Raw genomic sequence first — 55517 nt, 5'->3', positions numbered from 1 at the left:
ACGACCTTGCCGTCGTAGATCTTGCCGACTTCGGCTTCTTCCACGATGCCGAGGATCCACTTCTTCGCCGCCTCGATCTGGTTGATGTCCGAGGAGCTGATCTTGATCACGCCCTCGTCGTCGATATCCACCTTGGCGCCGGTCTCGGCGACGATCTCGCGGATCACCTTGCCGCCGGTGCCGATCACTTCGCGGATCTTCGACTTGTCAATCTGGATCGTCTCGATGCGCGGAGCATGCGCCGAAAGCTCGCTGCGGGCCGAACCCAGCGCCTTGGTCATCTCACCCAGGATATGCGCACGGCCTTCGCTGGCCTGCTTGAGCGCGACCTCGAAGATTTCCTTCGTGATCCCGGCTACCTTGATGTCCATCTGCATCGTGGTGATGCCGGCGCTGGTGCCCGCAACCTTGAAGTCCATGTCGCCGAGGTGGTCCTCGTCGCCCAGAATATCCGAAAGGACCGCAAAGTCCTTGCCTTCAAGGATAAGGCCCATCGCGATGCCCGAAACCGGACGCTCGATCGGAACGCCCGCATCCATCATCGAAAGGCAGCCACCGCAGACGGTGGCCATCGACGATGAGCCGTTCGATTCGGTCACGTCCGAGAGAACGCGGATCGTGTAGGGGAAGTCTTCCTTGCTCGGCAGCACCGGGTGCAGCGCGCGCCAGGCGAGCTTGCCGTGGCCGACTTCGCGGCGGCCCGGCGCACCGAAACGCCCAACTTCGCCAACCGAGTAGGGCGGGAAGTTGTAGTGCAGCATGAAGCGCTGATACGAGAGGCCGTCGAGCCCGTCGATCATCTGCTCGGCGTCTTTGGTGCCCAGCGTGGTGGTGCAGATCGTCTGCGTCTCACCGCGCGTGAACAGCGCCGAACCGTGGGTGCGCGGCAGGAAGCCGACCATCGATTCGATCGGGCGAACCTGCGTGACCGAACGGCCGTCGATACGCGTGCCGTCCTTGAGGATGGCGCCGCGCACGATGTCTGCCTCGACCTTCTTCATGGTCTTGATCGCAACCATCTGGGTCTGCGGCGTCTCGTCCGCGAACGCAGCCTTCGCCTTGGCGCGGGCCTCGTTCAGCGCGTTCGAACGCGCCGACTTGTCGGTCAGCTTGTAGGCGGCGGCAACATCAGCGCCGATGATGTCCTTGAGCTTCTTCTTGATGTCGGCGGTGTTGTCCGACAGGTCGATTTCCCACGGATCCTTCGCGGCCTTCTCGGCCAGCGCGATGATCGCGCCGACAACCTTGCGGCATTCATCGTGCGCGAACATGACCGCGCCGAGCATCTCGTCCTCGGTCAGTTCCTTGGCTTCCGATTCGACCATCATCACGGCCTGGTCGGTCGCGGCGACGACGAGATCGAGGCGGCCTTCGGCAACCTGCGCCATCGACGGGTTGAGCTGGTACTCGCCATCCTTGAAGCCGACGCGCGCGGCGCCGATCGGGCCCATGAACGGTACGCCCGAAATGGTCAGCGCAGCCGAAGCGGCGATCATCGCGACGATATCGGGCTCGGTCTCGCCGTCATAGCTCATGACCTGGGCGATGACGTTGATTTCGTTGTAGAAGCCTTCGGGGAACAGCGGGCGGACCGGACGGTCGATCAGGCGGGAAACCAGCGTTTCCTTTTCCGTCGCGCCGCGTTCGCGCTTGAAGAAGCCCCCCGGGATGCGTCCGGCGGCCGAGAACTTTTCCTGGTAGTGCACGGTCAGCGGGAAGAAGTCCTGGCCTTCCTTCACCGACTTGGCGGCAGTCACCGCGCAAAGCACGACAGTTTCGCCATACGTGGCGAGGACCGCGCCGTCAGCCTGACGGGCAATGCGGCCGGTTTCCAGAGTGAGGGTCTTCCCGCCCCACTCCAGCGATACGGTTTTGACGTCGAACATGTGTTTTCCTTCAGCCCGCCGCCCTATTGCGCGCGGGGTTTGCTGCCGGGTGTGCCGTCCCGGTCCGGTGCGGGGCGCTGGTCTGGCCCCATGGGATGCGTCCGCCGGCCGGATTGCCGGACAGTCGCCACATGCAAAAAGCGGCCCGCCTTGGGGCCGCTTCCTGCTTGGTTACTTGCGCAGACCGAGCTTCTGGATGAGGGCATTGTAGCGCTCCACATCCTTCTTCTTGAGATAGTCGAGCAGCGAGCGCCGCTTGTTGACCATCATCAGCAGCCCGCGGCGCGAATGGTTGTCCTTGTGGTGAGCCTTGAAGTGCTCGGTCAGGGTCTGGATGCGGCTGGTCAGGATGGCGACCTGCACTTCCGGCGAACCCGTGTCATTGGCCGCGCGGGCGTTGTCCGCGATGATGGCTTGCTTCTTTTCAGCGGTAACCGACATTGTACTTACTCCGCGACATCGGAAAGATTGAACCCCCGCACAACGGTCAGGCTCATGCCTGAAAGCTGAACCAAGGCGACCGGAACAGCTCCGGAGCGCACCCAGTAAAGCCCGTCGTTATGGGGCAGCCCGTCAAGAACGCGGCCCTGGCGGACCGCCCTTGCCTGCTCGGGCGTGAGGTCAAGAGCCGGGATGTCGACCAGCCCTGCCTCCAGCGGCAAGAGGATATGTTCAAGGGGTGCGCCCTTACCCACATCGTTCAATTTGTCCAGCGAAATCGCCTGAGCGAGGCCGAACGGACCCGCGCGCAGGCGGCGCAGCATGGTGACATGGCCGACCGTGCCGAGGGCATACGCAATGTCCCTTGCGAGGCTGCGGATATAGGTGCCCTTGGAGACATGGGCGATCAGGGTAATCTCGCTTTCGCCGACGTGCCCTGCGGTGAGCGAATGGACCGTCACCGAACGGCTCTTCATCTCGACCGCTTCGCCCGCGCGGGCACGGTCATAGGCCCGCTCGCCATCGATGAGGATCGCCGAATAAGCTGGCGGAACTTGCTCGATCGGGCCGGCAAAGCGCGTCAGAATGGCGCCAATCTCGTCCGGCGCAGGCCGCACATCGCTTGTCGCGATGACTTTGCCTTCCAGATCGAGCGTATCTGTCTCCTCACCGAATCGCACGGTGAACGCATATTCCTTGCTGGCATCGAGCATCCGCCCCGCAAGCTTGGTTGCCTCCCCCACCGCGATGGGAAGAATGCCCGTCGCCAGCGGATCGAGCGTGCCGCCATGGCCAACCTTGACCTTGCCATAACCCGCGGCCCGCAGATTGCGCTTCACTGCCGCCACGGCCTGCGTCGAACCGAGGCCGTGTGGCTTGTCCAGAATGATCCAACCGCTGGTCAATCGAGTTCAGGCCCCGCCACCAGCACGATGATGTGCTCGAACTGCGAGAGCATCCATTCCATCGGCGGGCCGACCAGCCGGTCGACGATATGCAGCCCCGGAAAGGCCCAGGGCAGCACGATGAACACGATCATGAACAGCGGAATGCCCACCGGTTCGATCCGGTCGAGCAGCCGCACCCCAGCGGCCGGAGAAAGCCCGCGCACGATGCGCGAACCATCGAACGGCGGCAGCGGCAGCAGGTTGAATGTGCCGAGGAACACGTTGATCGCGATGAAGTTCTTGAGGTTGTCCGCGACGAAAAGCGTGCCCCAGCCCGGCGTCCCCTGCGGATCGACCCCACGCAGCAGCAGCCCGAACGCGACAGCAGACAGCGCCGCCAGCACGAAATTCGTCAGCGGCCCCGCCGCCGCGACGAACGCCATGTCGCGCTTGGGGTTACGCAGCCGGGCATAGCTCACCGGCACCGGCTTGGCCCAGCCGAACACCGGCAGGCCAAGCAGCTTGAGCGTGCCAGGCAGGATCAGCGTGCCCATCGGATCGACATGCTTCAACGGATTGAGGCTCAGCCGCCCGCGCTCATAGGCGGTCGGATCACCCAGCATCCGCGCCGCCCAGCCATGCGCGATCTCGTGCAGCACGATGGCGAACACCATCGGCACCACCAGCGTGGCGATCAGATAGGGTGTGCTCATCACGCGCGCGCCGCCTGCCAGTCCTCGCGCAGCAGCCCGTAGATCGCAGTGTCGCGCACACGCCCGTTCCACGTCTTGCGCTCGCGGCGCATGATCCCTTCCTCCACCGCGCCCAGCTTGCGCACCGCGGCGCGGCTGCGGGTATTGATCACATCGACCTTGAAGACCACCCGCTCCAATCCGCAGGCAAACACATGGTCGATCATCAGCCGCTTCAACCGCCCGTTGAAGCCGGTGCTGCGCAGCGAGGGCAGGATGAAGCTGTTGCCGATCTCGATCGACCAGGCCGGATCGCCGAACAGGATCCACGCCGTCATGCCGACCACCTCGCCATCCTTCAGGACGACATAGACGCAGCGCGCCGGTGGACCCGCCAGCAAACTGTCGAACTGCGGATCGAAATGCTCGCCCACATAGCAGAACGGATAGATCGCCCAGATCTCGCTATCCTGCGCGCAGGCGCCGCGCAGCGCTTCGCGGTGCTCCTCGCGCAGCGGCTCGATGCGCAAATCGCCGTCCTCCAGCGGAACATAGAGCGCGTCGATGCTCATCGCGCGTGCAGCCCAAGGGCAAAGTGGCGGAAAGAGAGGCTTGCCATAGCCCCGACCACATAGGCATTGCGCCGGGAAAGCCAAGCGCCTGTGCCGAATTCCTGTCCGTCACGGTCCATTCATACAAGGTCCACAAGAATGACCGGCATGCCCTCCGCGCTGACCCGCCTGCTCGCTGCCTTTGCGTCCCTCGCGCTTTTCCTGTCACCAATGGCGGCAATGGCCGGAGACTTGCGCTACGTCGTCGACAAGGCCGCCAGCCGCGTCGATGCCAAAGTCGCGTTCCTCGGGATCGCCTCGAAGACGGCGAGCTTTCCGGACATGTCCGGCACGTTCAATCTCTCGTTCGCCGATCTCGAGGCGCTCGACATGGTCGTCGATATCGACGCGCGCACGCTCACGACCGGGGATTCGCAAGCCAAGACGCTGAAAGGCAAGAGCTTCTTCGACGTCGCGCATTACCCCACCGTGCGATTCGTCGGGCAGCGCATCAAGATGACCGGCGACAAGACCGCCGATGTGGAAGGCCGGATCACCGCGCGCGGCGTCACCCGGCCGATCAAGCTGGCGGTCACCTTCTCGGTTCCGCCCTACTCCACCGGCGGCACGCAGCCGATCTCGATCGTCGGCACCGGGGTGATCGACCGGCGCCAGTTCGGGATGACGGCCTATCCCTTCATCATCGGCTCGATGGTCCACGTGACCATCCGCGCCCGGATGGTGCCGAACTAGTCTGGCGCGATGTCCCGCGCCACGCGCGGATCGGCGAGCAGCGCGTCGATATGACCCGCCACATCGAAGCTCTCGTCGGCCAGGAACCTGACCTTGGCCGCGTATTTCAACCGCAGGCGCTGGGCCACTTCCTTCTGGAAATAGGCGGTGTTGGTGCGCAGCGCCTTGAGCACCGCTTCCTCGTTCGCCCCCAGCAGCGGCTTGATATAGGCCGTCGCGTGGCGCAGGTCGGGCGACATGCGCACTTCCGTCACCGAGACGCTGTGCGCGGTGAGCACGTCGTCATGCACTTCCTGCCGCATCAGCAGTTCCGAAAGGATGTGCCGCACTTGCTCGCCCACCTTGAGCAGGCGGACCGAGCGCGTTTCCGGGGATGCAGGCTGCTTGGCCATCGTCGTACGTCTATCCTTCAGCCCAGCTTCGCCAGAATGCGCGCGAGCGAGCGTATGTTCCGAGCCGTACCGCGGCGTCCGAGCCGCCGTTCGAGGAACGGCCCCGTCAGCCTGCTCGCCGCCACGCCGGCTGCGAAATCAATATAGAGAGCGCGGGCGCCCATTGCGAGCCTCTCGGGCCCGCGCCCCTTGTGATCTTCCACCAGCACGCGGAACTGCGCCGCATCCAGGTCCCCATCAAGGAACAGGACATGGACCTTAGCCTCATCACCATCGGCAAAGGGATTGGCCGCAATCACCTCGCGCAGCTCGTCGGCACTCAGCACCACGACCATGCTGCGAAAGCCGAACCGATCACTCACGATCCATTCGAGCATCTCCGCCAGCCCCTCGCTGGGCCGCTCCTCATGCTCGAACAGCACGTTGCCGCTGGCTACCACGGTTTCGACGCCTTCGATCCCCTCACGTTCGAACGCCTCGCGCAGCTCCGCCATCGACAGCCGATTACCGCCGACATTAATGGAGCCGAGCAAGGCGACGTAGCGGGGCATGGTCAGCGCAATTGCTCGATGTCGTAGCCCTCGAGGCCGATCTCCGCAAAGATCAGCCTGAGAGCTTCGACATCCCAATGCCCACGCGGGCGATCAAACCCATCGAACAGACCGCAAAAGGCGAGACGCTCGGTCACGGTCATGCCCGAAAGGTCTGCTCGTTCGGTCACAGCGTGCGCACGCGCTCCTCGACCTCGAAGACTTCGAGCTGATCGCCCGGCTTCACGTCGTTCGTATCGGCCAGCACCACACCGCACTCGAGGCCCGCACGCACTTCCGGAACGTCGTCCTTGAAGCGGCGCAGCGAGTGGATGACGGTCTGCGAGATGATGACGTCCTGCCGTGTAAGGCGCGCGTTGATGCCCTTGCGGATGAAGCCCTCGACCACGAGCAGACCGGCTGCCTTGTCGCGCTTGCCCGCGGGGAACACTTCCTTGACCTCGGCACGGCCGACCACGGTCTCGATCCGCTCCGGCCCGAGCTGGCCGGCCATTTCGAGGCGGATGTCGTCGGTGAGCTGATAGATCACGTCAAAGTACTTCATGCGCACCTTGAAGCGTTCGACCAGTTCGCGTGCCTTGGCGTTGGGGCGGACGTTGAAGCCGATGATCGGCGCGCCGCTCGCCTGCGCGAGGTTGACGTCGCTTTCGGTGATCGCGCCCACGCCCGAAGCGAGGATGCGCACCTTGATCTCGTCGGTCGAAATGCGATTGAGCGCATTGACGATCGCTTCGGTCGAGCCCTGCACGTCGGCCTTCACCACCACCGGATACTCGATCACGGTCTGCTTGGCGGCGAGCGCCGAGAACATGTTCTCGAGGCTCGTCGGCGCCTGCGCGGTACGCTTGGCGGTCGCGCGTTCCTGGCGGTAGGCGGCGACCTCGCGGGCACGCGCCTCGTTCTCCACGACCGTCAGCGTATCGCCCGCCATCGGCACACCGCCGAGGCCGAGCACTTCGACCGGCAACGACGGAGGCGCTTCCTTGATCTGGCGGCCCTTGTCATCGTGCATCGCGCGGACGCGGCCCGACTGGGTGCCGACCACGAGGATGTCACCCACCTTGAGCGTGCCGCGATTGACCAGCACCGTCGCGAGCGGACCCTTGCCCTTGTCGAGCTTGGCCTCGATCACGGTGGCTTCCGCCGCACGGTCCGGGTTGGCGCGCAGTTCGAGCAGTTCGGCCTGGAGCAGGATCTTCTCGATCAGCTCGTCCATGCCCTGCCCGGTCTTGGCCGAAACCTCGACATCCTGCACGTCGCCCGACATTTCCTCGACCACGATTTCGTGTTCGAGCAGACGCTCGCGGATCTTCTGCGGGTTGGCCTCGTGCTTGTCGGCCTTGGTGATCGCCACGATCATCGGCACGCCGGCCGCCTTGGTGTGGTTGATCGCCTCGATCGTCTGCGGCATCAACCCGTCATCCGCCGCAACCACCAGAATGACGATGTCTGTCACGTTGGCGCCGCGCTGGCGCATTTCGGTGAAGGCTTCGTGGCCCGGCGTATCGAGGAAGGTGATGTGGTCACCGCTCTTCGTCTTGATCTGGTAGGCGCCGATATGCTGCGTGATGCCGCCGGCTTCACCGCGCACCACGTCGGTGCCGCGCAGCGCGTCGAGCAGGCTGGTCTTGCCGTGGTCGACGTGGCCCATGATCGTGACCACCGGCGGACGCGGCTGCAGCGAGGTTTCTTCATCGACGTCCGCCGCAGTGTCGATGTCGACATCCGATTCGGACACGCGCTTGATATTGTGGCCGAATTCGGTGACCAGCAGTTCGGCGGTGTCCTGGTCGATGGTCTGGTTGATGGTGACCATCATGCCCATCTTGAACAGCGCCTTCACCAGGTCCGCAGCCTTTTCGGCCATGCGGTTGGCGAGATCCTGCACCGTGATCGCCTCGGGCACCACGACATCGCGCACCTGCTTCTCGCGCGGCTGCGACTGCCCGGCGAAGTGCGCACGGCGCTCCTTCTCGCGGGCGCGCTTGAGCGCGGCGAGGCTGCGGGCGCGGGCGCCTTCGTCCTCGTTGAGCGCGCGGGTGACGGTAAGCTTGCCGGCCTGACGGCGGTCGCCCGCACCCTTGTCGCGCGGGGCGTGCGCGGGCTTCTTGGCCGGCGGTTCAGGCCGCTTGGGCGCAACGACCGGAGTAAACCGGCGCGGCGCCGGTGCCACTGTTTCGGCAGCAGCGGCAGCAGGCGCCTCGACTTCGGCAGGCGCGGCAGGAGCAGCAGCCACCGGCGCTTCAACCGGGGCCGGCGCTTCGGCAGCAGGTGCCTCGACCGGAGCAGGCGCGGGAGCCGGTGCTTCGACGGGCTCAGCCGCTTCGGCGGCCTCACCAGCCTTGCGCGCGTCAGCAGCGCGGCGTGCTTCCTCGGCGGCGCGCAGGCGTTCTTCCTGCTCGCGGCGGTTGGCGGCTTCAAGCGCCTGCAGACGGGCCTCTTCGGCTTCACGCAGAAGACGGGTCTGCATTTCCTGACGCGTCTCGCGCGAAGCGGCGGGCGGCGGCGGGGGCGGCGCGGGCGCGCGGACCGGCTGCGGCGCAGGCGCGACCGGCGCGGCTGCGACCGGAGCCGCTTCGGGCGCAGCAGGTGCGCCTTCACCCGGGGTGCGCGGCATCAGCTTGCGCCGCTTGACCTCGACGACGACCTTGTTGGTCCGCCCGTGGCTGAAGGTCTGCTTGACCTCGCCCGCCTCGACCGAAGTCTTGAGGCCCAGCGGCCTGCGGCCGAGCGTCGGCTTCTTGTCATCGCTCATCGAATTCACACACCCTTCGTATCAACAGTATCGCGCGCTGCCGGAGCAGCGGCGGTCAAGTCCCCAGCACGATCATGCTCAGACCCGAGAAAATGGAGCAGGCGCTGCAGCGGCACCGCGACTCGTTCGGCCGCGGCGGCATCGATCAGCGCCAAATGAACCACGTTGTCGCGGCCCAATGCCACAGACAGCGCCGCGCGGTCCAGCGGCAAGATGACACCCTTGAGACCGCTGCCTTCCGCTTCCTCGCCCACGCGCCAGGCCTGGGCAAGCTTGTTCGGGCCATCGGTTCCGGCGTCGCTGGCATGGGCAAGCCACGTCACCGCTCCGGCCCGTGCAGCCTGCGCGATCTTTTCCGTGCCGAGCACCATGTTGCCCGCGCGCAGTTCGATGCCGAGCCGGTCCGACAAGGCGCGCGTCAGCGCAGCGCGCGTCTTTTCCGCAAGGTCTGCCGGAATGGTCAGCGGCGCGCCCTTGAAGGCCCGCGCCAGCACGCCGCGCAGCTTGCCTCCCGCGACAGCAGCCGCCAGCTCGTCCTCGCTCACACCGATCCACGCCCCCCGCCCCGGCGCGCGCGCCAGGGCATCGGGAAGCACATCGCCGGTGGGCGAAAGAGCCAGCCGCACGAGCTCACCGCGCGCGTCGTGGCGCCCGGTCAGCACGCATTTGCGCTCCGGCTGGGCCTCCTTTGCGGAAGTCCCGGCCGGCTTGCCGCCAGAGATGTCGGAACTTAGCGCTTCATTGTGAGGATTCCGCATGGGCGGCCTCCTCAGCTGCTGGCTCGTCCTCGAACCAGTGCGCACGCGCAGCCATGATGATCTCGTTGCCCTGCTCTTCGCTCAGGCCATATTCGCCCAGCACCCCGCCCTTGTCCTCGGCGCGCTCGCTGCGCTCGCGGTCGCGGCGGGTTTCATTGTTGTTGCCGCGGCGGCGCTGTTCACCCCCACGCTTCTTGGCGATGAGCTCGTCGGTGGCGAGGTCGGCCAGATCGTCGAGCGTCTTGATGCCCGCCTTGCCCAGCGTGACCAGCATGGCCTCGGTGAGGTGCGGCAGTTCGGCAAGGTCGTCCTCGACGCCCAGCGCGCGGCGCTCCTCGCGTTGCGCTTCCTCGCGGCGTTCCAGCGCTTCAACGGCGCGGCTCTGCAGCTCCTGGCCCAGCTCCTCGTCGAAACCTTCGATGGCCGCCAGTTCGGCGATGTCGATGTAGGCAACTTCTTCCAGCTCGCTGAAGCCTTCGGCCACGAGCAGCTGCGAAAGCGTCTCGTCCACGTCGAGCTCTTCTTCGAACATCTTCGAGCGCTCGGCGAATTCCTTCTGGCGCTTCTCCGATGCTTCCGCCTCGGTCATGATATCGATCGCCGAACCCGTCAGCGACGAAGCAAGGCGCACGTTCTGGCCGCGGCGACCGATGGCGAGCGACAGCTGGTCATCGGGCACGACGACTTCGATGCGGCTTTCTTCCTCGTCGATCACCACGCGGCTGACGGTTGCGGGCTGGAGCGCGTTGACCACGAAGGTCGCGGTGTCCTCGCTCCACGGGATGATGTCGATCTTCTCGCCCTGCAGTTCCTGCACGACGGCCTGCACGCGGCTGCCCTTCATGCCGACGCAGGCGCCGACGGGGTCGATGCTGCTGTCGCGGCTGATCACGCCGATCTTGGCGCGCGAACCCGGATCGCGGGCGGCGGCCTTGATTTCGATGATGCCGTCGTAGATCTCGGGCACTTCCTGCGCGAACAGCTTCTTCATGAACTCGGGATGTGCGCGGCTCAGGAAGATCTGCGGACCGCGGTTCTGGCGCTCCACCTTCATGATCCAGGCCCGCACGCGCTCGCCGACGCGCGGCACTTCGCGCGGGATCTGCTGGTCGCGGCGGATCACGCCCTCGGCGCGGCCGAGGTTGACGATCACGTGGCCGAATTCGACCGACTTGATCACGCCGGTGATCACTTCGCCCGCGCGGTCCTTGAATTCTTCGTACTGGCGGTCACGCTCGGCATCGCGGACCTTCTGGAAGATCACCTGCTTGGCCGACTGCGCGTCGATGCGGCCGAGATCGACAGGCGGCAGCGGATCGACCAGGAAGTCGCCGATCTTGGCGCCCGGCTGCAGCTTTTCCGCGGCCTTGAGATCGACCTGCTTGAAGTAGTCCTCGACATGCTCGACCACCTCGACGACGCGCCACAGGCGCAGGTCGCCGGTGCGCGGATCGAGCTTGGCGCGGATGTCGTTCTCGGCGCCATAGCGGTTGCGCGCGGACTTCTGGATCGCTTCTTCCATCGCCTCGATGACGATGGACTTGTCGATCATCTTCTCGGTCGCGACGGAGTTCGCAATCGCGAGCAGCTCGGCGCGGTTGGCGGAAATCGCACTGGCCATGGCTTAGTCTTCCTGTTCCTCAACTAGGTCGTCCACGCCGCTGACATCCAGCGGCCGGGAAGCGGCAATCAGCTTATCGGTCAGGATAAGCTTGGCATTGGCGACGAGGCTGAATGGTACGGCATATACCACGCCGTCGTCGTTGATCGAAATCATCTCTGCATCGGCATCGAAGCCGACAAGATCACCCCGGAAGCGCTTGCGCCCGTCCTGCAGTTCGGCAAGCTCGATCCGCGCTTCGTGCCCGGTCCACGCGGCGAAGTCCTTCGCGCGGGTCAGCGGGCGGTCGATCCCCGGTGAGCTGACCTCGAGCCGATAGGCATCCTCGATCAGCACCTCGCCTGCCTCTTCCAGCGCATCGATCCGGTCCGAAATCCGGTGCGACAGCGCGGCGCAATCCTCGATCACCAGCTGCCCGGTCTCGGGCCGCTCGGCCATGATCTGGAGCGTGTGCTCTTCATCCCCGATTTCGCCGCCCTTGAAATAGCGCACGCGGACGAGATCGAAGCCGAGGCTGGCAGCCTCTTCTCCGGCGATCTCGGTAATCCGTGCGATATCGTTCATGCATGCTCCATGGGGCCAACGCGGCAAAGGCCCAATTGCAAAGGAAACCGGTTTGGTGCCGGCCCCGGTTGGCGCCAGCCCAGACTTTGCCTTCACAATGTCGGGATGCATCGCCCCTAGGCTGACGAGCCAGAAAAGGCAAGCACCAAGATTGCCCAACCATCCGCTCCCGAAAGTCGGTGAAATTTCCCACTCTTTGGCAAGCAACTAGGCGAAACCAACTAGATCAAGAACGCCAAACCGCAGAATTCCGCCATTTCGAGCATTTGGCACGCGCTATGCAAAGACCTTGGCATACGCCGGACGGACTGGACGGCGCCACACTCGAACCAAAGAAGGGAACCACGACATGACCACCATCCGCAACTTCACAGCCCCGATCTTCAGCGCAGCCGCTGCGATCGCCCTCACCTTCGCCCTCGTCGGCGGCACGGTCACCAGCCCGGTGCAGAGCCCGCTCCACACCGCCACCGTCAGCTCGGTGTACGCAGCATGAGCGACCTGCGCTTCGAGGACCATGGGGTCCAATCGCCGGCCCCTCGGGGCTTCCGTCTCAACAAGCAGCGCGGCAAGATCATGGGCGTAAGCGCCGGGATCGCCGATTACTTCGGTCTCGATGTCACACTGGTGCGCGTTGCCTGGGTCGTCGGCACGCTGGTCGGCTTCGGCTCGCTGATCCTGATCTACCTCGCCATCGGCCTGATCGCCGATTGAGCCCGCCGCCGGACCCTCCCCACATGGCCCTTCTCGTGAATTCGGGGAGGGCCATGGTCGTTTAAACTGGCGGCGGCACCAGCCCGATGAGGCGCAACACCACCGCCTGCGCCAGCATCACCACCAGCCAGTAAGCGCAATCGACCAGCGCCGAACGCATGGGCAAGGACCGCATGCGGTAGGACGCGGCAAGGCTCGGCACCACGAAGCCCAGCCAGATCACAAATGCGCTGCCGATCGTCATTGTCCAGACGCTGCCTTTGGGCGGCGCGAGGATCAGCGCTCCGGCCAGAATCGCGCAAAGCCATGCTTCGGCCACAAACGCGAGCAAGAGGGTTCCCGCAACGCCCGGTCCGCCGGTCCGTCCACGATCCACCAGCACCTGCCAGATCATCCCCAGCAGCAACCCCACCATGGTCGCCGCCAGAATGGCACCGCCATTGAGGACGATGTAGATCATCAGGCGTCTTCGGTTGTTGCAAAGGGCGAGAAGTCGATGTCGGTGTCGAACACGTCGACGCCCTCCTTCTCCTTGAGGAAGCCGACCACCGCATACGTCACCGGTGTCAGCACGATCTCCCAGATGACCTTGAGCGCCCAGTTGGTCCACATCACATGGAGCACGTCGGTGGTTGCCCAGGTGCCTAGGAAGGCGATCGGATAGAACAGCGCGCTGTCCACGGCCTGACCGAAGATCGTCGAGCCCCAGGTGCGCGTGAACAGGTACTTGCCGCCGGTCCAGACCTTCATCCGCGCCAGCACGAAGGAATTGACGAACTCGCCCGCCCAGAACGCGACCACCGAGGCGATCACGATGCGCCAGGTGCTGCCGAACACCGAATCATAAGTTGTCTGGCACACCGCGCCCGCAGATGTCTTGGCCACGACCTCGGCAAAGCGCGGATCGCCGCTGGAGGCGCAGCCCCAGCCGTCCGACGGCGGCATCGCGACCACGACGTAGCTCATGAACGCCATGAACAGCAGGGCAAAGAAGCCCACCCACACACAGCGCCGTGCGTGGGCGTAGCCGTAGACTTCGGTCAGCACGTCGCCCAGCACATAGGACACCGGAAAAAACAGGATGCCCGCGCCGAAGGTATAGCCCCACACCGTCGTCAGCTTGGCCGCCCCGATCAGATTGGACAGCAGCAGGATCGCGACGAATGCCGCCATCAGGTAGTCGAAGAAGCGGAAATGGCGGCGCGCGCCGGCGCTGCCTTCGATGCGGGCTAAGCGGTGCTGGTTCATGGACCATGTTGCTAACGCGGTTTGCACGGCAGGCAAAGCGGCCTTATGAGGCACGGCCAGAGCAACACGTCGTGCGCGCCCTTAGCTCAGCTGGATAGAGCACCAGCCTTCTAAGCCGGTGGCCGCAGGTTCGAATCCTGCAGGGCGCGCCAACCTCCCCCTTCCCCGACGGTCCCGCCCTTTTTTGCATGAACTCGGTCTATTTGGTTACCCGGGTTCCAAACGCGCGTTAACACCTGCCACGTAGATTCTCCTGATCAATGGGGGAATGCCATGAAGATGCAGCACTGCTGTAGTCACCTGAATTGTCCTAACAACAGCGCCAGTCATGCGGCGGGCCCTGCCCGATCGCAATTGCCAGAGATGCCGTGTCCAACCCGAGAATAAGCAGACTGTCTCTGCCTCGATACTCGGCTGAGTACGGGTATATCGGGATAATAAACAAGCCTCGCGCTGTCCAAGCCGATCGCCAGCTACAGTCAACACTTTGCACAAGAGTCCCATGGAGCGAGCCGTGAAGCAAGAAAGCCTGCCCCAACACCCGCGAGAGCCGCGCGAACGCCGCCTTTTGCGCGGCTACATGCAGACCGAGCGCCTCGCCTCGTTCGAAATCGTCATCCGCAACATTTCCGCGCGCGGACTGTGCGGCACCTGCAAGGGCCTGCCGCCTATCCGCGGCGAATTCGCCGAGATTCTGCTGCCCGACAACCGCACCGTCACCGCCACCGTGCGCTGGGTCAACGATCAGGTGTTCGGCGTTGAATTCGACGAATCGATCAATCTCGAGATCATGATGGACACGCTGCAGCGGCTACGTGATCTTGCTGAGCGCAACGCGAACTGGGAGGTCAAGTCCAAGCACCGTGTCAGCGATCGCCGGCCTGACCTTGCCGCACTTCGTCGCATCTGAAACTAACCAGCTGTTCCTGCCGTAAATGCCCGGCCTTCGGGCGATCCCAAGTTAAAACCAAAATGGCAGCTTTGGTTTCGGTGGTACGATTTTAACCAAACTCGCTGCCGCAATGGCACCGTTATCGATGGCGGCACGGGCAAATCCCAATTAGGCAAGCTTCACTAACGGATTTCTGCACGGGTCGGGAAAAATGAACGAGAGAACAGTTGTTTACGTCGTTGAGGACAGTGTTCATCTGCGCGCCGAGATCTCGCACAATCTGAGCTCGCTGGGCATTCGCAGTGTGGTGTTCAACGATGTCGAGGAACTTCCTGCCAAGATCGACCGCGCCGTCGTATTCATGCTTCGACACGAGTCTGCCTGCCGCGCGCAGATCGACAAGTATCGCGCCGAGCGCGCCCCGGTTTCGGCCAAGGTCGAGTTTTCGTGCAACGCCGGCTTTGAAAAGGCGGTTGCCGCGATCCGCGAAGGCGCATCCGATTTCGTGGTCTGGCCGTCGGAGCCGGGCCTGCTCGACCGCGCCATCCACCGCGCCGAAGACGATCTGCGCCGCAACCAGCCGGCCAAGGTCATGGGTGGCCGCGCCAAGGAAAGGGTCGCCATGCTCACCTCGCGTGAGCGCCAGGTGCTGAATGACGTGATCAACGGCTGCACCACCGAACGCATCGCCGCCAAGCTGGCGATCAGCCCGCGCACGGTCGACATCCATCGCCGAAACGTGCTGTCCAAGCTCAATGTCCGCAACACCGCCCAGGCGATCGTGATCGCGCTGAGCTCGGGCGAGTTCCAGCCGGCCAACGACGAATTCGCGATGAGCCCCGCCTACGCCTGACAGCCGGAACCGTTAACTCCCTTCGGGTCGCACAGATTTCATCTACCGAGGGATTGCGCGCAACGTCCCCAAGTCTTGCGCGCCAACAACAGAAGAGGCGCCCGGGCATCAGATGCCCGGGCGGGAGACCTCCGTCATCGACCTGCCAGCGGGCTTCACCCTTTGCCAGAGGATGCCCGCCATGATCACATCCGTTGCGAGCGGAGATCGGTCAGGTTTCGACCTATGCGCCGGGACGGGCGAGTTCCCTGCCCGTTCCGGCGATATACTCCAAGTTCCGTTAACACTTATCAGAGGTTTGCGCCGCAATCCTGACACGCGTACTGTGATGGAAGGGGGCGTCCTGCCGGGGGGCAAGGCAGCTCGAACCGGAAGCTCCGGTCCACAAGAACAAGTGCCGGTCGTCGCTGCGGCAAAAGGGGCATGGGGACAATGGCGGACTTGCGCAGCAAAGCGCGGATGTGGGCACCAGTAGCAGCAGCAGTCGCCGCCGTGCTGGTGGTCGCCGAACTGCATGCGGTCGTCGCATTCCCCGCCCTTGCCGTGACCACCTTGATTTTCGTCGCGATTGTCTGGGCTGTCGTCCATCTCCTCGTTGTCCGCTCGGAACTGCTCGGTCAACTCGACGTCGCGCGGATTGCCGCCAATGCCATCGATCAGATCATCTGGATCGAGCGTTACCCTTCGGGCGAAACCGCCTTTGTCACCGGCACCTACGAGCAGGTCTGGGGCCACGAGGCGCTCACGCTGTTCCAGGCGGCCGAGTCGCGGCTCGATGCCGTTCATGCCGAAGACCGCCAGCGCGTGCGCCGCGAAATCCGTGCCGGGCAGGCCGGGCTCGAAACATTCCGCACCGAATTTCGCATGAAGACCGCCTCGGGCGACGAGCGCATCATGCATGTCAAGTTTCATCCCCATGAGGTGAAGGGCAAGCGCGCCGGGTACTGGATCGGGTTTGCCACCGACGTTACCGAGGAACGCCGCACCCATGCCGGCATGATCCGCAATCGCCGGGCCCTGCGCGCGCTGGCGCTTGTCAACGCCGCCATTTCGCGGGCGCAGTCACGCTCGGAGCTCCACAAGCTGGTCTGCCAGAGCCTGATCGAAGGCGATGGCTATGCCGCCGCCTGGATCGGCCTGCGCGAGATGGGCCCGGTGGCCAAGATCAGGGTCACCGCCCACGCCGCCTCGCATACGGACTATATCACCGCGCTCGATATCCGCCCCGACGATCCGGTGCTCGGCCAAGGTCCCACCGCAAGGGCGATGCGCGACGGCAAGGTCTCCGTCTGCCAGTCGGTCGCCGAAGACCCCGAACTGGCGCCGTGGCGGGAGGCAGCACTCCGGCAGGGCTTCCAGGCGATTGCCGCCTTCCCGCTGCTCAATGAAGGCCGTGCGTTCGGCACGCTTACGCTCTATTCGGACGAGCCGGGCGCCTTTGCCGAGGACGAGCTGCGCATTCTCGAGGAAATGAGTGTCAGCCTCGCACAGGGCCTCGTCATGATCGAAGCCAAGGCCGGGCTCGTCAACAGCGGCAAGATGGAGCTCATCGGCCAGATCTCGGGCGAGCTTTCGCACGACTTCAACAACATCCTCGGCATCATCGCGACCCACGCCGAAATCGGCGGACGCGAGGCCGAGAGCGAGGCCGCGCGCGACCGCTTTTCGCTCATCGCCCAGGCCGCGCTGCGCGGTGTCGATATCACCCGTTCGCTGCTCGGTATTGCCCGCCACCCGCGCGGCATCCCTGAAGTCGCCGACGCCAACAGCCTGACCTTGCGCCTCGTCGCGCTCATCCGCGCCGCCGTCGGCCCCGGGATCGACGTGCAGGTCCAGCTGTGGGACAACCCGCTGCTGGTCGAGATCGATCCCGCGGGCTTCAACAACGCGCTGGTCAACCTCGCCATCAATGCGCGCGATGCGATGGGCGAACATGGCGTGCTGACCTTGCGCACGTTCCTCAGCGATACGCCCGAAGGCTGCCCCAGCCACGAAGGCCTGCCCGCCAGCTTGCGCAGCACGCCGCTCGTCGTCGTCGAAGTGGCCGATACCGGTTCGGGCATGACCGAAGACGTGCGCGAACACGCCTTCGAGCCGTTTTTCTCGACCAAGGGTCCCAACAAGGGCACGGGGCTTGGCCTCTCGGCAGTGCTGCGTTTCGCCGTCCACCACGGCGGCACAGCGCGCGTGCTCAGCAGCAGCCCTGAGGGCACCACCGTCCAGATCGTGCTCCCTGCGAGCACCGGCGCGCTCGATAGCGCCACCCGCCGTCTGGTCGCGCTCCCGCCCCCGAAGCCCGTCAGCCTGCGCGTGCTGATCGTCGACAACGAGCCCGATCTGCTCAGCGGCATTCTCGAGACGCTCAGCCTCGCAGGTCACAAACCGACCGGCTTCACCACCTCGCGCGCTGCGCTGGACGCCCTGGCCCAGCAGAAGTTCGATGTGCTGATCTGCGACCTGCTGCTCGACAATGGCGAGGACGGCACCGTGCTTGCCCGTCAGGCCGCACTGGCCAACCCGGACATGCGCGTGATCGTGATGTCCGGCAATGCCGCGCGCCATGCCGAATCCGATCTCGTCTGGCCGCTGCTGGAAAAGCCCTTCTCGGTCGATACGCTGATCGGCCAGCTCCAGACACGGCAGTCCGAGACGAGAGCTGCCTAGAGCGCGGTGCCTTCAAGCCTTGCATGGGTCGAGGCGAGCGTCTGTGACAGCAGACCGAGATCAAGCGGCTTGCGCAGCATGGGCCAGTGCGGCTGCAGCAGACTTTCATCGGGCAGGTAACCGCTCATCAGGATGATCCCGATGCGCGGATGCCGCGCCTCCACCTCGTGAGCGAGTTCCACGCCGCTGCGTTCGGGCATCACCACATCGGTCAGCAATATGTCGAAGTCGGCCTCCGCCAGCGCCTCGACCGCCTGCGCCGCATTCAGCGCCGGTGTCACCGCATAGCCTTCCATGCGCAGAATCCCGACCACCGCGTCGAGCGCATGGACTTCATCCTCGACGACCAGTACCCGGGCGCTCCGAGACATTCGGGGCAATGCGGTCCCCGGTCCAGCCGCCGGGGCAAGCTCCAGCTCGTCTGCATCGCCGCTGATCGGCAAATGGATGCAGATGTCGGTTCCCGCAGGGAGCGCCGTGATCCGTGCGTCCCCCCCCGCCGAGCGCGCCCAGGTCCGCACCGAACGAAGCGGAAAGTCCGTGCCCTCCGGCGGGGTCAGCGTCTGCGGATCGAGCATGAGCCGAACGGTTTCATCATCGATCGCCGGACCGTCGTGGATCACCTTGATCACCGCCCAATCCTGCGCGGCCGCTGCGGCATGGCGCTCGGGCGGCTCGCTGGTCCGATAGCTGGAAATCGTGATCGAGCCGCCATCCGGCATCGCCCCGCGCGCGTGGACGATCACGTTGGTCAGCATCGTCACCAGCTCGGTCCGCCCGACCCGTACCGCCGCCTGCGCCGCGCCGCCGATGAAATCGAGCGTAAAGTCGCTCGGCAGCGCGGCAGACAGGAACGCGAGGTTCGAGCGGATGGTCTGATCGACCGAGATCGGCGTCGCTTCCACGTCGCGGTGCCCGGTCAGCCGCTCGAGCGAGAGCACGAGGTCGCTCACATGCCGCGTCGCCGCCTCGATCGCCGCGCGGCTCGTCTCGGCGTTCCCGCCAGACTGCGCCAGATTGGCCACGTTGAGCCGGATGATCGAGAGATAGTTGGTCAGATCATGGACGATGTAGCGCCCCAGCCGCTGCGTGCGATCCAGCAGCTCAAGCGCTTCCGATTGCGCATTGGCAAGATCGATCGCCGCCTGCCGCGCCTCGGCCAGCAGCGCGCGCTGCATGCCGATTAGCGTCAGCGCGGGAACGGAGGCATCGATCTGCGAAAAGTCCGAGATGTGGAGCCCCTGGCCCTCGATGATGAAGTCCTCGGGCACAATGTTGAGCGCCAGCAGGAAGCCGCCATCCTCGGTCGAGAAGACAATCCCTGCGAGGCGGATGTTCTTGCGTTTGCAGAACAGTTCCAGCCGCTCCGGCGTATCCGCCATGGCCGGGATTGCCACGATCAGCGGCGGCGCGATCTCGTCGTCGCGATCATGGCGCAGCGAGAACAGCTCGGCGATCTGTGCGCCGGGCACCACGGCCGTATCGCGGCCATGATAGAACGGCCCGAGCCCCAGCACCACGAGCGCCGCATCGACCTTGATATAGGCGCGAAACAGCGCCCCAAGCTGCGATTCGCGAATGGTGACGGCAGGCTTCATGTCCGCTCAGGTCCTGTCGAGCAGGATGGCAAAATCGATCACTGTCCCCGGCCCGTTCTCGAAGCGCGCGGCCACTTCGACCGTACCCGTCTCGCCCATTCGGTCCATCACGCCTTCGAGCAGCCCGATCACGAACATCTCGAGCCCGCTACGATCCGAGCGGTAGCGCACCAGCAGCCGCTGGCGCGTCTCGCTGAGCAGCTCGAACGAAGGCACCCGCGCATCGGGCATCGCCAGCACGACCGAACGGTGCATCCGGTCGAGGTTGTTGATGAAGGTGACGAGGTCCTGCCCGGTGAAGTCCATGATCGGACCGAACGAGCTGAGTTCCGCGAAACGCACCCAGTAGCGCCCGAACACGCGCAGCGCATCCTCCACCGCCATGCCAAGTCGCGCCGCCGAGGCGGAAATCAGCGCGATCGTCTTGGAATCATCGTAGACGCACAGGCTGATAAGATCGGCGGGCCCCGTGTTGGTCTCGCGCTCGATCTTGGCCCAGGCCGAGGGACCCAGTCGATCCAGCATCATCTGCCGCAGCGCGCGGTGTGCCATTCCGTACATGAGGGGCGCTCCGTCTCAGGCCTGCAGCTTCGCAGCAATCGCATCCTGTGCCGCCGCCGCCAACTGGTCGGCCAGCGCCGAAACCCGCGTGACCTGCTCGTCGATCCGGTCGAGCTTCGCGCTCAGGTAGTCGGCCTGCTCGCGCGAGAGGCCAGGGCACAGCGCCGATCGCAAGTTGCCGGTGGCAAGCCCGATCACATTGAGCGGCTGGCGCAGCTCATGCAGACAGTCCGAAACCTTGGAAACGTTCTCAATTGCCATGTCTATTTGAGCCCCCGCCAAGCTACCGTTCTCCCGCATAAATCGCACTGATTACCGAATACTAAGCATGGACGGTAGCTTGGCGGTAGTTCTAGGCATTTACCGTGATCCAATCGACACGCATCGGTGCCACATTGGCACCAATCCGGCGTTGATTGATGCGATTGCATTCGACATGCGCTGAATTGACGGGAACAAAATTCAAACCGGATGTAATTCTCCGTTACAAACGATATACAACGCAGGATCATGAACGCGAAAGCAATTGCAGAGCGGGACAACGCACAGTGCCGGATCCTGGTTGTCGATGACGACCGGGCGACGGCCGAGGAGGTCGTCGAAGCGGCGCAGCTGCTCGGATACCAGTGCGGCTACGCGCTTGATGCAGCCTCCGCGCTGCGCTCGATCGCCGAGGACGAGACCATCGGCATCGTCGTGACGGACGTCCAGATGCCGGGCATGACCGGCCTGTCGCTGCTCGATGAGCTGTCTTCCCGTTTTGCTTCGCAGCGTCCGCTGGTCACGCTGGTCATCACCGGCTTCGGCAGCATCGATGTCGCGGTCGCAGCCATGCGCAACGAAGCAGCTGATTTTCTCACCAAGCCCGTCTCGCGCGATGATCTTGCCGCCGCGCTGCGCCGCGCCATGCGCAAGTGGCTCCGGCTGTGCGGCGAACGCTCGCTGGCCGCGCTCAGCGCCAGCCTGCGCGCGCCGCCTGGCGATTTGGGCCAGCCGGCCCCTCCGTCCACGCCGCTCGCCCCGATCGATGATGCAGAACTCCTCAAGATCACCCGCAAGCTGGTGCGCATGCGCGAACAGCGCGGCCAGTTCCTCAACCCGGCGCTGTTCTCCGATCCGATGTGGGACATTCTCCTCGATCTGACCTCGGCGCGACTCGAGCAGAAGACCGTCCCCGTCTCCAGCGTGTGCCAGGCCGCCGGCGTGCCGATGAGCACCGCGCTGCGCCAGATCCGCAGCCTCGTCGACATGGGCCTCATCCGCCGCTGGTCCGACCCCCTCGACCGCCGCCGCGATCTCCTCGCCATCAACGACGAGGCGATGGACGCGATGCGCCAGTACCTGACCTATCTGAGGGATCGCGTCGGCGTCTGATCCTCTCTGCGTGGTCAGTTCCCGCCCGAACCGTCCGCCACGGGCGGCTGTTTGCGCTTCCGCTTCTGAAACTTGCGCGGATTGGCCGGCGGAGTGCCGGGTTGGCCAAACTGAAAGTCGCCGGGCGGGGTGAGCTTCGTCGTCGTGCTGAACTGCTGCTTCTCAAGCTTGCCCGTCCGCTCCTCAAGCGCGCCGACCCGACCGCGCAGCGTCGCAAGCTCGGGTGCAAACTCCCGCTCCAGCATTGCCAGATCCGCCTGATCCTGATTGTCGACCGCCTGCCCCGAAGCGGTCAATTGCCGCACCCGGTCAGCGCAGGCATTGAGCCCGGCGGCAAACTCGTAACGACTCAGCGGACGGTTGCCCCTATAGGTGGCATCGGGGTAGCCCGTAATGCAGCCATTGTGTTCCACCAGCCGCTGCAGGGCGAGAAACGCCGGATCGGTCGGGCTGACATCACCCTGCTGGCCCAACGAGGTAACCTGCGCCGAAAGCGGCACTGAGACGACGAGCAGGAACCCAGGCAGCAACCGCTTCAGCATCTCGCTTCCCCGACAATTCGACCGGCGAAAGGTACGGGAAGGCTGCGGCAAGAACAATCGATGAAGTGTGGTGCGCCCGGCGGGATTCGAACCCACGGCCCCCAGATTAGGAATCTGGTGCTCTATCCTGCTGAGCTACGGGCGCCCCTGCCCTGCCCTTTACGCACGGCAGGCGCCGCTGGCAATCAGTTGACCTCACCCGGCGGCACGACCGGCACGATCACCGGCGCAACGGGGACGCCTTCCTCGATCAGGCCTTGCACTTCGGCGGGGCTGGCGCGGCCATGGATCATCGCGTGATCCTTCTCGCCATAGTGCATCGCCCGCGCGTCCTCGGCAAAATTCTCGCCCACCCAGGTCGAGGACTTGAGCATTTCCGTCTGCACGGCCGCGACGGCCTTGAGCATCGCGACCGCCTCGGGTGGCAGCGGTCCGGAGGCGACAGACTGCGCCGTTTCGGCTCGCGGTTTGGCGGAAACTGCCGGCAGCTGGTTGCCCTTGCGCGTCAGGCGCGGCGCGGAGAGCGCCTTCTCCACCTCGGGCGCGCCGCACGTCGGGCACGTCACCAGCCCACCTCCCTGCTGGCTGGCAAAATCCTCGGAACTGGCAAACCACCCCTCGAAACGGTGTCCGCCCGCGCGGCATTCAAGATCGAACACAATCATCGTGATCAGGATTTAGGGATCGGTCGCCGGTTGGCAAGACTGGGCACTTGCGCGCGCACCTCGGCAATTCGGGCGAGGTCCACGTCGGCAAAGCCCAAGCCGCCCGTTACCCCCATGTCGAGCACCACATCGCCCCATGGATCGACGACAAGGCTATGCCCGTATGTCTCGCGCCCGTCCTCGTGGCGGCCCACCTGCGCGGCGGAAATGACGAAGGCACTGGCCTCCACGGCCCGCGCCCGCTGCATCAGATGCCAATGCGCGCGGCCCGTCGGCACCGTAAACGCTGCCGGAATGGCGATGACGTCACACTTGCGCTGGCCCAATGCCTCGAACAGCGCCGGGAACCTGATGTCGTAGCAGATGGCAAGGCCCAGCCGCCCCAGCGGCGTGTCCTCCACCGAAACGACCGCCTCGCCCGGCTGATAGGCGGCGGATTCGCGCCAGGTCTCGCCCGTTGCGAGATCGACATCGAACATGTGGATCTTGTCATAGCGCGCCGCGATCTCGCCCGTCGGCGTGATCACGAAGGCCCGGTTGGCCCACCGTGTTCCTTCGGCCTTCACCGCAAGGCTGCCGATATGGACCCATATCCCCGCCTTCGCCGCCGCGTTGCGGACTTCGGCCAGCACCGGGCTTTCGTCTTCCGCCACCACATGGCGGCTGCCACGCGCCCGGTCACGGTCAAGCAGGCCTGACATCTCGGGCGTGAACAGCATCGCGGCGCCCTCACTCGCCGCCTGCTCCGCCGCGCGCGCCATGGTCGATGCATTGGCAGCGGGGTCAATCCCCGTCGTCATCTGCAGCAGCGCGACGCGCCGCATGTCGGCGCTCATGCCGCCAGCATGGGATCAAGCTCACCCGCCGCTTCCAGCGCCGCCAGATCGTCCGAGCCGCCAACGTGCCGACCGTTGATGAAAATCTGCGGCACGGTCATCGCATCCGGCGCGCGCTCGAGCATCTCCTTGCGCTTTTCGCCGCCAAACGTGATGTCGTATTCGGTGACGTTCACGCCCTTGCGGCCGAGCAGCGCCAGCGCGCGGCTGCAATAGGGGCAGCCCCACTTGGTGTAGATCTCGACAGTGGCAGTGGGGTTGGCAGCTTCGCTCATGGGGACCTCTTGAAAACGCAAAATCGCTAACACACATGGTTGTTCGTGTCATGCGCCGCAAGGCGGGCATGGCCACAAGAGAACCGCCGGGCGCCATTTCGGGTCCGGCCCGAATGCCAATTGCTCATGCACGAGGATTGCAACCATGGAACGTTTCGACTTCACCCCCTATCGCCGCTCCACCGTGGGCTTTGACCGCCTGTTCGACCTGCTCGAACGCCAGGCCCGTGCCAATGCCGGCGACAATTACCCTCCGTTCAACATCGAACGCCGCGGCGATGACGAATATCGCATCACGCTCGCCGTCGCCGGGTTCAAGCCGCACGACCTCGACATCACCGCGCAGCAGAACCTGCTGGTGATCAAGGGCCAGCGTACCGAGGCGCAGGACGGCCACTTCCTCCACGTGGGCATCGCCAACCGCGCCTTTGAGCGCCGGTTCGAGCTTGCCGATTTCGTCCGCGTCGAAAGCGCTGACCTTGCTGACGGCCTGCTCGTGATCGATCTCGTGCGCGAAGTGCCCGAGGCGATGAAGCCCAAGAAGGTGCTGATCGGCGGCAGCAACGCCAAGCCGCTCACCGTCGTCGAAGGCGACAGCAGCGCGGCGGCGTAACCCGAACAGAGGGGCGGTCCCGCGGGGCCGCCCCTTATTTCGCCGCTATCACCCAGCGCCAGGGCGCGAGGCTGCGCGCCTTCCCCGCCACGGCATAGCGCTGCGCCTCACCCGAGACGTTGACCTCAACCCGTACCCGGTCCGCGCCCTTGATCCGGCGAAACGCGAAGACCTTGGGGTTGCCCGTCTCGATCAGTTCGAGATTGCCCGGCACATGCTCGCTCGTCAGCGCCGGATGCGCGTGCTTGAGCGCCAGCAGCGAGGCATAGAACGGCGCGCGGGCATGCTTGCCCCACACGATCGGATCCTTGTCGAAGAACTTGAGGCGCTTGTTCAGCCCATCTTCCTGTCCTGAATAGACCAGCGGCATGCCCGGCAGCGTCGCCGCCAACACGGCCATAGCGTCGGCACCGTCGCCATAAAGCTCCTTGTCGGTGCCGTTCCACGAATTCTCGTCGTGGTTGCTGGTGAAAGTCATCCGCATCGCACCCGCCGGATAGACCCGCGCCGGCGCCGTATAGTGCTTTGCCAGATCGCGCGCATCCGCCTTGCCTTTCGCGACATCGATCAGCAGGTGATAGAGCTTCCAGTCATAGGTCATGTCGAAAGCGCGCGCCTGCATTTCGGGCGTATCGGCCTCGGCCAGCATGAACACCGGCTTCACCGCATCGAGTTCGGCCCGTGCCTGGTCCCAGAACGCTACCGGAAGGGTCCACGCCACATCGCAGCGGAACCCGTCGATATCGGCTTCCTTCAGCCAGAACGCCATCGCCGCGATCATCCCGTCGCGCACGGCCTGCTTGCTGTAGTCGAGCCCGATCACATCGGCCCAGGTTTCCTCGTGGTGGTCGCTGAGGTCGGTATAGTGATACCCCTCAAGCTCGCCCGCCGCATTGCGCTTGTACCAATCAGGATGCTCGCGGGTCCAGACATGGTCCCACCCCGTATGGTTCGCCACCCAGTCGAGGATCACCTTGAACCCTTGCCGGTGCGCCTGCGCCACCAGATGCTTGAAGTCGGCCATGTCGCCGTATTCCGGGTTCACCGCGAGGTAGTCGCTCACCGCGTAATAGCTGCCGAGCGAGCCCTTGCGTTCCTTCTTCGCAATCGGGTTGACCGGCATGATCCACAGCACATCCACCCCCATCTTGCGCAAGCGCGGCAGGTGTTGTTCGAAGGCGCGGAAGGTGCCTTCCGGCGTGTATTGCCGGATGTTGACTTCGTAGATCGTCGCCCGCTTCGACCATGCGGGATGTTTGACCGCGCTGACCCCGGCGGTGATCGGCAGGGGCTGCTCGGCATGAGCGAGACCGGGTAGCGCAAGCAGCGCGGCGAGCGTGAGGTGGCGGATCATGCCGCCATGGTACCGTGCACCGTCCCGACGGAAACTGTGTATTCGTATACGCTTACCAGGCCTCGGCTATATCGACGAGCGCGTCGCGGTCGAGCACGGTCACCCGCCCGCTCTTGAGCGCGACGATCCCGCCGTCCGCCCACGCCGAAAGCTGGCGATTGATCTGCTCGCGCGACATGCCGGCAAAGTTGCCCAGCTCGCCCTGGCTCAGCGCGATCTTGAGGCGCGTCTCATCCTCACCGCCCATCATCAGCCGCAGCAGGAAGCGCGCCAGCCGCGGCCCGGAGGTATAGGCGCGGTCCGCCTCGATCACCGTGTTGTTCTGCCTGAGCCGCCGCGCCATCGCCTGCAGCAGCCGCATCGCCAGCCCCTGATGCTTGCCGACGATCTCGGCAAAGGCCGCGCGCGTCAGCCCCAGCGCCTCGACCGGCTCGATCGCCTCGACTGTCGCCGTCCGCTCGCCGCCATCGAGAAACGCGATCTCCCCCAGCACCGCGCCGCGCTCGGCATAATCGAGCACGATCTCGCGGCCATTGGCGGCCACCATGCTGACCCGCGCGAGGCCGCTCAGCACGATCCACAGTGTATCACCCGGATCGCCCTGCAGGATAATCGATGTTCCCGCCTTGAAGCGGCGCACCGTCCCCCGCGCGGCGATATCGGCCAGTTCCTCGGGCGCGCATCCCGCCAGCAGGCTCTGCGCGCTGAGTGTTTCGGCAAGTGTGGCGGCGTCCATGCGAAGTCCCCCCTTCTGGCGCCGTTGCCGGATCAGACCAGCCGCGCCTGCTTGACCGCAGCGGTGATAAAGCTCTTGAACAGCGGATGCGGCTCGAACGGGCGGCTCTTGAGTTCGGGATGGAACTGCACCCCGATGAACCACGGATGGTCGGGCCGCTCGACGATTTCCGGCAACAGACCATCGGGCGACATACCCGAGAAGACAAGGCCCTTCTGCTCCAGCCGCTCGCGATAGGCCACGTTGACTTCGTAGCGGTGGCGATGGCGTTCGCTGATCTCGTTCGCGCCATAGATCTGCGCGACATGGCTGTTGCCCGAAAGCTGTGCCTGATAAGCGCCGAGCCGCATCGTGCCGCCCAGATCGCCGCCCGCCGCGCGCGTCTCGAGCCCCTCGGGCGTCATCCATTCGGTGATGATGCCGACCACAGGCTCTTCCGATGGCCCGAATTCGGTCGAGCTTGCGCCTTCGATCCCGGCAAGGTTCCGCGCGCCTTCGATGCAGGCCATCTGCATGCCGAGGCAGATGCCGAAGAACGGCACGCCCCGCTCGCGCGCAAAGCGCACGCTGGCGATCTTGCCTTCGGTCCCGCGCTCGCCGAAGCCGCCGGGCACGAGAATGCCGTGCATCGGCTCAAGGTAGGCCGCGATCTCGGCGTCGTCCTTCTCGAAGATCTCCGCGTCGATCCAGCGGATATTGACCTTCACCCGGTTCGCCATGCCGCCATGCACCAGCGCCTCGTTCAAGGACTTGTAGGCATCCTGCAGGCCGACATACTTGCCGACGACGCCGATGGTCACTTCGCCTTCGGGGTTCTGGTGGCGGTCGACGATGTCGGTCCAGCGCGACAGCACGGGCTCCGCGCTACCGAGCCCGAAATGCCGCAGCACTTCCGAATCGAGCCCCTCGCCATGGTACTGCAGCGGCACGGAATAGATGCTGCTCGCATCGAGCGCCGGGATCACCGCTTCCTTGCGCACGTTGCAGAACAGAGCGATCTTGGCGCGTTCGTTCTCGGGCAGCGGCTTTTCGCAGCGGCAGAGCAGGATATCGGGCTGGATGCCAAGTCCCGTCAGCTCGCGCACCGAATGCTGGGTCGGTTTGGTCTTCAGCTCGCCCGCCGCGGCGATATAGGGCACCAGCGTCACGTGGACGAAGCAGGTCGCCTCGCGGCCCAGTTCGTTGCGCAGCTGGCGGATCGCCTCGATGAACGGCAGGCTCTCGATATCGCCCACCGTGCCGCCGATCTCGCACAGCACGAAGTCGAGGTCGTCGGTCTCGTCCTTGGCGAAGGTCTTGATCGCGTCGGTCACGTGCGGGATCACCTGCACCGTCGCGCCTAGGTAATCGCCGCGGCGCTCCTTGGCGATGATGTCGCGGTAGATGCGGCCCGAAGTGATGTTGTCGGACTGGCGCGCCGAAACGCCGGTGAAGCGCTCGTAGTGCCCCAGATCGAGGTCCGTCTCAGCGCCGTCGTCGGTCACGAAGACTTCGCCGTGCTGGTAGGGGCTCATCGTGCCCGGATCGACGTTGAGATAGGGGTCGAACTTGCGGATTCGCACCCGGAAGCCGCGCGCCTGCAGCAGCGCCGCGAGGCTCGCTGCCATGAGGCCCTTGCCAAGCGAGGAAACCACGCCGCCGGTGATGAAAATGAACCGCGCCATGGGAGGTGGGCCTTACCGTCTTAGGCTCCGCATGCGCAAGCGGTCTGCGCCGGATTCCCGGTCGCAATCCACAGGCGGAGCGGAAGCTCTTGAAAACAAACACGTGCTCCCGTCCGCCACGCGAGCGGCCGGGAGCACTGGTGATATGGCGCCGGAAAGTCCGGCGTCTATGCCTTACTGCTTGGCGCCGCCCGCAAGCGGATCGGTCGCCGCGCCGCCCTTGGCTGGAGCGCCCGGCGCGCTTTTGGCCGGCCCAGCCGGAGCTGCTGCCGGAGCAGCCGGGGCAGGCTGTGCTTCAGCCGGACCAGCCGCCGGAACGCCCTGTGCGGGCGCCAGCGGGTCTGCCGGAATGGCCGGCGTGGTCCGCTGCAACGACGTATCGATCTCGCGGCCCGAGGTCGTCCCCACCGCCAGCGCGGCCAGCAGGATGCTGAGGCCGACGAACAGGGTCGCCAGCACCGTCGTGGCGCGGGTGAGGAAATCGGCCGCGCCGCGCGCCGACATGAAGCCGGCCGGGCTGCCGCCCACGCCGAGGCCGCCGCCTTCCGACTTCTGGATGAGGATCACGCCGACGAGCGCGGCAGCCACCAGCGCCTGCACGACGGTAAGGAAAATGAAGAGAGACATCGCGGGTCAACCTGAAAAGAATGGGCCGCATCTAGGGCGTAGGGCCTCTGCGCGCAAGGGCGCAGGAGGGCCCGGCACAACCCGAAACGGATCAGCCTTCCGGCTGCGAGGCCGCCGCCACGATCGGCAGGAAGGCGTCGGCGGTCAGGCTTGCGCCGCCCACCAGCGCGCCGCGCACGCCATCCGCTGCCAGCAGGCCTGCGGCATTTTCGCCGTTAACCGAGCCGCCATAGAGAATGCGCACCTTGTCCGCATCCTCGCCGAAGATCGCGGCAAGGCGCGCGCCGACGGCGGCATGCATGGCGACAACGTCTTCCACGGCAGCGACCCGACCCGTGCCGATCGCCCAGACCGGTTCATAGGCCAGCGCGAGCCGGCCAGCGGCAACGGCAGCACATTCGCCAGCAGGCACCGAACCGTCGACCTGCGCGGAAACAACCGCCTCGGCCTTGCCCGCATCGCGTTCGTCCAGCGTCTCGCCCACGCAGATGATCACGCTCAGGCCCGCCGCCAGCGCGGCTTCGGCCTTGCCGCGCACGAGCGCATCGGTCTCGCCATGGTCGCGGCGGCGCTCGCTGTGGCCCAGAATCACGAAGTCCGCGCCGATATCCGCGAGCATGGCCGCCGATACATCGCCCGTATGCGCGCCCTTGGCCGCAGTGTGGCAATCCTGTCCGCCGACGCCGATCGCCGAGACCGCCTCGCGCACCGGCCCCAAAAACGGAAACGGCGGCGCAAGCGCGATTTCAACATCGGGATAGCGCTGCGCCGCACGGTCGATGGCGCGCGCTTCAGCGAGCATGGCCCGGCTGCCGTTCATCTTCCAGTTGCCGACGATGTAGGGACGCTGGCTCATAGGACCTTGCACGCTAACACTAGGTGATTCCTCCTCATTTCCCGGGCAGCTATCAAACCGCAGCCCGGTTTGCAAAGCGCGCGTTACGCAAAGTTGGTGGTTAACTTCTGGGAGGAAGCCAACCCGCACGAAGAGCAGGGCATTGCGGGAATTGGCATTGCCCCCTAATGCGCCCCAAGGAGTTGCTCCGAACCTATCACTGCTAATGACAGGCCCCGATGCTCGGCTTTATCCGTTCCATGACCAAGTCCCGTATCGGCGTCGCCTTCGCGCTGGTATTCCTGGGGCTCATCGCGCTCTCGTTTGCGGGCGCTGACCTTTCCAACGCGAAGTTCGGCGGCGCGGGCAATGCAGACCGCGCGGCCACCGTCGGTTCGGCTCATATCGGCACGGTCGATGTGCAGCGGTCGATGACCAACGCGCTGGAAAACGCCCGCGCAGACAGCCCCGCCGTGACGATGAAGGACTTCGTCGCGCAAGGCGCGCTCGAGCAGGTCGTCGACAGCCTGATCGACCGCGCCGCGCTGATGGAATGGGCGCGCCAGAGCAGCGTCGGCATGGGTGTCAGCAACCGTCTGGTTGACAGCGAAATCGCCAAGATGCCGGCCTTCCAAGGCGCTGACGGCAAGTTCAGCCAGGCCGCCTACAAGGCGCTGCTCGGCCAGAAGGGCATTTCCGATGCGGTTCTGCGCGACGATCTCGCCAAGGGGCTGATGGCGCGGCAGGTCCTGATTCCCGCCGGAATCGGCTCCTCGATGCCGCAGAGCGTGGCGATGCGCTACGCCGGTGTGCTCAAGGAAAGCCGCGAGGGCCAGATCCAGTTGATCCCCTCCTCCGCCTTTGCGCCCAAGACACCGCCGACGGACACCGATGTCGCTGCATACTACAAGGCGAATGGCGCGCGCTATCAGCGCCCCGAGCGCCGCACGATCCGCTATGCGATCTTCGACGAGACCTCGCTCAAGAACGTCCCCGCGCCGAGCGATGCCGAGATTGCCGCGCGCTACAAGCTCAACGCCGCGACTTACGCGCCGACCGAGACACGCACGTTCACGCAAGTGATCGTGCCGACCGAAGCCGCCGCCAAGGCGCTTTCGGCTGAAATCGCGGGCGGCAAGGCCATCGATGCGGCTGCTTCTGCCAAGGGGCTCACGGCGCGCAAGGTGCCGGCGATCACCCGCGCGAACCTCGCCAGCCAGGGCTCGACCGCCGTGGCCGACGCGGTGTTCAGCGCCGCGCAGGGCAAGCTTGCCCAGCCCGCCAAGGGCGCGCTCGGCTGGTACGTGATCCGGCTCGACGGCGTGACGCAGGTCCCCGGCAAGTCGCTCGATCAGGCGCGCGCCGAGATCGTCACCGCGATCACCGCCGAAAAGCGCAAGGCCGCGCTGTCCGATCTCTCGGCCAAGTTCGACGATGCGTTCGGCAGCGGCACCGGCCTTGCCGATGTGGCCAAGAGCGCCGGGCTCACGATCATCACCACGGATCCGCTCGAGGCCAACGGCACTGTCCCGGGCCGTCCCGACATCAAGCCCAACGCCGATGTCACCCCGCTGCTCCCTGCCGCCTTCGGGATGGAGCGCGAGGGCCAGCCGCAGGTCGCCGAACTCAAGCCCGGCGAGCGTTTCGTGATCTTCGACGTCGGCCAGATCACCCCCGCCGCCCCGCCGCCGCTTGCCGAAGTGAAGGACAAGGTCGCCGCCGACCTGCAGACCTCGCGCGGCTACGGCGCTGCCAAGGCGGCCACCGACAAGCTCCTCGCCGCGCTCGCGAAGAAGGTTCCGCTGGCAGAGGCGGTCAAGGCCCTCGGCGTCGCGGTCCCGGCGGCCCAGGCGGTCAACATGCCGCGCGAGCAGCTCAATGCGATTCAGCCCAAGATCCCCGCGCCGCTCTCGCTGATGTTCGAGATGGCGCAGGGCACCGCCAAGAAGCTCGATGCGCCGGACAAGGCCGGTTTCCTCGTGGTCGTGCTGACCAAGATCACCCCTGGCGTGCTCAAGGCGGACGACCCGTTCATCGGCCGCGCCAAGTTCGAACTGGGGCAGATCACCGGCCGCGAATATGTCGACGAACTCCGCATGGCGGTGCGCGACGCGGTCGGCGTGAAGCGCAACGACGCCGCCATCGCGGCGCTGCGCACGCAGCTCACCGGCGGCCAGTAAGCCGATGGTAGCGGCGGCGGACACGATGGAAGCCGGGATCGCTGGTCTCCTTCCCGACGGCGGCGTGGCCGCCCGGACGGCCCTCGCCGCTGGCCGCCCAGCGCTGGTCTGGCGCAAGCTGATTGCCGATACCGAGACGCCGGTCGGCGCCGCGCTGAAGCTGATGCAGCCCGGCCGGGGCGATTTCCTGCTCGAATCCGTCGAAGGCGGCGAAGTGCGCGGGCGCTACAGCCTCCTGGGCCTCGACCCCGATCTCGTCTTCCGCGCCGAGGGTGCGGCCGCCGAAATCAACCGCCACTGGCAGACCGACCGCGAGGCCTTCGCCCCGCATCCGGAGCCCGCGCTCGCCGCCCTACGCAACCTCGTCGGCGAATGCCGCATCGATGTGCCCGAAGGCCTGCCCAAGTCGCTCGCCTGCCTCGTCGGCTACTTCGGCTACGAGACCATCGGCCTCGTCGAAAAGCTTCCCCGCGCGCCCGCCAGCCCGCTGCAGCTGCCGGACATGCTGTTCGTGCGCCCCAGCGTGGTCCTCGTGTTCGACCGCCTCTCGGACGAACTGATCGCCGTCGCCCCGGTTTGGCCTGGCTCAGGCGCGCCGGAACGCCTCGTCGCGCAGGCCGCTGACCGCATCGACGCCGCGCTCGCCCGCCTCGCCGACCCGGTCCCCGCCGACCCGCGCCTCGACGCCGCCAAACCTGCCGAACGCACCGCGGTCATGTCCCCCGCCGACTACGAACGCATGGTGCTGCGCGCCAAGGACTACATCGAGGCGGGCGACATCTTCCAGGTCGTCCTCGCCCAGCGCTTTACGGTGCCCTTCCCGCTGCCGCCCGCCGCGCTTTACCGTTCGCTGCGCCGGATCAACCCCTCGCCGTTCCTCTATTTCCTCGATCTCCCCGGCTTCGCCCTCATCGGCTCGAGCCCCGAGATCCTCGTGCGCATCCGCGACGGCGAAGTGACCATCCGCCCCATCGCGGGCACGCGGCCCCGCGGCATGACCGAGGCCGAGGACCGCGCCAACGCGCAGAGCCTCCTCGCCGATCCCAAGGAACGCGCCGAGCATCTCATGCTGCTCGATCTCGGCCGCAACGATGTCGGCCGCGTCGCCGCCGCGGGCACCGTGAAGGTCACCGAGAGCTACACGATCGAGCGCTACAGCCACGTCATGCACATCGTCTCGAACGTGGTCGGCAAGCTCGACACGAGCCGCGCCGACAGCGTGGACGCGCTCTTCGCGGGCTTCCCCGCCGGTACCGTCAGCGGCGCCCCCAAGGTCCGCGCCTGCGAAGTGATCGCCGAACTCGAACCCGAAACCCGCGGTGCCTACGCCGGCGGCGTCGGCTATTTCGCCCCGGACGGCTCGGTCGACAGCTGCATCGTCCTGCGCACCGGCGTCCTCAAGGACGGCGTCCTCCACGTGCAGGCCGGCGCAGGCATCGTCGCCGACAGCAACCCCGAATACGAACAACGCGAATGCGAAGCCAAGTCCGGCGCGCTTTTCGCCGCCGCCCGCGAAGCACTGCGCGTCGCCTCCGAACCCCGCTTCGGCCAATAAGGCACCCCCTGTATGATCCTCGTTATCGACAACTACGACAGCTTCACCTGGAACCTCGTCCATTACCTCATGGAAATGGGCGCGAAAGTGGAGGTCGTGCGCAATGATGCGATGTCCGCGGGCCAAGCCATTTCCACCGGCGCGCAAGGGTTCCTGATCTCGCCCGGACCCTGCACGCCAAACGAAGCGGGCATCAGCCTCGATCTCGTCGGCGCGGCGGCGGATGCGGGCGTCCCGCTGCTCGGCGTGTGCCTTGGCCATCAGTCGATCGGCCAGTATTTCGGCGGCCAGGTCTTGCGCGGCGGGCTGATGCATGGCAAGACCTCGCCCGTCACCCACGATGGCAGCGGCCTGTTCGCGGGCCTCCCCTCGCCCTTCACCGCCACGCGCTACCACAGCCTCGTGGTAGAGAACGTGCCCGAAAGCCTCGTGATCAACGCAACGTCCGACGACGGCCACGCCATGGGCTTCCGCCACACTTCGCTCCCGATCCACGGCGTGCAGTTTCACCCCGAATCGATCGCGACCGAGCACGGCCACGCGCTTCTCGCCAATTTCCTCAAGATGTGCGGCATCACCGCGAAGATGCCCACGCACCTCGCGGCATGAAGGCGCTTCCCGAAGTCACCGCAGCTCCGCTCGAGGAAGCGGAAGCCGAAGCCGCGTTCGCCGCGATCCTCGATGGCACTGTGCCGGAAGAGAGCATCGCCCCCTTCCTCGTCGCGCTCGCCGAACGCGGCGAAACCGCCAGCGAGATCGCCGGCGCCGCGCGCGCCATGCGCGCCCGGATGATCCCTATCAGTGCCCCCGCCCATGCCATCGATGTCTGCGGCACCGGCGGCGACGGGCAACACAGCCTCAATGTCTCGACCGCCGTCAGCCTGGTCGTGGCGGCCTGCGGCGTCCCCGTCGCCAAGCACGGCAACCGCGCGGCCAGCAGCAAGGCGGGTGCAGCGGATACCCTCGAAGCCCTCGGCCTCAACCTCGACCGCGCCGCCGAAACCGCCGAACTCACCCTCGGCGATCTCGGCATCTGCTTCCTCTTCGCCCAGCGCCACCACCCCGCGCTGGCGCGCATCGCGCCGATCCGCAAGGCGCTGGGGCGGCGCACGATCTTCAATCTGCTCGGCCCTCTGTGCAACCCGGCTCGGGTTAAACGACAACTCGTGGGCGTGGCGAGTACCGAGATCGTTGAGCCATACGCCGATGCCCTCAAGGCACTAGGCAGCGAACGGTTCATGGTCGTCAACGGCAACATGAACAAATCGGCCCGCGCGCGTTGGGTCGGGATCGACGAGATCAGCATATCCGGCGGCACGGTGATTATCGAGTATCCGGCGAGCGGCGACCAGTCGCACAAGCCGGAAGGGTGGGAAAAGAACTACAGCTTCATCTGTCCGCAGCCCCCTGAGGTCGGACTGCCGTTCCACCGTGCTGCCGCGATCAGAGGTGGTGATGCGGCCTTCAATGCCGCCGCCCTGCGCGCCCTCCTCCAAGGCGAGCCCAGTGCTTATCGCGACGCCGTCCTCTTCAACGCCGCTGCCGCGCTGATGGTCGCGGGCGAAGCGGGCGATTGGCACGAAGGGGTAGAGGAAGCCGCCGAAGCCATCGACAAAGGGCTGGCCAACGCCCTCCTCAACTGCTGGATTGCCGCGATCAGGTAAGCAGGTTTCTCGCAGAGACGCAGAGGGAAAGAAGATCGCAAAGAGGTTTGGCTTGGCAGATCAACCACTGGATCTGACTGTCTCTTCCTGCGGCTTTGCCGCCTCGATCTTCTCTGCGCTCTTCCCTTCCTTCATTGCACCTCTGCGAGAAACCCCTCTTCCTTCTCCGTCAATGCCCCCCTACAGCGCGAAGACATGACCGACACGCTCACCACAATCTGCGACACCAAGCGCGAGGAAGTCGCCGCCCGCAAGGCCGCGTCCACGCTTGCCGATCTCGCCGCGCGCGCCAGTGAGCAGTCCGCGCCGCGCGGCTTCGAAGCCGCCTTGCGCGCCCGCGCGGCAACCGGGTTTGCCCTCATCGCCGAGATCAAGAAGGCCAGCCCCTCCAAGGGCCTGATCCGCGCCCACTTCGATCCCCCGGCCCACGCCCACGCCTACGAACAAGGCGGCGCCACTTGCCTCTCGATCCTCACCGACGCACCCTATTTCCAGGGCCACGAAGACTACCTCGTCGCCGCCCGCGCCGCCTGCACTCTGCCGGTGCTGCGCAAGGACTTCATGGTCGATCCCTGGCAGTGTGCGGAGGCGCGCGCCATCGGCGCCGACGCCATCCTCATCATCGTCGCGGCCTTGGATGACGGCCAGATGGCCGAGATCGAGGCCGCCGCGCGCGAGCACGGCATGGACGTCCTCGTCGAAGTCCACAACGAGGCCGAGATGGAGCGCGCCGCCAGCCTCCGCTCGCGCCTCATCGGCATCAACAACCGGGACCTCAAGCGCTTCGTTACCGATCTCGGCACCACCGCCCGCCTCGCCCCGCTAGCGCCCGAAGGCGCGTTCCTCGTGGCGGAAAGCGGCATCAATGGTCATGCCGACGTGCTCTCGCTTGCAGCGTCCGGCGCCAGGGCCTTCCTCGTCGGCGAAAGCCTGATGCGCCACGATGACGTCGCTGCCGCCACCCGCGCCCTGCTCGGTGCCTGAAGCACCGCTCAAGCTGTTCTTCGACGGCGGCTGCCGCCCCAATCCCGGCCCGATGGAAAGCGCCGTCGCCACGCGCGGGCAAGTCTGGCACCGCCGCGATATCGGTCACGGCACCAACGACGAGGCCGAATGGCAGGCCCTGCTTGGCGCGCTCGACGTGGCCAGCGAGCTCGGCGCACGAGACATCGTCCTGCTCGGCGATTCCGCACTGATCGTCGCGCAGGCGAGCGGCACCGCGAAACCCGGTCCCTTCGCCAGCTTCCACGCAAGCTATCTTGCCAAGGCCGCCGCCTTCACCCGCGTCCGCATCCGCCACATCAAGCGGGCGCAGAACCTCGCCGGGATCGCGCTTGCCAAAGGATGGCCGCGCTGAGGGCTATCAGCATTGCCATCTGTCCTACACCGCCGAGGTATGGCATCAACGCCGCATGAAACCGCGCTTTTCCTTCGTCTCCTCCCTGCCTGATCCCGCCAGAAAGCCAGGCCCGGAGTTTTCACTCAGGACTGTGTCAACCGTGTCAACTTGTGTCGCCTTTGCCCGATGAGCGAGCTCACCCACCTCGATTCGCAAGGCCGCGCGCGCATGGTCGATGTCGGCGGCAAACCGGAGACGCAGCGCGTCGCCGTGGCGCTCGGCCGCATCCGCATGAACGCCGCCACACTCGCCGCGCTGCGCGATGGCAAGACGCCCAAGGGCGATGTCCTTGCCGTCGCCCGCATTGCCGGGATCATGGCCGCGAAGCGCACCGGCGAGCTGATCCCGCTCTGCCACCCCCTCGCGCTCGATGCCGTCAGCGTCGAATTCGCGTTCGTTGAGGACGGTGTCGAGGCCCGCGCAACTGCCTCGCTCACCGGGCGCACCGGGGTCGAGATGGAAGCGCTCACCGCGGTCTCGGTCGCGCTGCTCACCATTTACGACATGGCCAAGGCGATCGACAAAGGCATGGTGCTGGAGGGCATCCGCCTGATCGAAAAGCGCGGCGGCAAATCGGGCGATTGGCGCGCACCTTGACCGAACAGACTCCTGCGCGCCCGAACCCGCCCCTCCCGCTTGAGGAAGCCCAGCGCCGCCTGATGGAGCTGGCGCCGGTCCTCCCCATCGAGCACCGTGCGACCGCCGATTGCCTCGGCTTCCACCTCGCCGAGCCGCTGACCGCACTGCGCACCCAGCCCGCCGCCGATGTCTCCGCGATGGACGGCTACGCCCTGCGCGCCGCCGACCTCCCCGGTCCGTGGCGCGTGATCGGCGAAAGCGCTGCCGGGCGCCCCTTCGCCGGGACGGTCGGCCCGGGCGAGGCCGCGCGCATCAGCACCGGCGCGCTTGTCCCCGCCGGCGCCGACATGGTCCTGATCCAGGAGGATGCAGCCCGCGAGGGCGAGGTGCTCACCCTCACCGGAACGCCGCCCGAGCCGCGCGCGCGCCACATCCGCCCCGCCGGCATGGACTTCCGCAGTGGCGATGTCCTCATGGCACCCGGGACGAAGATCGGCGCCGCGCAGATCGCCCTCGCCATCACGGCTGGCCACGCCCACCTCCCGGTCCGCCGCCCGCTCGAACTCGCGGTGATCGATGGCGGGGATGAACTGGCGGCGCCCGGCGCAGACCTTGCCCCGCACCAGCTTCCCGCCAGCAACAGCGCGATGCTGGCGGCACTCGCCACCCAGCCCGCCGTCCGCATCACCCGCATCGGCCCGGTCCCGGACAGGCTCGAAGCGCTGAAAGCCGCGTTCGAGGCCGCCGACGACGCGGACGTTATCGTCACCAGCGGCGGTGCATCGGTCGGGGACCACGATCTCGTCCGCCCGGCGCTTGCCGAACTCGGCGCGGACCTTGCGTTCTGGCGCGTCGCGATCAAGCCGGGCAAGCCGCTCCTTGTCGCGCGGCGGGGTGCGCAGGTGATCCTCGGCCTGCCCGGCAATCCCGCCGCTGCTTTCGTCACCGGATTCCTGTTCCTCCTGCCCCTGATCCGCGCCGCGCTCGGTGCCGGAAACCCGATGCCGCGCCCCATTCCGGCCCGGCTGCGCGAAGCGATGCCGGCAGGAGGCAGCCGCATGGAATTCCTGCGCGCGGTCTGGGATGGCGGCGAAGTCTCGCTCGACGGCTTGCAGGACAGCGGCGCGCTGTCCTCGCTTTCCCGCGCCAACGCCCTTGTAGTCCGCCCAGCGAACGAAGCCGAAACGCCCGCTGGTACGTTTGTTCCAGTATACCTGCTGTAAATGCACGGAATTGCTTGACGCGTGAATATTCGTTGCTTATTCGTTCCGCATTCGTTCACCATAGGAGTGCGCACGGATGCTCACGCGCAAGCAGCATGAACTGCTGACCTTCATTCAGACCCGCCTTGAGGATTCCGGCATTTCCCCCTCGTTCGAGGAAATGAAGGAAGCTCTCGACCTCAAGTCGAAGTCGGGGGTGCACCGGCTGATCTCGGCGCTGGAAGAGCGCGGCTTCATCCGCCGTTTGCCCAATCGCGCCCGCGCTCTGGAATTGATCCGTGACAGCGATGCCGGCGGCGCCAAGCCTGCCAGCCGCGCTGCTGCCAATGCGCCGAGTGCGCTTGCCCCGCTGCGCAATCCTGCTCCGGCACGCGAGCCTGCGAACGATGTGATCGAGATCCCGCTCCACGGCCGCATCGCCGCGGGTGTGCCGATCGAAGCACTTGAGGGCACCTCCACCCTACCAGTCCCCGCCGCGCTGCTCGGTTCGGGTGAGCACTACGCGCTCGAAGTCTCGGGCGACTCGATGGTCGAGGCCGGCATTCTCGATGGCGATTATGCCCTCGTGCGCCGCACCGACACGGCGCGGGATGGCGAGATCGTGGTGGCGCTGGTGCGCGGCGAGGAAGCGACGCTCAAGTATCTGCGGCGCGAGCGCGGCATGGTGCGGCTCGATCCGGCCAATGCGGCCTATGATCCGCAGTATTACCAGCCGCATGAAGTGCAGGTTCAGGGCAAGCTCGCAGGCCTGCTGCGCCGCTATCACTGACTGGGTGCGGGGTTCGGCGCTCCGGTAGCAGCTGGAGCCGGACCCTGCCGCCTCGCCCTTGGCTGCCACGGTGGTGGACGGCGGAACCAGCCATGTTCGCCTTGGGTTTCCGCCACGGTGCGGACCCGGCCCGAGACGAGATCGATTGCCAGTCCGCCCGTCTGGCCGAGCATGGCCCGGTCCGCCTTGAGCAACCGGGGCTTGCAAGCGGAGGGCAGCCGCCGATCTGCCACGACGATATCGGCCCGCGCGCAGGCGGCCGCGAGAACCGGGATCGCCACGAGGTCCTTCCCCCGCGCCATCAGGAGATCGAACCTTCGCCCGCCCCGCACCAGCGACATCGCGCAGAAATCGGGATTGCAATGGGCGCCCTTCCAGTCCTCCAGCGCCACGGCATCGCCTGTCATCCCCGCATTTTCCAGCAACGCGGCGCGCGTATAGCTCTCTTCCCGTACCGCCCGCAGCACCAGCAGATCCGGCCCCTCGCCAGTGATCCCGACGTGGTGGCCATCACCTGAAACGAGGACGTCGGGCGTGCGCGTCAGCAGCAGAGCGGCCATGCCCAATCCGATCGGCACTAGGCCCCACAGCCGCACGCGCCCGCTCCACATGGCCAACCACAACAGCCCGGCCATGAATAGTGCGAAGGTACCGCCCGTCATCCCGGGCATCATCGTCACCGCGCCCGGCTGACCCGCCACCAGATGGGCGAGCCAAAGCAGCAGTTCGAGCGACTTGCCCACCGCCCACCACGCCGGCGCGCCGAGGCCGAACAGATCGAGCGCCAGCGCAAGTGCGATCAGCGGCATCGTCAGCACTGTGGTCAGCGGGATGGCGACCACGTTGGCCGCTGCGCCGTAGATGCCAGCGCGGTGGAAATGGAACAGACTGATCGGCATGAGCGAAAGCTCGATCACAACGCCGGTCATGAGCAGCATCGCCAGATGACGGCCGAACCGCGTCATGCGCCCTTCGTGGCTGTGTGAAAGAAACGCCTTCGCAGGCGTGGACGTACTGAACGCGACGATGGCAATGACTGAGGCAAAGCTCATCTGGAAGCTCGGCCCCAGCACGGCTTCGGGCCAGAGCAGCATGACGATCAGCGCCGCCGTCGCCAGCAGCCGCAGCGAGAGCGGATCGCGGCCCAGCGCCAGCGCCGCGAGCACCAGCAGCGAGCCCGCGACCGAGCGGACGGTCGGCACTTCGGCGCCGGTGAGCAGGGTGTAGAATAGCCCCACCCCCGCTCCGACCCCTGCGGCCAGCAAAGGCAGACGCACGCGCAGTGCGATGAACGGAAATAGAGCGAGCACCCTAATCGTCAGGAAATAGGCACCCGCAATCACAGCACTGACATGCAGGCCACTGATCGAAAGCAAGTGCGTCAGGCCCGCATCGCGCATCGCATCCTCGTCGCCCTGTGCGATGGCGCCGCGGTCGCCGCTGGCAAAGGCGGCGGCAATCGTGCCGGGAGAGCCGGAGAGCTGCCCGCGGACATGGTCGGCCAGTTCCTGCTGCCATTGCCGGAGTGACCAACCCTCGTTCGCCGGCCTGACGACCATCACGGGACCCACCACGTTCCCCGTGGCGGCGAGCCCCTGAAACCATGCCGCGCGGGCAAAATCGTAGGAGCCCGGCAGCATTGGCGGCGCCGGCGGCATGAGCCGGGCGCGCAGGCGGACCTCGGCGCCTTCGACAAGCCCGGGCTGGTCGTTCTCGTCCGGCAGGTTGAGCCGCAGCTGAAGCGGCTCGGCGTGGCCCTCGATTTCCGCGCGGATGAGCAGCCTCACCCGATCACGCGCACCTTCGACTTGCCGGTCGATAATCCGGCCCTGGATCATGGCGACTTCAGGCCGCGCAATGCCCGGCTCGCCCACCAGCTCGGACTTCACCCAGATCGTGGTGCAGCCTGCCGCGAGCATCAGCGCCATGCCGATCAGCGCGGCGCGCAAGTGTCCCATATCGCCCTCGGCGTCGATGAGCAGGCTGCCCATCGCCGCCGCACCGCACAATGCGAGGAAGCCCGCCCATTGCCACGGCCCCGGCAGCACCGCCCAGCAAGCGATTCCAATGCCGAAGCCCACCGCAAGCCACGGGCCGCGCTCGAAAGGGCGGGCAGCCAGGAACGCTTCCATGGTGCGGTGCATGCTGGACAAGGCGGCGAGTTTGTCCCAGAGGCGTGTCCGCAGCGTCGCGGGTTCGCCAAGAGGTTGGGCCAAAGTCGGCGGCATGGCCGGATTAGGAAGGATTGCGCCCATAATGGCAAGCGCCAGTGACACCGTTTCTGCAGGATCGGGCGCGGGGACTGCCGCTGTTCGCAAGGGTGTGGTGACGCGTTTCGCGCCTTCCCCCACCGGATACCTGCATATCGGCGGCGCGCGCACCGCGCTGTTCAACTGGCTGTTCGCCCGCCACCACGGCGGCACCTACCTGCTGCGTATCGAGGATACCGACCGCGCGCGGTCTACCGAGCCGGCCATCGAGGCCATTTTCGACGGGCTCAACTGGCTGGGCCTCGGCGGTGACGAGGAACCGGTGTTCCAGTTCGCGCGGTCTGACCGGCATGCGGAAATCGCGCACAAGCTGATGGAGGCCGGGCACGCCTATCGCTGCTATTTGACGCAGGAAGAACTCGCCGCACGCCGCGCCGCGGCGCAGGCCGAACGCCGCCCGTTCCGCATCGAAAGCGAATGGCGCGATGCCGATCCGTCGACATGGCCCGAAGGCCAGCCGTGGGTCGTGCGCATCAAGGCGCCGCGTGACGGCGCGACCACGATCGACGACCTCGTGCAAGGCCCGATCACCGTCCAGAACGTCGAGATCGACGACTACGTCATCCTGCGCTCGGACGGCACACCTACCTACATGCTTGCGGTTGTGGTCGACGATCACGACATGGGGGTGACCCACGTGATCCGCGGCGATGACCATATCAACAACGCCTTCCGCCAGCTGGTGGTGATCCGCGCGATGCAGGCGGTCGAAGGCTCGGGCTGGGAAGACCCGGCCTATGCCCATATCCCGCTGATCCACGGCGCGGACGGGGCGAAGCTTTCCAAGCGCCACGGTGCGCTTGGCGTCGATGCCTATCGCGACGAACTAGGGCTGCTGCCCGAAGCGGTGTTCAACTACCTGCTCCGGCTCGGCTGGGGCCACGGTGATGCCGAGATCATCAGCCGCGAGCAGGCGGTCGAGTGGTTCGAGATCGGCGATGTCGGCAAGGGCGCTGCACGCTTCGATCTCAAGAAACTGCAGAATTTCAACGGGCACTATATCCGCGAAGCCGATGACGCGCGGCTGGCGGGGCTTGTCGCGCAGCGGCTGGGCGGGCTGGACGAAGCTGGCCTTGCGCTGCTCACCACCGCTATGCCGGTGCTGAAAGTGCGCGCGGCGGACCTCATGGAACTGGCCGCCGGCGCGCGGTTCCTGTTTGCGCAGCGGCCACTGGAGCTCGACGAAAAGGCAGCGGGCCTGCTGACGGACGATGCGCGTGCACTGCTTGGCGCGATGGCTGAGTGGCTTGTCGCCGAGGAATGGACAGCCGCTGCGCTGGAAGCTTCCCTCAAGGCGATGGCGGAAGAACGCGGGCTCGGGCTGGGCAAGCTGGCGCAGCCGCTGCGCGCCGCGCTGACCGGCACGACTACCTCGCCGGGCATTTTCGACGTACTGGTACTTCTGGGACGAGACGAGTCGCTCGCCCGGGTCAAAGACCAGGCTGCGCAGACCACGTGATGTAACTTTCCGGGCCCCGGCCCGAACCCAACCAGGCCGGCACAGCGCCGCCGAAGTATGAGCAGAACAGGAGGGTAGATCGTGAGCGACAACCAGGCGACCCTGAGTGATGGCGACAAGACCGTCACGATGCCGATCAAGAGCGGCACGATCGGCCCCGACGTGGTCGATATCCGCAAACTCTATGCCGAAACCGGCAAGTTCACCTATGATCCGGGCTTTACCAGCACGGCAAGCTGCGACAGCGCGCTGACCTACATCGATGGTGATGAAGGCGTGCTGCTGCACCGCGGCTATCCGATCGGCCAGCTGGCCGAACACTCCAGCTTCATGGAAGTGAGCTACCTGCTGCTCAACGGCGAACTGCCTTCGGCGGACGAGCTGGCACAGTTCACCCGCACGATCACCCGCCATACGATGGTCCACGAGCAGCTCTCGGTGTTCTACCGCGGCTTCCGCCGTGACGCGCATCCGATGGCGATCATGTGCGGTGTCGTCGGCGCGCTCTCGGCGTTCTATCATGACTCGACCGACATCTCGGATCCGGAACAGCGCAAGATTTCGGCGCACCGCCTGATCGCCAAGATGCCGACGATCGCGGCGATGGCCTACAAGTATTCGGTCGGCCAGCCCTTCGTCTATCCGCGCAACGACCTCTCCTACACCGGCAACTTCCTGCGCATGACCTTCGCGGTCCCGGCGGAGGAATACGAGGTGAACCCGATCGTCGAGCGCGCGCTCGATCGCATTTTCATCCTCCACGCCGACCACGAGCAGAACGCCTCGACTTCGACGGTGCGTCTGGCGGGTTCGTCGGGCGCCAACCCGTTCGCCTGCATCGCGGCGGGCATCGCCTGTCTGTGGGGCCCGGCGCATGGCGGCGCGAATGAAGCCGCGCTCAACATGCTCAAGGAAATCGGCACGCCCGACCGCATCCCGCACTACATCGCGCGCGCCAAGGACAAGAACGATCCGTTCCGCCTGATGGGCTTCGGTCACCGCGTCTACAAGAACTACGACCCGCGCGCGACGGTGATGCAGCAGACGGTGCGCGAGGTGTTTGCCTCCTTGAAGGTCACCGACCCGCTGTTCGAGACGGCGCTGCAGCTGGAAGAGATCGCGCTGAACGATCCCTACTTCATCGAGAAGAAGCTGTTCCCGAACGTGGACTTCTATTCGGGCATCATCCTTTCGGCGATCGGCTTCCCGACCGCGATGTTCACCGCGCTCTTCGCGCTCGCCCGCACGGTCGGCTGGGTTGCGCAGTGGAACGAAATGATCAGCGATCCCGGCCAGAAGATCGGCCGTCCGCGCCAGCTCTACACCGGCCCGGCGCAGCGCGACTACGTGCCCGTAGACAAGCGCTGAGGCGCGAGCAGACAACCTGAGGAGAGTGACATGACCCTGATCCTGCGTATCCTGGGCGTGCTCGCTCTCCTCATGGGCCTGTTGTGGATGGGCCAGGGCGCCGGCCTGATCATGTGGCCGGCATCCAGCTTCATGCTGGAGCAGAAGATCTGGATTCTGTGGGGCGGCGTGCTGGCTCTGGTCGGCGCCGGGCTGCTGTTTCTGGCGCAGCGCCGAGGCTGAGCGTCAGGCCGCCCGGTCGGGCGGCAGGGTCAGTTCAAAGCGCGCGCCTTCGCCCGCAGCGCTGGTGACGACGAGATCCCCGCCCATCGCCCGCGCGAGGTGGCGCGAGATATAGAGGCCAAGGCCTGTCCCGCCATCACCGCTGCGGCCCAGCCGCTCGAACTTCTCGAACACGCGAACCGCTTGCTCGGCATCGAGGCCCTGGCCCTCGTCCTGCACTGCGATCCATGCACAGCGCGCGTCCTCGCCGGTCTCGAGCGTTACGCGCGTACCCTCCGGGCTGTAGCGGATCGCATTGGTGACGAGATTGAGCAGCACTTGCAATACGCGGCGGAATTCGCCGATTGCGGGTACGCACGCAGCGGCATCCGGCGTTACCAGCGTGATCCCGCGCTCCTGCGCGCGGACCGAAAGGATGCCGGCAGCGCGGCGGGCGCAATCGGCCAGATCGATGTGGTCGGGCGCCGGAGAGAAACCGGGAGCCTCGACCGCTTCGAGATCGGCAAGGTCCTCGATCAGGCTCATCAGGTGGCGTCCAGCATCGGCGATATCGCGCGCATAGCTGGCATATTCCTCTGCCAGCGGTCCGGCGAGGCGCGTGCGGATCGTCTCGGCATTGGCGATGATCCGCGTGATCGGCTGGCGCAGGGTGGGGGCGAGATCTCGGCCCAGCAGGCGGTTCCATCCGGGCTGCGCGTTCGCCGCATCCGCCTTTTCGTCGCTGGCTGCGGAGCTGGAGGGCAAAGTCTCGATCACATCGGGGATCGCAAGCAGCGAGAAACCGCCCTGCCCGCGCGGGATGATCCGAGCGCGCCAGCCACGCTTCGAGCCCTCGACCGTGAACGGCGCATCATCGAGCAAGCGCCAATGGAGCGGACCCTGCCGCGCCGTCATCAGATCGCTCACCCGGTCGATGGTCACGAAATCGGTCCAGAAGCGCCCCCGACCAGCCTCGAGCGCTGCGGCCAGTCCGGAGAGATCGGCCGCGCGGACATCGGCGACGATCACGCGTTGCTCCTCGTCCAGCAGGATCTCAGCTTCAGCGACATGATGCAGCAGCGCTTCGGGCACGGGCAAGTCGGTCGCGGTTTCCTCTCCGCGCTGCCAATGCGTGAGCTCGATTGCTGTGCCCTCGCCATGCGGCGTGACCGAAGCGAGCGCGGTGACGAAGTGCCCTTCATCAACCGAGAGGATCATGCGCGAGGCAGCCTGGCCGGTCCGGCGGACGCGGCGGACCAGCGCCAGCAGGGCCGGGACCGCGATCAGGCCGGGGATCGCGCTGCCGCAGCGCAGTTGCAGACCAGCGAGCGGTTCGTCAGCCGCGATGAGCCGGTCTCCGCCGTCGGTGCGGGCACGGATCAGGCCGCCGCCGGGCGTACTCGGCGCCGCGCCCCGTTCGCGCAGCGCGCTCATGCGCCGGCCTGCGCGAGCAGCGCGGCGGCCTTGGCGGGCGTGATGTCCGCAAAGCCCTGCGGCAAGTTGGCTTCGGGATGGAACGCCAGCGCCGCTTGTGTGACCGCGGCAGGTACCAGTCCGCAAGCCCGCAGCGCGAGCACAAAGCGCGGCAGCTGGCCTTCGACCGTCGCCATTATCGCCGCCTCGCGGCTGAGCCCGGAGCCGCGCGCGAGCGCGGTGAGAAACAGCGCGACTCCAGCCTTGTCCACCTCAAGCGCGGCGGCTGCCTTTTCCCCCATGGCATCGAGCACGCGGCCCATCTGCGCGAGGCGCGAACGTGTCTCGTCGATCCGCGCGCGGACGCCGCGTTCGGCAATGAGCGCATAAGCTTCGGCGGAGCCATCGAGGCCGACATGAGCGCGCAAGGTCACGAGCGCAATGTGCACGAGATCGCCCGGCAATTCACCCAGCGGCAGCTGCATGCGCCGCTGGCTCTGGCAGAAGCGCGCTTGAGCGGCGAGCAAGTTCATCGCGCCGGCAGACGCCTGCGCATCGGGATCGGCCATGCGCGACTGCAGGAGCGGCGGGAGCACCGGATCGACCCCGCGACTGCGCTCCAGTCTGACAGTCCATTGCCATTCGAGCGCGAGCGTGTGGAAATGCTCGAGGAAGGCCGGATTTTCCGCCAGGACATGGGCGAGTTCCTCCGCCGCCTCGTGCGCCCATCCCTCCGGTTCGGCATGGCCAGCCGCCTCGGCCAGCGCGATCACCAGCTGCCGCGCGACATCGACGAACATGCCGCGCACGCGCGCGACGATCTCGTCGCTGAAGAGGGAGTTGTTGTCGCTGCGCAGAAGATGGCGCAGGATCGGCACGACATGGGCCACCGCACCGCGCGCGGCAGCCACGTCGTCCGCCAGCGGCGAAGACATCGCGCTTGCCGGAGCGCCGGAAGATGCGGGGAAGGCCATCCTCACCAACTTAGGCCCGGGCTGGTTAATTCGGGGTTAGGCGGTTGGCCGTCATGCGGGCCGCCCTCCGCTCGGCAGGGTGCTGCCCGGCCCCTCGCCGCGCCCCGCAAGGAGCAGTCCGGCGACCATCAGCGTCACCACCAGCAGCCGCAGCACGAAATCGAATGGCAACAGAATGCTCGCCAGCGCCAGCATTGCCCCGACGACGAAGCGATCGTTGAGCCACCAGATCCAGGCTTCATCGGGCTGCAGGCGCTGGAGCAGGCGCAGCAGGAGGATCAGCACGACCGGTGGAAACCAGGCGATGCCCCAGGGAACCCCGACAACCGCAGGAATCTCGGTCCGCCACGCACAGAGTGTGATCAACAACCCGTCGAGCACCCAGTCGGCGAGCTGGTCGAGCGGCGCGCCGCTGGACGATCCGATCAGCGAATCCCGCTCGACCCGCGCGAGCAACCCGGCCACCTGCTGCACCATCCACGCCAGCGCCAGCATAGCAAAGCCCGGGCCGCACCAGCCGAACCACCCCGCGCCGGTGCCCAGCAGCGCGGTGATGACCGCGCCAAGCGCGATGACATAGGGCCGCGTCCCCGCATGGAGCAGCGCCGGTCCAAGCGAGCGCACCACTCCGGCGGCCAGCCACGATCCCGGCGAACGGACTTGTGCACTTGCCGTGTGCAGCCGCACCCAGCCCGGCTCTGCCCGATGCGCCTCGCCCTCGTCGCGGATCAGGCGCCAGCGGCCCTGATCGAGCAGCATTGCGGGCAATTCGCGCTGAACAATCCGCGCTTGCGAAGCGATCCGCAGCAGAGCCGAGCCCGGGTTCCAGTCCCCGGGCAGATCGCCCAGCGCTGCGATCAATTTGCCGGGCAGCAGCATCGCGCCCGCGCCGGCACTATTGATATCGATGCGCTCGAAACCGAGCGGCAGGCCGGTCTCGACAGGAAGCGTGAGCACCACCGGTCCATCACCGAGCAACCGGAGCGCGTCTTCCGGCATGGCAAGCAGGCCTTCGCCCAGTACCAGCAGTTCATCCTCGGCAGCGACCAGCGGTGCAAGCGCCCGCGCAGACGCGATCACGTGAAACCGCGCCCCGCCTGCCTCTGCCGCATGTTGGAGCATCACGAGATCATTGGTCAGCGTTTCCGCCAGGACCACCACCCGCGCGCAGCCAAGCGCCATGGCAAGGCCGAGTTGATGGCGCAGGATCGAGCGGCCACCAATCGGCAGCAGGCCGCGAAGGGCCTGTGGCTCGCCCTGAAAGGCGTCCATCAACGACAGCAATGCGACCCGCAAGGCGGCGACCTCCCTTTCCCCTATGCTAGGGCGGCAAGACCGCGATGCCAAGGGTGTGGCCCAAGTGCGGCGGCGAATCAGTCGGTTGGTTCTATGGAATCAAGCGCCGCCGCGATGTTTCGCAGCACAGCAGGCTCTCCTGGTGCGCCCTGCAGCGCTTCGTCGGCGAGCGCGATCAGTTCCTCGGCATGAAATGTCGCGGCGAGGCTTTTCAAGCGCAGCGCTGCCATTTCCCAGTTCCCGTCGCAGCGCGCGCGGCCCAGCAGATCAAGCTGCCGGCGCGCAGCTTCGACAAACGCGGCCCGCAGCTCGCGGAACAGCTCCGCATCGTCGCCGGTTGCCGCAGCCAGATGGGCATCGATCGCATCGCCAAGGTAAGCCATGGCCACAGGATTATCGTCATTCAGTTAACCCACGCTTTAAGCGGCGGTCACAAGTGTGTTAAAGCCTTAGACATGGCCGGGGGAAGAAAGATCATCGCCATCGAAGGCGGCACGGATGACGATGCTACGCAGGCGGCCGCCGTGCGGCTGGGCAAGCGCCTTGCCGGCGAAGCGCTGGTGGAAGACGCTGATGGCGGCGCGGCGTTGATGGCTGCGAGCGAAGACACGGCGGACGGCGGCTGGCCGGTCGCGCCGACCCCGGAAGACAGCATGGCAGTTTGGGACGACGACGAAGGCGAAGCGGTCAAGCTCGAACGCGAGTGGCTCGGTCTTGCCGTAAGCGGTGCGCTGATTGCAGCGTGGACCGGCGCTTTCATCACAGGCAATCTCGCCATGTTCCGACAGGCGCAGCCGCTGGGCGTGTGGACCGGACTGCTTTCCGCCTGGTCGACCCCGGTGCTGGTGGTGCTTGTGGCGCTGCTCCTTGTGCGGCGCGGCAGTCGGCGCGAGGCCGGGCGCTTTGGCGATGCCGCACAGCTGCTCCGCATCGAATCGCAGCAGCTTGAGCGGCGGCTCGCGGCGGTGAACACCGAACTCTCGCTCGCGCGCGATTTTCTGGCAGCGCAAGGCCGCGATCTCGAATCGCTGGGGCGCATCGCGGTGGAGCGGATCAGCGGCAACGCGGCGCAATTGCAGGCGCTGATCGCGGGCAACGGCGCGCAGGTCGAGCAGATCGCCACAGTTTCCGACCATGCGCTTGAAAACATGGAAAAACTGCGCGGCCAGCTGCCGGTGATCGCCAATTCCGCAAAGGACGTCACGAACACCATCGCCAACGCCGGGCGCACCGCCCATGCCCAGCTGGAAGACCTTGTTGCCGGGTTCCTGCGGCTGAACGAGTTCGGTCAGGCCAGCGAGCGGCAGGTCGACCTTGTGCGCGAACGCGTAGACGCCGCGCTGGCCGCCTTCGAGGAGAGTGCGGCACGCATCACCGCGCATAGCGAGGCTCGCCTTGCCGCGCTGGAGGAAGGTGCGCAGGCCCACCGCCAAAAGCTCGATGCCGAGGAAGTCGCTGCCCTCGCCGCCATCCGCGCTCGCGCCGAGACGCTGAACGAGGAACTCGCCAGCCAGCGCGAGGCGATCATTCGCAGCGAAGAGGATACGCTTGCGGCCCTGGGCGCGCGCTTTGCCGCGATGCGTGCGGAGAGCGGCGCGTTCAGCCGATCGCTGAGCAGCGCGGAAGACACCGCACTGCGCCAGTTTGCCGAACGTTCGGAGACCCAGCTGGTCGCGCTGCGCCATGCGGTGGAAACGATCGGCAGCGACCACGAGGCACTGATCTCCGCTTCGCGCGACCGGCTCGCCGCGTTCGAGGCCAATGCCGCCGAACTTGCCCGCCGCCTTGCCGAGGACGCGAGCCTGCTCGACGAACAGCTGGCCGCCCGCCGTGCCAATCTCGAGGTCGCTTCCGCCGAACAGCGCGCCGCGCTGACGCAGAGCCTTGCCGATCTGGACAGCGCGATCCGCGAACGTCGTGCTGCCATGGCTGCCGCCGGGGCCGAAGCCGCCGAGGCGCTGGCCCGCAAGCTTGCCGATCTCGACACCGCCGTCGAAGCGCAGCGCCAGCGCCAGCTGGAGGAAGCCCGAGCTCTCGGCCAGCAGTGCGATGCGATTGCCGCCAAGGTTGCGGCCTTCAGCGCGACGCTCAAGACATCGGGCGAGGCGGGCGACACGAGCGCGGCGACCATCGACCGCGCCCTCACCACGCTCACCCAGCACCTCGTGGACATGCGGGAAGCGCTGACCGGCACGGACGGGCAGATCGGCGCCCTGACCGATTCGGCCGTGCGTCTGCTGGAGCTCATTCAGGCAGGCGGCAACCATGCCGGAACCGTGCTGCCCGCCGCGCTGGGCAGCGCCGAAGCCGGCCTCGCCGCGTTCGAAGACCGGGTCGGGCAGATGCACGCCGCACTCGGTGAAGCAGGCGAATCGAGCCACGCGCTGGCGCAGGACGTGGAAAGCACGCGTAGCGGCCTCAAGGCAGCCATGGCCGATACCGCGCGCATGCAGAAGACGCTTACTGCCCAGGCCACCGAACAGGAAGCAAGGCTCGGCGAACTGCGCGCCCTCCTCGCCGCCGCGCGCGAGGACAGCGACGCCCTCTCACGCGATATCGAAGGCCAGCTTTCGGGCGCCATTGTCCGCGTGTTACAAGGCCGCGGCGCCGAACTCGTCGCCCGGCTCGAGGAAGCGATCGACAGCGCTGCCGCCGCCAGCCGCGAGACCGCGATCCAGATGCGCGACCAACTTGCGAAGGTGGACGAACTTGCCGGCAACCTCGAAAACCGTGTCGCCCGCGCCCGCGAGCGAGCGGAGGAGCAAGTCGACAACGACTTTGCGCGTCGCACCGCGCTGATCACCGAAAGCCTGAATTCCGCGGCCATCGACATCGCCAAGGTGCTCTCGGCGGACGTTTCCGAAACCGCCTGGGCTTCGTACTTGCGCGGTGACCGCGGCATCTTCACCCGCCGCGCGGTCAGCCTGCTCGAAACCGGCGAAGCCCGCGCGGTGCAGCAGCACTACGAGAGCGACGGCGAATTCCGCGGCCACGTGAACCGCTATATTCACGATTTCGAAGCGATGCTGCGCCAGCTGCTCTCGACGCGAGACGGTCACGCACTGGGCGTGACGCTGCTGTCGTCCGACATGGGCAAGCTCTACGTCGCCCTCGCGCAAGGGATCGAGCGGCTGCGGACGTGAGCCCTGCCCCGCAGGCATCGTCCCGGTCCGTCGTCGGAAGGTTGCTCGCAGTCGCTGCCACTGTCATGCAGGCCTCGGCCGTCTGTGCTGCGCCAGACGAGGCGCCTGCCGCCCGTAGCCAAATGATCCCTCCCGCACCGGATACGCGTCCTCTCGACGAGCGGTCCTTCTGGGCCTTGGTCGATCAATCCGCCAAGTTTGCAGGCAAACCGGATCTGCAGCTCCAATCGCTGCACACCAGCCTGAGCCGGCTTCCGCCAGACCGGATCGTCGAGTTTGAAAGAGTCTTCGATCAGGTCATGCGCCGTTCCTACGCGTGGGACCTGTGGGGTGCTGCCGATCTCGCCAATGGCGGCGCTTCCGATGATGGCTTCGAATACTTTCGCTGCTGGTTGATTGCGCGGGGTTACCAGACGTTCGAGAGGGTATTGGCCGATCCTGACGCACTCGCGGATGTGCTCGCCCGAGGTTCCCCGGACATTCTCGAGTTCGAGGACTTCGCCTATGTTGCCCGCAAGACGTGGGCGGCGAAGACGGGCCGCGATTGGAACGAAATGCCGTTCGCGGCCAACATGATGTATGCCGAAAGCCCCAAGGGCGTAAGGTTCAGCGATGATCCGGCAGAGCTGGCCAAGCGGTACCCGAAGCTCTGGGCAAGGTTCGGACAGTGAACTTGCGTATGGCGCCCTAAAGCCGCTTCCACATCAGCGCTTCGTCGGTATAGACATTGCCGCGCCGCACGGATTCCGGCTCGATCGCGTAGAGCACGTAGCCGTGGCGTTCATAGAGTGCTTTCGCCCGCGCATTGTCGGCCATCAGGGTCAGCTGGAGCTGGCGCAGGCCTAGGCTGCGGGCTGCCTCCTCCAGCGTATTGAGAATGCGCGAGGCAGCGCCGGTGCCGCGTGCGGCGGGCACGGCGTACATGCCCCAGACGAGGCCTTTGTGATCGAGCTTCACGCCGGCAAGACGGCTGAGCCCGCCTACGGCGAGCCACGCGCCGTTCTGCACCACGGCATAGACATGGTCGCGCGCCAGACGCTCCCGCCACCAAGGCGCGCCGAGGGCGGCATCGTCTGCACTCGCGCCGCGAAAGCTCATGTGATCGCCGTCCAGCGCTTCGCGGCGCAAAACGAGGAAGCGCTCGGTATCGTCGGGGCCCAGTCTGATGATGTCCATGGCCCGCGCGTAGACAGCGCTCGCGGCGCAATTGTGGCAACTTCCGTCAGTGGAAATCGCGCGACTTGGGGATCACCCGCACGTTGCGTGGATGGCTGCGCGCGGGCGGCCCCATCCGGCCGACGACAGGTCGGTTGACCTCGTCGGCACGTGCCATCGCAGGCTGGAGCGCATCGTCTGACAGACGCGCGAGGCCTTCGCTGGCGTCGGTCAGGTGCTGGGCGATCACGTGGATAACCTCGTCATCGTATTCCACGCGGCCCCGCACTTCCATCAGCCGCGCCCCCATCACCACGCTGCGCTGCTTTTCCTTGAGATCGGGCCAGATCACGAGGTTGATCACCCCGGTCTCGTCCTCCAGCGTGATGAAGCACACGCCCTTGGCGCTGCCCGGCTGCTGGCGCACCAGCACGACGCCGGCCACGCGCACCATCGAGCGCACCTTGCGCATCCGCAGGTCTGCCGCGCGCACGAAGCCGCGTTCGGCGAGCTCGGCGCGCAGGAAGGCCATCGGGTGCGCCTTCAGCGAGAGCCGCAGCGTCTGGTAGTCGGCAACGACTTCCTCGGAGAGCGGCATCATGGGCAGACGGGTTCGCACGCGTTCCTCGCCCTGATCGCGCGCATCGGCGGCGGCGAACAGCGGCAGCGGCGGTGCGGCGACCAGGCTGCGCGCATCCCACAGCGCCTGCCGCCGCGAGAGGCCGAGCGAGCCCAGCGCATCGGCCGCCGCGAGCCGCTCGATCATCGCGGGCGAAAGCCCCGCGCGCGCCTTGAGCGCTCCGGCATCGGCAAATCTCCCGCCCGCCTCGCGCGCCGAAACGAGCGCGGCGGCGACATGTTCAGGGAGGCCATCGATCTGGCGCAGGCCAAGCCGGAGCGCCGCGCCGTCCTCCTCCAGCGTGCAGTCCCACATCGAATGGTTCACATCGGCCGGGAGCACGATGACGCCATGCTCCACTGCATCGCGCACGATCTGCGCCGGCGCGTAGAAGCCCATCGGCTGCGAATTGAGCAGGCCGCAGGCGAATGCTGCCGGGTAGTGGCACTTGATCCATGACGAGACGTAGACGAGATGGGCGAAGCTGGCGGCATGGCTTTCGGGAAAGCCGTATTCACCGAAGCCCCGGATCTGGTTGAAGCAGCGCTGCGCGAAGTCGCGGTCATAGCCGCGCGCGGTCATGCGCTCTACCATCATGTCCTGCAGTTCCTCGACCATCCCGCGCCGCCGGAAGGTCGCCATGGCCTTGCGCAAGCGGTTGGCCTCGGCGCCCGAAAACTTCGCCGCATCGAGCGCGATCTTCATCGCCTGTTCCTGGAAGATCGGCACGCCCAAGGTGCGCCCGAGGATCGAGGTCAGTTCGTCCGGCGGGCCAAACGCGGGGCCGGGCGCGGGAATGCTGACCGCCTCCTCCCCCCGCCGCCGCCGGAGGTAGGGGTGGACCATGTCGCCCTGGATCGGTCCGGGGCGCACGATGGCGACCTGGATCACGAGATCGTAGAACTCGCGCGGGCGCAGGCGCGGCAGCATGTTCATCTGCGCGCGGCTTTCCACCTGGAACACCCCCAGCGAATCGCCCTTGCACAGCATGGCGTAGACCGCCGGATCCTCGCGCGGGACCGTGGCAAGCGTGAGGGTGCGGCCATGATGCTCGCCCAGCAGATCGAGGCATTTCCTGATGCAGGTGAGCATCCCGAGCGCCAGCACATCGACCTTGAGGATGCCGAGCGCGTCGATATCGTCCTTGTCCCACTCGATGAAGCTGCGGTCCGCCATGGCGCCATTGCCGATCGGCACCGTCTCGGTCAGCGGGCCCTGCGTGAGGATGAAGCCGCCGACATGCTGCGAGAGATGGCGCGGCATGCCAATCATCTGCTCGGTTAATTTGAGAACCCGCTTGAGGTGTGGATCGGACAGATCGAGCCCAGCCTGCGCGACATTCTTCTCCGCCACCTCGCTGCCCCACCCGCCCCACACGGTGCGCGCGAGCGCAGCGGTGACGTCTTCGGTGAGGCCCATCGCCTTGCCCACCTCGCGGATCGCCATGCGCGGGCGGTAATGGATCACAGTCGCGCAGAGCCCGGCGCGCTGGCGGCCATAGCGGCGGTAGATGTACTGGATCACTTCCTCGCGCCGCTCGTGCTCGAAATCGACGTCGATATCGGGCGGTTCCTTGCGCTCTTCCGAGATGAAACGATCGAACAGCAGGGCGTGGCGCGCCGGGTCCACCGCCGTGATGCCGAGGCAGTAGCAGACCGCCGAATTGGCCGCCGAGCCGCGCCCCTGGCACAGGATCGGTGGATCCTGATTGCGCGCAAAATCAACGATATCCTTGATGGTCAGAAAGTAGGTTGCGAGGTTCAGCTTGCCGATCAGCGCCAGTTCGCGTTGCAGCGTGGTGCGCACGCTTTCGGGTACGCCGGAGGGGTAGCGGCCATCTGCCCCCACCCAGGTCCGCTCCTCCAGCCATTCCTGCGGGGTGCGGCCTTCGGGGCAGATTTCCTCGGGATATTCATAGCGCAGTTCGTCGAGGCTGAAGGTGCAGGCGTCGGCGAGGTCGCGGGCAGCCGTGATGGCGCGAGGCCAGCGCTCGAACAGGCGGAGCATCTCGTCGGGCGACTTCAGGTGCCGCTCGGCATTGGGATGCAACAGGTGCCCCGCGCGCGCGACGTTGGTCTTGTGCCGGATCGCGGTCATGACGTCCTGCAGGGGGCGGCGCGCGGCCTCATGGTAATGTACGTCGTTGGTCGCGAGCAGGTTGAGGCCATGCTCGCGGGCCATGGCATCGAGCGCGTTGATCCGGGCGATGTCGTCCCCGCTGTAGAGGTAGCTCGCGGCCATGTGGCGCAGGCTCGGCAGGCTGTGGACAAGTCTGGGCACAAGCGCAGGAAAAGGCAGGGAAAGCCTGTGCGAACTTCCCCCCTCCCGCTTGCGGGAGGGGTCGGGGG

General features: G+C 66.2%; 55 protein-coding genes and 2 tRNA genes (1 of these 57 running past the window's edge). 23 read left to right on the top strand and 34 right to left on the bottom strand.

Going from position 1 to position 55517, the window contains the following annotated elements; genetic code table 11:
• The 5 genes from pnp to IP83_RS04125 form a co-directional block, all read right to left on the bottom strand.
• On the bottom strand, positions 1-1886 hold the 5' portion of the coding sequence (gene pnp / locus IP83_RS04145; protein ID WP_054120950.1) for a polyribonucleotide nucleotidyltransferase. 424 nt of this gene lie to the left of the window's left edge; 1886 of the gene's 2310 nt are visible here — the first part of the coding sequence; its start codon is at positions 1884-1886; its stop codon lies beyond the left edge, outside the window.
• A gap of 171 nt (positions 1887-2057) precedes the next feature.
• Positions 2058-2327, bottom strand: a complete 270-nt coding sequence (gene rpsO / locus IP83_RS04140) for a 30S ribosomal protein S15 (RefSeq protein ID WP_054120949.1) — start codon at positions 2325-2327, stop codon at positions 2058-2060.
• A 5-nt stretch (positions 2328-2332) separates the two neighbouring features.
• Positions 2333-3232, bottom strand: a complete 900-nt coding sequence (truB, locus tag IP83_RS04135) for a tRNA pseudouridine(55) synthase TruB (RefSeq protein ID WP_054120948.1) — start codon at positions 3230-3232, stop codon at positions 2333-2335.
• The gene (locus IP83_RS04130) at positions 3229-3927 is read right to left on the bottom strand and encodes a site-2 protease family protein (RefSeq protein WP_054120947.1); all 699 of its coding nucleotides are present in this window, start codon (positions 3925-3927) and stop codon (positions 3229-3231) included. Before IP83_RS04130 ends, truB begins: the two co-directional genes overlap by 4 nt.
• Positions 3927-4478, bottom strand: coding sequence for a GNAT family N-acetyltransferase (locus IP83_RS04125; RefSeq protein ID WP_054120946.1), 552 nt, complete (start codon positions 4476-4478; stop codon positions 3927-3929). The genes IP83_RS04130 and IP83_RS04125 overlap by 1 nt, the downstream gene beginning before the upstream one ends.
• A 138-nt stretch (positions 4479-4616) precedes the next feature.
• On the opposite strand from IP83_RS04125, the gene IP83_RS04120 reads away from it, so the two are divergent.
• Positions 4617-5210 (top strand): YceI family protein, encoded by a 594-nt coding sequence (locus tag IP83_RS04120; protein WP_054120945.1) that lies wholly within the window; start codon positions 4617-4619, stop codon positions 5208-5210.
• Here IP83_RS04120 and rbfA read toward each other — a convergent pair.
• The 7 genes from rbfA to rimP are packed head-to-tail and all read right to left on the bottom strand — an operon-like array spanning position 5207 to position 11851.
• A complete protein-coding gene (gene rbfA / locus IP83_RS04115) occupies positions 5207-5602 on the bottom strand; it encodes a 30S ribosome-binding factor RbfA (RefSeq protein ID WP_054120944.1) in 396 nt (131 codons plus the stop codon). The genes IP83_RS04120 and rbfA overlap by 4 nt on opposite strands.
• A gap of 17 nt (positions 5603-5619) precedes the next feature.
• Positions 5620-6153, bottom strand: a complete 534-nt coding sequence (locus tag IP83_RS04110) for a DUF1697 domain-containing protein (RefSeq protein WP_054120943.1) — start codon at positions 6151-6153, stop codon at positions 5620-5622.
• Positions 6154-6155: 2 nt separating this feature from the next.
• Entirely contained in the window at positions 6156-6323 is a 168-nt protein-coding gene (locus IP83_RS19830) for a hypothetical protein (RefSeq protein WP_156309570.1), read from the bottom strand.
• A complete protein-coding gene (gene infB, locus IP83_RS04105; protein WP_197274273.1) occupies positions 6320-8908 on the bottom strand; it encodes a translation initiation factor IF-2 in 2589 nt (862 codons plus the stop codon). The genes IP83_RS19830 and infB overlap by 4 nt, the downstream gene beginning before the upstream one ends.
• A gap of 5 nt (positions 8909-8913) precedes the next feature.
• Positions 8914-9666 carry a DUF448 domain-containing protein gene (locus IP83_RS04100; RefSeq protein WP_054120941.1) on the bottom strand — a complete coding sequence of 251 codons (753 nt, stop codon included), beginning with the start codon at positions 9664-9666 and terminating at the stop codon, positions 8914-8916.
• Positions 9647-11287, bottom strand: a complete 1641-nt coding sequence (gene nusA, locus IP83_RS04095) for a transcription termination factor NusA (RefSeq protein ID WP_054120940.1) — start codon at positions 11285-11287, stop codon at positions 9647-9649. Before nusA ends, IP83_RS04100 begins: the two co-directional genes overlap by 20 nt.
• A gap of 3 nt (positions 11288-11290) precedes the next feature.
• Positions 11291-11851, bottom strand: a complete 561-nt coding sequence (rimP, locus tag IP83_RS04090) for a ribosome maturation protein RimP (protein ID WP_054120939.1) — start codon at positions 11849-11851, stop codon at positions 11291-11293.
• 349 nt (positions 11852-12200) lie between these two features.
• Here rimP and IP83_RS19825 point away from each other — a divergent pair, with 349 nt between their 5' ends.
• Together IP83_RS19825 and IP83_RS04085 are read left to right on the top strand one after the other, a co-directional pair.
• Positions 12201-12347, top strand: a complete 147-nt coding sequence (locus tag IP83_RS19825; protein WP_156309569.1) for a hypothetical protein — start codon at positions 12201-12203, stop codon at positions 12345-12347.
• Positions 12344-12565, top strand: coding sequence for a PspC domain-containing protein (locus IP83_RS04085; RefSeq protein WP_054120938.1), 222 nt, complete (start codon positions 12344-12346; stop codon positions 12563-12565). The genes IP83_RS19825 and IP83_RS04085 overlap by 4 nt, the downstream gene beginning before the upstream one ends.
• A 61-nt stretch (positions 12566-12626) precedes the next feature.
• Here IP83_RS04085 and IP83_RS04080 read toward each other — a convergent pair whose 3' ends face one another.
• A complete protein-coding gene (locus IP83_RS04080) occupies positions 12627-13025 on the bottom strand; it encodes a DUF1761 domain-containing protein (protein ID WP_054120937.1) in 399 nt (132 codons plus the stop codon).
• Positions 13025-13813: a queuosine precursor transporter gene (locus IP83_RS04075; protein ID WP_054120936.1), complete on the bottom strand. Its 789-nt coding sequence runs from the start codon at positions 13811-13813 to the stop codon at positions 13025-13027. The genes IP83_RS04080 and IP83_RS04075 overlap by 1 nt, the downstream gene beginning before the upstream one ends.
• A 75-nt stretch (positions 13814-13888) precedes the next feature.
• Here IP83_RS04075 and IP83_RS04070 point away from each other — a divergent pair.
• The 4 genes from IP83_RS04070 (at position 13889) to IP83_RS04055 (ending at position 18222) form a co-directional block, all read left to right on the top strand.
• A tRNA-Arg gene (locus IP83_RS04070) sits at positions 13889-13965 on the top strand.
• Positions 13966-14327: 362 nt separating this feature from the next.
• Positions 14328-14723: a PilZ domain-containing protein gene (locus tag IP83_RS04065; protein WP_156309568.1), complete on the top strand. Its 396-nt coding sequence runs from the start codon at positions 14328-14330 to the stop codon at positions 14721-14723.
• 193 nt (positions 14724-14916) lie between these two features.
• Positions 14917-15558, top strand: coding sequence for a response regulator transcription factor (locus IP83_RS04060; protein ID WP_054120934.1), 642 nt, complete (start codon positions 14917-14919; stop codon positions 15556-15558).
• A 459-nt stretch (positions 15559-16017) separates the two neighbouring features.
• A complete protein-coding gene (locus IP83_RS04055; protein ID WP_197274272.1) occupies positions 16018-18222 on the top strand; it encodes a GAF domain-containing protein in 2205 nt (734 codons plus the stop codon).
• Here the strand turns inward: IP83_RS04055 and IP83_RS04050 are convergent.
• The 3 genes from IP83_RS04050 to IP83_RS04040 are packed head-to-tail and all read right to left on the bottom strand — an operon-like array spanning position 18219 to position 20642.
• Complete coding sequence (locus tag IP83_RS04050; protein ID WP_054120932.1) at positions 18219-19820, bottom strand: response regulator; 1602 nt, start codon at positions 19818-19820, stop codon at positions 18219-18221. The two genes, IP83_RS04055 and IP83_RS04050, sit on opposite strands and share 4 nt — an antisense overlap.
• A gap of 6 nt (positions 19821-19826) precedes the next feature.
• Complete coding sequence (locus IP83_RS04045; RefSeq protein ID WP_054120931.1) at positions 19827-20381, bottom strand: heme NO-binding domain-containing protein; 555 nt, start codon at positions 20379-20381, stop codon at positions 19827-19829.
• Between the two features lie 15 nt (positions 20382-20396).
• The gene (locus IP83_RS04040; protein ID WP_054120930.1) at positions 20397-20642 is read right to left on the bottom strand and encodes a hypothetical protein; all 246 of its coding nucleotides are present in this window, start codon (positions 20640-20642) and stop codon (positions 20397-20399) included.
• Between the two features lie 249 nt (positions 20643-20891).
• Here IP83_RS04040 and IP83_RS04035 point away from each other — a divergent pair, with 249 nt between their 5' ends.
• A complete protein-coding gene (locus IP83_RS04035) occupies positions 20892-21755 on the top strand; it encodes a response regulator (protein ID WP_054120929.1) in 864 nt (287 codons plus the stop codon).
• 14 nt (positions 21756-21769) lie between these two features.
• Here IP83_RS04035 and IP83_RS04030 read toward each other — a convergent pair whose 3' ends face one another.
• From IP83_RS04030 to grxC, 5 genes are all read right to left on the bottom strand, one after another.
• Positions 21770-22393 carry an iron uptake porin gene (locus IP83_RS04030; protein WP_197274271.1) on the bottom strand — a complete coding sequence of 208 codons (624 nt, stop codon included), beginning with the start codon at positions 22391-22393 and terminating at the stop codon, positions 21770-21772.
• Positions 22366-22442: transfer RNA gene (locus IP83_RS04025), tRNA-Arg, on the bottom strand. The genes IP83_RS04030 and IP83_RS04025 overlap by 28 nt, the downstream gene beginning before the upstream one ends.
• 40 nt (positions 22443-22482) lie before the next feature.
• Complete coding sequence (locus tag IP83_RS04020; protein ID WP_054120927.1) at positions 22483-22962, bottom strand: DUF1178 family protein; 480 nt, start codon at positions 22960-22962, stop codon at positions 22483-22485.
• Between the two features lie 5 nt (positions 22963-22967).
• Entirely contained in the window at positions 22968-23786 is an 819-nt protein-coding gene (locus IP83_RS04015; protein WP_054121044.1) for a carbon-nitrogen hydrolase family protein, read from the bottom strand.
• An 8-nt stretch (positions 23787-23794) separates the two neighbouring features.
• Positions 23795-24073, bottom strand: a complete 279-nt coding sequence (gene grxC / locus IP83_RS04010; RefSeq protein WP_054120926.1) for a glutaredoxin 3 — start codon at positions 24071-24073, stop codon at positions 23795-23797.
• Between the two features lie 145 nt (positions 24074-24218).
• Between grxC and IP83_RS04005 the strand changes: the two genes are divergently transcribed.
• Positions 24219-24686, top strand: coding sequence for an Hsp20 family protein (locus tag IP83_RS04005; RefSeq protein ID WP_054120925.1), 468 nt, complete (start codon positions 24219-24221; stop codon positions 24684-24686).
• 34 nt (positions 24687-24720) lie between these two features.
• On the opposite strand, the gene IP83_RS04000 is transcribed toward IP83_RS04005, so the two are convergent.
• The 5 genes from IP83_RS04000 to tpiA all read right to left on the bottom strand — a co-directional run bounded on the left by IP83_RS04000 (position 24721) and on the right by tpiA (position 29923).
• Positions 24721-26040, bottom strand: a complete 1320-nt coding sequence (locus IP83_RS04000) for an alpha-amylase family glycosyl hydrolase (RefSeq protein ID WP_054120924.1) — start codon at positions 26038-26040, stop codon at positions 24721-24723.
• A 52-nt stretch (positions 26041-26092) separates the two neighbouring features.
• The gene (locus IP83_RS03995; RefSeq protein WP_054120923.1) at positions 26093-26776 is read right to left on the bottom strand and encodes a Crp/Fnr family transcriptional regulator; all 684 of its coding nucleotides are present in this window, start codon (positions 26774-26776) and stop codon (positions 26093-26095) included.
• A gap of 32 nt (positions 26777-26808) precedes the next feature.
• Entirely contained in the window at positions 26809-28440 is a 1632-nt protein-coding gene (locus tag IP83_RS03990; protein WP_054120922.1) for a CTP synthase, read from the bottom strand.
• Between the two features lie 174 nt (positions 28441-28614).
• Positions 28615-29067, bottom strand: a complete 453-nt coding sequence (secG, locus tag IP83_RS03985; RefSeq protein WP_054120921.1) for a preprotein translocase subunit SecG — start codon at positions 29065-29067, stop codon at positions 28615-28617.
• Between the two features lie 91 nt (positions 29068-29158).
• Complete coding sequence (gene tpiA / locus IP83_RS03980; protein ID WP_054120920.1) at positions 29159-29923, bottom strand: triose-phosphate isomerase; 765 nt, start codon at positions 29921-29923, stop codon at positions 29159-29161.
• Positions 29924-30141: 218 nt separating this feature from the next.
• Between tpiA and IP83_RS03975 the strand changes: the two genes are divergently transcribed.
• The 9 genes from IP83_RS03975 (at position 30142) to lexA (ending at position 39271) form a co-directional block, all read left to right on the top strand.
• Entirely contained in the window at positions 30142-32082 is a 1941-nt protein-coding gene (locus tag IP83_RS03975; RefSeq protein ID WP_054120919.1) for a SurA N-terminal domain-containing protein, read from the top strand.
• Between the two features lie 25 nt (positions 32083-32107).
• On the top strand, positions 32108-33637 hold the full coding sequence (locus IP83_RS03970; RefSeq protein WP_054120918.1) for an anthranilate synthase component I family protein: 1530 nt from the start codon (positions 32108-32110) through the stop codon (positions 33635-33637).
• Positions 33638-33649: 12 nt separating this feature from the next.
• On the top strand, positions 33650-34246 hold the full coding sequence (locus tag IP83_RS03965) for an aminodeoxychorismate/anthranilate synthase component II (RefSeq protein WP_054120917.1): 597 nt from the start codon (positions 33650-33652) through the stop codon (positions 34244-34246).
• Positions 34243-35301, top strand: coding sequence for an anthranilate phosphoribosyltransferase (gene trpD / locus IP83_RS03960; protein ID WP_054120916.1), 1059 nt, complete (start codon positions 34243-34245; stop codon positions 35299-35301). Before IP83_RS03965 ends, trpD begins: the two co-directional genes overlap by 4 nt.
• Positions 35302-35496: 195 nt before the next feature.
• Positions 35497-36285 (top strand): indole-3-glycerol phosphate synthase TrpC, encoded by a 789-nt coding sequence (gene trpC / locus IP83_RS03955; RefSeq protein WP_054120915.1) that lies wholly within the window; start codon positions 35497-35499, stop codon positions 36283-36285.
• The gene (locus tag IP83_RS03950) at positions 36278-36658 is read left to right on the top strand and encodes a reverse transcriptase-like protein (RefSeq protein ID WP_231624893.1); all 381 of its coding nucleotides are present in this window, start codon (positions 36278-36280) and stop codon (positions 36656-36658) included. Before trpC ends, IP83_RS03950 begins: the two co-directional genes overlap by 8 nt.
• A 168-nt stretch (positions 36659-36826) precedes the next feature.
• The gene (gene moaC, locus IP83_RS03945) at positions 36827-37297 is read left to right on the top strand and encodes a cyclic pyranopterin monophosphate synthase MoaC (RefSeq protein ID WP_054120913.1); all 471 of its coding nucleotides are present in this window, start codon (positions 36827-36829) and stop codon (positions 37295-37297) included.
• Positions 37294-38502, top strand: coding sequence for a molybdopterin molybdotransferase MoeA (locus IP83_RS03940; RefSeq protein ID WP_231624892.1), 1209 nt, complete (start codon positions 37294-37296; stop codon positions 38500-38502). The genes moaC and IP83_RS03940 overlap by 4 nt, the downstream gene beginning before the upstream one ends.
• Positions 38503-38578: 76 nt before the next feature.
• Positions 38579-39271: a transcriptional repressor LexA gene (lexA, locus tag IP83_RS03935; RefSeq protein ID WP_054120912.1), complete on the top strand. Its 693-nt coding sequence runs from the start codon at positions 38579-38581 to the stop codon at positions 39269-39271.
• Here lexA and IP83_RS03930 read toward each other — a convergent pair.
• Positions 39265-41499: a ComEC/Rec2 family competence protein gene (locus IP83_RS03930; protein ID WP_054120911.1), complete on the bottom strand. Its 2235-nt coding sequence runs from the start codon at positions 41497-41499 to the stop codon at positions 39265-39267. The two genes, lexA and IP83_RS03930, sit on opposite strands and share 7 nt — an antisense overlap.
• A gap of 28 nt (positions 41500-41527) precedes the next feature.
• On the opposite strand from IP83_RS03930, the gene gltX reads away from it, so the two are divergent.
• The 3 genes from gltX (at position 41528) to IP83_RS03915 (ending at position 44590) form a co-directional block, all read left to right on the top strand.
• Positions 41528-43000, top strand: coding sequence for a glutamate--tRNA ligase (gene gltX, locus IP83_RS03925; RefSeq protein ID WP_054120910.1), 1473 nt, complete (start codon positions 41528-41530; stop codon positions 42998-43000).
• 81 nt (positions 43001-43081) lie between these two features.
• Complete coding sequence (locus IP83_RS03920) at positions 43082-44368, top strand: citrate synthase (RefSeq protein ID WP_054120909.1); 1287 nt, start codon at positions 43082-43084, stop codon at positions 44366-44368.
• A 30-nt stretch (positions 44369-44398) separates the two neighbouring features.
• Positions 44399-44590, top strand: a complete 192-nt coding sequence (locus IP83_RS03915) for a hypothetical protein (RefSeq protein WP_054120908.1) — start codon at positions 44399-44401, stop codon at positions 44588-44590.
• 3 nt (positions 44591-44593) lie between these two features.
• Here the strand turns inward: IP83_RS03915 and IP83_RS03910 are convergent, their stop codons facing one another.
• The 4 genes from IP83_RS03910 to IP83_RS03895 form a co-directional block, all read right to left on the bottom strand.
• The gene (locus IP83_RS03910; RefSeq protein ID WP_082364466.1) at positions 44594-46003 is read right to left on the bottom strand and encodes a HAMP domain-containing sensor histidine kinase; all 1410 of its coding nucleotides are present in this window, start codon (positions 46001-46003) and stop codon (positions 44594-44596) included.
• Positions 46000-46917: a hypothetical protein gene (locus tag IP83_RS03905; RefSeq protein ID WP_054120907.1), complete on the bottom strand. Its 918-nt coding sequence runs from the start codon at positions 46915-46917 to the stop codon at positions 46000-46002. Before IP83_RS03905 ends, IP83_RS03910 begins: the two co-directional genes overlap by 4 nt.
• A gap of 90 nt (positions 46918-47007) precedes the next feature.
• A complete protein-coding gene (locus IP83_RS03900; RefSeq protein WP_054120906.1) occupies positions 47008-48228 on the bottom strand; it encodes a hypothetical protein in 1221 nt (406 codons plus the stop codon).
• A 101-nt stretch (positions 48229-48329) separates the two neighbouring features.
• Entirely contained in the window at positions 48330-48635 is a 306-nt protein-coding gene (locus tag IP83_RS03895; RefSeq protein WP_054120905.1) for a hypothetical protein, read from the bottom strand.
• Between the two features lie 72 nt (positions 48636-48707).
• Between IP83_RS03895 and IP83_RS03890 the strand changes: the two genes are divergently transcribed.
• Complete coding sequence (locus tag IP83_RS03890; RefSeq protein WP_054120904.1) at positions 48708-51395, top strand: hypothetical protein; 2688 nt, start codon at positions 48708-48710, stop codon at positions 51393-51395.
• Between the two features lie 122 nt (positions 51396-51517).
• Complete coding sequence (locus tag IP83_RS03885) at positions 51518-52066, top strand: DUF4240 domain-containing protein (RefSeq protein ID WP_054120903.1); 549 nt, start codon at positions 51518-51520, stop codon at positions 52064-52066.
• Between the two features lie 16 nt (positions 52067-52082).
• On the opposite strand, the gene IP83_RS03880 is transcribed toward IP83_RS03885, so the two are convergent.
• Together IP83_RS03880 and IP83_RS03875 are read right to left on the bottom strand one after the other, a co-directional pair.
• On the bottom strand, positions 52083-52571 hold the full coding sequence (locus IP83_RS03880) for a GNAT family N-acetyltransferase (protein ID WP_054120902.1): 489 nt from the start codon (positions 52569-52571) through the stop codon (positions 52083-52085).
• A gap of 46 nt (positions 52572-52617) precedes the next feature.
• A complete protein-coding gene (locus IP83_RS03875; protein ID WP_369816991.1) occupies positions 52618-55449 on the bottom strand; it encodes an error-prone DNA polymerase in 2832 nt (943 codons plus the stop codon).
• Positions 55450-55517: the final 68 nt, after the last annotated feature.

It is taken from the genome of Novosphingobium sp. AAP93 (assembly GCF_001296055.1).
Classification (GTDB): Bacteria; Pseudomonadota; Alphaproteobacteria; order Sphingomonadales; family Sphingomonadaceae; genus Novosphingobium.
Note: the sequence above shows the minus strand (reverse complement) of the source record. Positions and strands in the feature narration are given on the sequence as shown.

Excerpts from the sequence above, each read along its gene's own strand:
- rpsO (WP_054120949.1), bottom strand. The coding sequence starts at position 2,327 with ATGTCGGTTACCGCTGAAAAGAAGCAAGCCATCATCGCGGACAACGCC.
- IP83_RS04130 (WP_054120947.1), bottom strand. The coding sequence starts at position 3,927 with ATGAGCACACCCTATCTGATCGCCACGCTGGTGGTGCCGATGGTGTTC.
- IP83_RS04125 (WP_054120946.1), bottom strand. The coding sequence starts at position 4,478 with ATGAGCATCGACGCGCTCTATGTTCCGCTGGAGGACGGCGATTTGCGC.
- IP83_RS04120 (WP_054120945.1), top strand. The coding sequence starts at position 4,617 with ATGACCGGCATGCCCTCCGCGCTGACCCGCCTGCTCGCTGCCTTTGCG.
- rbfA (WP_054120944.1), bottom strand. The coding sequence starts at position 5,602 with ATGGCCAAGCAGCCTGCATCCCCGGAAACGCGCTCGGTCCGCCTGCTC.
- IP83_RS04110 (WP_054120943.1), bottom strand. The coding sequence starts at position 6,153 with ATGCCCCGCTACGTCGCCTTGCTCGGCTCCATTAATGTCGGCGGTAAT.
- infB (WP_197274273.1), bottom strand. The coding sequence starts at position 8,908 with ATGAGCGATGACAAGAAGCCGACGCTCGGCCGCAGGCCGCTGGGCCTC.
- IP83_RS04100 (WP_054120941.1), bottom strand. The coding sequence starts at position 9,666 with ATGCGGAATCCTCACAATGAAGCGCTAAGTTCCGACATCTCTGGCGGC.
- nusA (WP_054120940.1), bottom strand. The coding sequence starts at position 11,287 with ATGGCCAGTGCGATTTCCGCCAACCGCGCCGAGCTGCTCGCGATTGCG.
- rimP (WP_054120939.1), bottom strand. The coding sequence starts at position 11,851 with ATGAACGATATCGCACGGATTACCGAGATCGCCGGAGAAGAGGCTGCC.
- IP83_RS19825 (WP_156309569.1), top strand. The coding sequence starts at position 12,201 with ATGACCACCATCCGCAACTTCACAGCCCCGATCTTCAGCGCAGCCGCT.
- IP83_RS04085 (WP_054120938.1), top strand. The coding sequence starts at position 12,344 with ATGAGCGACCTGCGCTTCGAGGACCATGGGGTCCAATCGCCGGCCCCT.
- IP83_RS04080 (WP_054120937.1), bottom strand. The coding sequence starts at position 13,025 with ATGATCTACATCGTCCTCAATGGCGGTGCCATTCTGGCGGCGACCATG.
- IP83_RS04075 (WP_054120936.1), bottom strand. The coding sequence starts at position 13,813 with ATGAACCAGCACCGCTTAGCCCGCATCGAAGGCAGCGCCGGCGCGCGC.
- IP83_RS04060 (WP_054120934.1), top strand. The coding sequence starts at position 14,917 with ATGAACGAGAGAACAGTTGTTTACGTCGTTGAGGACAGTGTTCATCTG.
- IP83_RS04055 (WP_197274272.1), top strand. The coding sequence starts at position 16,018 with ATGTGGGCACCAGTAGCAGCAGCAGTCGCCGCCGTGCTGGTGGTCGCC.
- IP83_RS04050 (WP_054120932.1), bottom strand. The coding sequence starts at position 19,820 with ATGAAGCCTGCCGTCACCATTCGCGAATCGCAGCTTGGGGCGCTGTTT.
- IP83_RS04045 (WP_054120931.1), bottom strand. The coding sequence starts at position 20,381 with ATGTACGGAATGGCACACCGCGCGCTGCGGCAGATGATGCTGGATCGA.
- IP83_RS04040 (WP_054120930.1), bottom strand. The coding sequence starts at position 20,642 with ATGGCAATTGAGAACGTTTCCAAGGTTTCGGACTGTCTGCATGAGCTG.
- IP83_RS04035 (WP_054120929.1), top strand. The coding sequence starts at position 20,892 with ATGAACGCGAAAGCAATTGCAGAGCGGGACAACGCACAGTGCCGGATC.
- IP83_RS04020 (WP_054120927.1), bottom strand. The coding sequence starts at position 22,962 with ATGATTGTGTTCGATCTTGAATGCCGCGCGGGCGGACACCGTTTCGAG.
- IP83_RS04015 (WP_054121044.1), bottom strand. The coding sequence starts at position 23,786 with ATGCGGCGCGTCGCGCTGCTGCAGATGACGACGGGGATTGACCCCGCT.
- grxC (WP_054120926.1), bottom strand. The coding sequence starts at position 24,073 with ATGAGCGAAGCTGCCAACCCCACTGCCACTGTCGAGATCTACACCAAG.
- IP83_RS04005 (WP_054120925.1), top strand. The coding sequence starts at position 24,219 with ATGGAACGTTTCGACTTCACCCCCTATCGCCGCTCCACCGTGGGCTTT.
- IP83_RS04000 (WP_054120924.1), bottom strand. The coding sequence starts at position 26,040 with ATGATCCGCCACCTCACGCTCGCCGCGCTGCTTGCGCTACCCGGTCTC.
- IP83_RS03995 (WP_054120923.1), bottom strand. The coding sequence starts at position 26,776 with ATGGACGCCGCCACACTTGCCGAAACACTCAGCGCGCAGAGCCTGCTG.
- IP83_RS03990 (WP_054120922.1), bottom strand. The coding sequence starts at position 28,440 with ATGGCGCGGTTCATTTTCATCACCGGCGGCGTGGTTTCCTCGCTTGGC.
- secG (WP_054120921.1), bottom strand. The coding sequence starts at position 29,067 with ATGTCTCTCTTCATTTTCCTTACCGTCGTGCAGGCGCTGGTGGCTGCC.
- tpiA (WP_054120920.1), bottom strand. The coding sequence starts at position 29,923 with ATGAGCCAGCGTCCCTACATCGTCGGCAACTGGAAGATGAACGGCAGC.
- IP83_RS03975 (WP_054120919.1), top strand. The coding sequence starts at position 30,142 with ATGCTCGGCTTTATCCGTTCCATGACCAAGTCCCGTATCGGCGTCGCC.
- IP83_RS03970 (WP_054120918.1), top strand. The coding sequence starts at position 32,108 with ATGGAAGCCGGGATCGCTGGTCTCCTTCCCGACGGCGGCGTGGCCGCC.
- IP83_RS03965 (WP_054120917.1), top strand. The coding sequence starts at position 33,650 with ATGATCCTCGTTATCGACAACTACGACAGCTTCACCTGGAACCTCGTC.
- trpD (WP_054120916.1), top strand. The coding sequence starts at position 34,243 with ATGAAGGCGCTTCCCGAAGTCACCGCAGCTCCGCTCGAGGAAGCGGAA.
- trpC (WP_054120915.1), top strand. The coding sequence starts at position 35,497 with ATGACCGACACGCTCACCACAATCTGCGACACCAAGCGCGAGGAAGTC.
- moaC (WP_054120913.1), top strand. The coding sequence starts at position 36,827 with ATGAGCGAGCTCACCCACCTCGATTCGCAAGGCCGCGCGCGCATGGTC.
- lexA (WP_054120912.1), top strand. The coding sequence starts at position 38,579 with ATGCTCACGCGCAAGCAGCATGAACTGCTGACCTTCATTCAGACCCGC.
- IP83_RS03930 (WP_054120911.1), bottom strand. The coding sequence starts at position 41,499 with ATGCCGCCGACTTTGGCCCAACCTCTTGGCGAACCCGCGACGCTGCGG.
- gltX (WP_054120910.1), top strand. The coding sequence starts at position 41,528 with ATGGCAAGCGCCAGTGACACCGTTTCTGCAGGATCGGGCGCGGGGACT.
- IP83_RS03915 (WP_054120908.1), top strand. The coding sequence starts at position 44,399 with ATGACCCTGATCCTGCGTATCCTGGGCGTGCTCGCTCTCCTCATGGGC.
- IP83_RS03910 (WP_082364466.1), bottom strand. The coding sequence starts at position 46,003 with ATGAGCGCGCTGCGCGAACGGGGCGCGGCGCCGAGTACGCCCGGCGGC.
- IP83_RS03905 (WP_054120907.1), bottom strand. The coding sequence starts at position 46,917 with ATGTCTTCGCCGCTGGCGGACGACGTGGCTGCCGCGCGCGGTGCGGTG.
- IP83_RS03900 (WP_054120906.1), bottom strand. The coding sequence starts at position 48,228 with ATGGACGCCTTTCAGGGCGAGCCACAGGCCCTTCGCGGCCTGCTGCCG.
- IP83_RS03895 (WP_054120905.1), bottom strand. The coding sequence starts at position 48,635 with ATGGCTTACCTTGGCGATGCGATCGATGCCCATCTGGCTGCGGCAACC.
- IP83_RS03890 (WP_054120904.1), top strand. The coding sequence starts at position 48,708 with ATGGCCGGGGGAAGAAAGATCATCGCCATCGAAGGCGGCACGGATGAC.
- IP83_RS03885 (WP_054120903.1), top strand. The coding sequence starts at position 51,518 with ATGATCCCTCCCGCACCGGATACGCGTCCTCTCGACGAGCGGTCCTTC.
- IP83_RS03880 (WP_054120902.1), bottom strand. The coding sequence starts at position 52,571 with ATGGACATCATCAGACTGGGCCCCGACGATACCGAGCGCTTCCTCGTT.